Here is a 56,247-nt window from a genome sequence, read left to right as displayed (position 1 = left end):
TTGGCGAAGCTCGAACGCCTGGATGTGAGTGATACAACCGTCGACCTGGCCAAGCAACAAGTCATCGTCGGCAAGATCCGCAGCCAGAAGCTGGAAACCTGGGCCGCGCGCGAGGCGGATGGGCAACTGGACTGGCAAAAACTCTTCGCCAGTCAGCCGGCCAAACCGCAGGTCAAGGTCGAACCGGCGTCGGCCCCGGCAGCCGCCGACTCGCCCGAGCCTGAACCCCAGGCACCGAGCAAGCCCTGGCAGGTGCTGTTGAAGGACGTGCAACTGCGCAATTACCAGGTGCACCTGGCCGACCGTCAGGCGCAGCCGGCGGTGGCCCTGGAGGTCGGCCCGCTGAACCTCGACCTGCAGAACTACGACACCCTCAACGGCTCACCCTTTACCCTCAAGCTGGATACCGGGATAGGCAAACAGGGCAAGATCCTGGCTGACGGCGAGGTCAACCTGAACCCGATCACCGCCCGGCTCAAGGTCAAGACCCAGGACATCGACCTGCGGGTCGCCCAGGCCTACATCAACCCGTTCATTCGCCTGGAACTGCGCTCCGGGATGCTCGGCAGCGACCTGGCGGTGGACCTCAAGAGCACCGAGCCGCTGGCATTCGCCGTCACCGGTCGAGCCCAGGTCGATCAACTGCACACCCTCGATACCCTCAGGACCCGGGACTTCATCAAGTGGAAACAGTTGGTGCTCGAAGGGCTCAACTATCAGCACGGCGACAGCCTGTCGATCGACAAGGTCAACCTGTACCAGCCTTACGCGCGATTCATGATCAACCCAGACCGCACCACCAACGTCGATGACCTGCTGATCCCGCAACCGGCCGACAGTGGTACGAACAACAGCCCGGCAAAACCGGCATCCCAGGAGAAACCGCTGGGCATCCACGTCGGCGGCATTGCCATCAACGATGGCTCGGCCAACTTCGCCGACTTCAGCCTGACGCCGAACTTCGCCACGGCTATCCAGCAGCTCAACGGCCAGATCGGCACCATCGACAGCCGCCAGGCCAAGCCGGCCACCGTGGACATCAACGGCAAGGTCGACCGCTACGCGCCTGTCACCATCAAAGGGGCGCTCAACCCCTTCGACCCGATGGCCAGCCTCGACATTGCCACCAGTTTCAAACGGGTCGAACTGACGACCCTGACACCCTATTCCGGCAAATTCGCCGGCTATCGCATCCGCAAGGGCCGACTCAACCTCGACCTGCACTACCGGATCACCAAAGGCAAGTTGCTGGCCGACAACAAAGTGGTGGTCGAGCAACTGCAACTGGGGGAAAAGGTCGACAGCCCGGACGCCGTGAGCCTGCCGCTCAAGCTGGCCGTCGCGCTGCTGAAGGACTCCGAAGGCAGGATTTCCATCGAGCTGCCGGTTTCCGGCGACCTCAATGATCCGCAATTCAGCGTGATGCCAATTGTCTGGCAAACCCTGCGCAACCTAGTGGTACGGGCGGCCCAGGCGCCATTCAAACTCATCGGTGGGCTGGTGGCCGGGGGTGCCTCGCAAGACTTGGGCAGCGTGTCATTCGCCCCGGGCTCAAGCGAACTGAACCCGGACAACGAAGGTACGCTGCTCAAGTTGTCCGAAGCCCTCGGTAAACGTCCGGAGTTGCGCCTGGAGATCGAAGGCACCGCCGCCCAAAGCAGCGACGGTCCGCTGCTCGCCGCCCAGCGTCTGGAACGCGAATACCAGTACAACTACTACAAGATGCTGCAGCGCAGAGGCGACAAAGTCCCTGCCAAGGCCTCGCTGCTGGAGGTGCCCGAGGATGAAAAGGCACCGCTGCTCGAAGGCATCTATCGCACCCGTCTCAAGACCCAGCCACCGGTCGAATGGACGCAACTGGATAAAAAGGCGCGCACGGAAAAACTGCGCGAAGGCGTGATCTCGTTCTGGAGTGGCAACGAAGTGCTGTTGCGCCAGCTGGGACAGGAGCGCGCCAGCAGCATCAAGGATTTCCTGGTGGACAAAGGGCAATTGGCTGATGACCGTGTGTATTTCATCGACGCCAGCCTCGGTCAGGCCGAAAGCGACGGGCGCGTGATCACCCCCATGCATCTGGATGCCGAATAAGATGAAACGTCTGTACGGGCTTAGCCTGATCTTGCTGCTCGCCAGCGGCCAGACGTCGGCAGCCGATACATTGCGCTGTGGCAGCCAGTTGATCAGCGTCGGTGACCGCTCCAGCGAAGTCCTGCAAAAATGCGGGCAACCCGCGGCGCGGGATGACCTGGGCTACAAACGCAGCGTCAATCGCCGGGAAGAATACCCGGTGGAAGAATGGACCTACGGCCCCAACAGTGGCATGTACCAGTACCTGCGTTTCGAGGGGAATCGGTTGGTGCAGATCACCAGCAAGCGGGGGCGCTGAGCGGTTCTGTCATTCAGTTGAGATGGCGTGGGATGTGCTGCCGCCAATCGCGAGCAGGCTCCCTCCCACATTCGAACGCATCTTGCCGAAGAAGCTCGTCCACTGTGGGAGCGAGCCTGCTCGCGAAATCGGCCAGTCGATTTCCCAGATGGGTCCCTGAATACTTTTCCATTGCGCAATAGAACAGGCCCCCGGCACGAATGCCGGGGGCCTGTAATGGCCACTTCCGTGTGGCCTTCGCATGAACTCCAAAGCAACGGCAAACGTATGTCTCAGCCCGCTTGCCGTGCCTTCTCCCGGTCCAGGCGAGAAGCCTTGAGTCTTACTCGGATTTCAGGCCGTCAGCCGAAACGTCTCGGACGCCTTTGATTTTCTTGGTAATCGCCACGGCGGTGTCTTTTTGCGCGTCGGTCAGAACAGTAGTCGACGACAGCGACACTACGCCTTTATTGGTTTCTACCTTGATATCGGAACCTGGGATGCCTTTTTCAGTGACCAGATCGGCTTTGACCTTGGTGGTGATCCAGGTATCAGAAACGTCTTCTTTGGCTTCTGTCACTTCACCAGCAGCCAGCATCATCGGAGCCTGAGTTGCTTGAGTGGTCTCGGCGAAAGCGCTAGCCATGGTCAGAGTCAGGGCGGTGGCAGCTGCGGCAGTGATAGCGAACTTCTTCATACGAGTAACTCCTGTTTTTCTCAAAAACTGCCGGAGGTGTTTCCCGGCAGGGTTATCAGGAGTAGTGCGAAGGCTGTGCCAGTTTTCACGAATTAATTAATTCTTTTAAAATCAACTAGTTAAGCGAAACGGCAATTTTCACAATCATGCAAAATGCATGGCCTGCTGATTTGGGACATGCAAGTTGCGGCTTTTTCGGCGCTCCCTAAGTTTATGAATTGTTGAGGTTTTCCTGGGCAAGGGGAAAAGCCCCTCGCCACCGGCTCAACCAGACCCAAAATCAGGGTGCAGCGGCCCCCGTGCAACCGGCGGGCAAGAATTCCTGGACGGCCGTCGAAGCGCAGGTCCAGACACCGGCTGCTGAACGGGAAAGGGTGATTGCCTTGCCGAGAACGGGAGCTGGCGCATTCAGCAGGGTGCATGCAATGGTTCCGGTTCCGTCCGCTGCAGTACCTGAAGCGGTCAGCGTGCAATTGCTGGTGGGCGATGTTCCGCCGATGTTGGCTAACGTCGGGTTGGTTCCCTGGTTCATGACGTCCTCGAACGGCACCTTCAACGCGGAGACTTCCGCCAGCCCCGCCGTAGCTTTCGCCCGCGCTTGATACTTGGAATACTGCGGCAACGCAAACGTCGCCAGGATGCCGATGATCGCCACAACGATCAGCAACTCGATCAAGGTAAAACCGTTTTGCTTATTCATAGATAATCTCCAAAGCATGAGGTGGAGTCTCATGACCTGAGGAGGCCATTGCATGGCATGTGCCAACCCTGTCGCGCCCGCTGGCAAGGGACTTCGACCCGCCGCGTCCCTATGTCCTACCCCAACAAGCGCACTATCTGACGTTTTTTGTCACTGCGCCCCGCTGGTTTGGTCTGGATGCTTGACTAGGCTATAAGTCATGAACTGTCCGCCTCCGGGATTCCCATGAATGACATCGCCTTAAGCGGTCTGGCCAAGCAATTGGTGCTGGCCGAACTGATCACCGAGCAAAGTGCGCAGCAGGCGTACCAACAAGCCCAAAGCAGTCGCATGCCCCTGGTCAGTTACCTGGTGCAGAACAAACTGGTCCAGAGTCGCCAGGTGGCGGAAATTGCCTCGGAGCATTTCGGCGTGGCCCTGCTGGACCTCAACAGCCTGGACAAGGAAACCCAACCCACCGGCCTTGTCAGCGAAAAACTGGTGCGCCAGCACCACGCCCTGCCGCTGTGGCGGCGTGGCAACAAGCTGTTCGTGGGCATCTCCGACCCCACCAATCACCAGGCCATCAATGACATTCAGTTCAGCACCGGCTTGACCACCGAAGCCATTCTGGTGGAGGACGACAAGCTCAGCGACGCCATCGAAAAGTTTTTCGAATCCACCAGCACCGGCCTGGAAGGCATGGGCGATGTCGACCTCGACGGCCTGGACATCGAGTCGATCGATGATCACAAGCAAGACTCCATCGCCGGCCAGGACACCGACGATGCGCCGGTGGTGCGGTTCGTCAACAAGATGCTGCTGGACGCGATCAAGGGCGGCTCCTCCGACCTGCACTTTGAACCCTATGAAAAAATCTACCGGGTGCGGGTGCGTACCGACGGCATGCTGCGAGAGGTGGCCCGCCCGCCGATCCAGTTGGCCACCCGCATCGCCGCGCGCCTGAAGGTCATGGCCAGCCTTGATATTTCCGAGCGGCGCAAACCCCAGGACGGGCGCCTGAAAATGCGCCTGTCGAAAAACAAGTCCATCGACTTCCGGGTCAACACCCTGCCGACGCTCTGGGGTGAAAAAGTGGTGATCCGGATCCTCGACCCCTCCAGCGCGCAGATGGGTATCGATGCCCTGGGCTACGAGCCGGACCAGAAAGAGCTGTACATGGCGGCGCTCAAACAACCACAAGGGTTGATTCTGGTGACCGGGCCCACCGGCTCTGGCAAAACCGTGTCGCTCTATACCGGGCTCAATATCCTCAACACTGTGGACATCAATATTTCCACCGCTGAGGATCCGGTGGAAATCAACATGGAAGGCATCAACCAGGTCAACGTGAATCCGCGCCAGGGTCTGGATTTCGCCCAGGCCCTGCGCTCGTTCCTGCGCCAGGACCCGGACGTGATCATGGTGGGCGAGATCCGCGACCTGGAAACCGCCGAAATCGCCATCAAGGCCGCCCAGACCGGACACATGGTGCTCTCCACCCTGCACACCAACAGCGCCGCCGAAACCCTGATCCGCCTGCACAACATGGGCATTCCCGGCTTCAACATCGCCACGGCGGTCCACCTCATCATCGCCCAGCGACTGGCGCGCAAGCTGTGCCCACATTGCAAAAGGGCCATCGAAATTCCCGAAGAAACCCTGCTCAAGGAAGGCTTCCCCCGGGAACGCATCGGCTCGTTCACGATCTATGAGCCGGTCGGTTGCGAACAGTGCAACAACGGCTACAAGGGGCGCGTGGGGGTGTACGAAGTGGTCAGGAATACGCCCGAGCTGCAACGGCTGATCATGGCCGAGGGCAACTCGTTGGAAATCGACCTGCAAATGCGCAAGGACGGTTTTAATGACCTGCGCGCCTCGGGACTGCTCAAAGTGATGCAAGGCATCACCAGCCTCGAAGAAATCAACCGGGTCACCAAGGATTGAACATGGCGGTCAAGGCAATAAAAACCGACGTTTACACGTGGGAAGGCAAAGACCGCAAAGGCACGAAAATGACCGGCGAACTGACTGGGCAGAGCCCGGCCCTGGTCAAGGCCCAGTTGCGCAAACAAGGCATCAACCCAGGCAAGGTTCGCAAGAAGTCCACCTCGATATTCAGCAAGGGCAAGCGTATCAAGCCATTGGATATCGCCCTGTTCACTCGTCAGATGGCGACCATGCTCAAGGCCGGCGTGCCCTTGTTGCAGGCGTTCGACATCATTGGCGAAGGCTTCGACAACGCCAACATGCGCAAGCTGGTGGACGAGGTGAAACAGGAAGTCGCCGCCGGCAACAGCTTCGCCGCGTCGTTGCGCAAGAGCCCGCAATACTTCGACGAACTGTACTGCAACCTGGTGGACGCCGGTGAACAGGCCGGCGCCCTGGATACGCTGCTGGAGCGCGTCGCGACCTACAAGGAAAAAAGCGAAGCCCTCAAGGCCAAGATCAAGAAGGCCATGACCTACCCGGCGGCCGTGGTGCTCGTCGCCGCCGTGGTCACGGGTATTCTGCTGGTCAAGGTGGTGCCGCAGTTCGAATCGGTATTCTCCGGGTTCGGCGCCCAACTGCCGGCCTTCACGGTGATGGTCATCGGCCTGTCGGAGTTCATGCAGCAGTGGTGGTGGATGCTGCTGGGCGGCGCGGTGGCGGCGTTCTTCGGTGTCAAACATGCACTCAAGCGCTCCCAGGGCTTGCGTGACTGGCGCGATAAATGGCTGCTCAAACTGCCGCTGATCGGCACCCTGATGTACAAATCCGCCGTGGCCCGCTACGCCCGGACCCTGTCCACGACATTCGCGGCCGGCGTGCCGCTGGTGGAAGCCCTGGACTCGGTATCAGGCGCCACCGGTAACGTGGTGTTCAAACGCGCGGTACAACGCATCCGGCAGGATGTCTCGACCGGCATGCAATTGAATTTTTCCATGCGTGCTTCAGGCATATTCCCGAACATGGCGATCCAGATGACCGCCATCGGCGAGGAGTCCGGCGCGCTGGACGACATGCTCGACAAAGTGGCGAGCTTTTATGAAGCCGAGGTGGACAATCTGGTGGACAATCTCACCAGCCTGATGGAACCGTTCATCATGGTGGTCCTGGGGGTGGTCGTCGGCGGCCTGGTGGTTGCCATGTACCTGCCCATCTTTCAACTCGGCTCTGCGATCTGACATGCCCCTGACCGAATTTTTCGCGCTGTATCCCCTGGCCTTTGTGCTCGCCGCGTTGTTGCTCGGACTGATCATCGGCAGTTTCCTCAACGTCCTGGTGTGGCGCCTGCCCAAGATGCTCTCGCGCGAATGGCGGCTGCAAGCCCATGACTTGCTGGGCCTGCCCGCCGAAGCCCCTGGCCCGGTCTACAACCTGATGCTGCCGCATTCCCAGTGCCCGCACTGCGGCCACCGCATCCGGGCCTGGGAAAACATTCCGCTATTGAGTTACCTGGCATTGCGCGGTCGTTGCTCCAGTTGTGCCGCGCCCATCGGCCGGCGCTATCCCCTGACCGAACTGGCCTGCGGCATCCTGTCGGCGTTCGTCGCCTGGTATTTCGGCTTTGGCTGGCAGGCCGCAATGGTGATGGTGCTGACCTGGGGCCTGCTGGGCATGAGCCTGATCGATGCCGAGCACCAATTGTTGCCCGACACCCTGGTGCTGCCGTTGTTGTGGCTGGGCTTGATCGTCAACAGCTTCGGGTTGTTCGTCCCCTTGAATCAGGCGATGTGGGGCGCCGTGGCCGGCTATCTGGCGCTGTGGTCGGTGTTCTGGGTGTTCAAATTGATCACTGGCAAGGAAGGCATGGGCTACGGGGATTTCAAGCTGCTGGCGATGCTGGGCGCCTGGGGCGGCTGGCAGATCCTGCCGCTGACGTTGCTGTTGTCATCGCTGGTGGGCGCCGTTATCGGGGTCATTGTGTTGCGCCTGCGTGATGCACCGACATCGACGCAAATCCCCTTCGGGCCCTATCTGGCCATTGCCGGCTGGATTGCCTTGCTCTGGGGTGGTCAAATAACCGACTTCTATTGGCAGTCTGTCGGTTCCTAATGTCGATTTCAATGAATAGCCCCGCAGAAAAACCCTGGATTCTCGGCCTGACTGGCGGTATCGGCAGCGGCAAAAGCGCGGCGGCCCAGCACTTTATCGACCTGGGCGTACACGTCGTCGACGCCGATCACGCGGCGCGCTGGGTGGTCGAACCCGGACGCCCGGCGCTGGCCAAGATCGCCGAACATTTTGGCCCCGGCGTATTGCAGGCCGACGGCACACTGGACCGAGCGGCCCTGCGCCAACTGATTTTCGAAGATGCCGAGCAACGCCGCTGGCTCGAGGCGCTGCTGCATCCGTTGATCGCCGAGGAAATCGCTCATCATCTGGCCCAGGCACAATCACCCTACGCGATTCTGGTGTCGCCGCTGTTGATCGAGTCCGGCCAGTACGCCATGACCCAGCGGATCCTGGTGATCGATGTGCCGGAACAACTACAGATCGAACGCACCTTGCAGCGCGACAAGACCAGCGAGCAACAGGTCCAGGCGATCCTCAAGGCCCAGTCCAGCCGTCAGGATCGCTTGAGCCATGCCGACGACGTGGTGGTCAATGACCGCGACCTCGCCTGGCTGCACAGCGAGGTCGAGCGCCTGCATCACTTTTACCTTACTTTGCGTGGAGGCCAGTCATGAGCCAAACCCCAACCGTTGATTGCCCAACCTGTGGCGCCCCTGTGGAATGGAGCCCGGAAAACACCTTCCGGCCCTTCTGCTCCGACCGCTGCAAACTGATCGACCTGGGCGCCTGGGCGTCGGAAGAACACAAGATCCCGGTCAGCCCCGATGCCGAGGACGACCTGTTCAGCGAAGAGTTCGAGCCTCGCCACTAGGGAGCCATGAGTTTCCCCACCGCGTTGTCGCCTTAAGGCCGCATGAAGCCGTAGTCCTGTTCATCGTCGAGATTCTCCGCCAGGAAACTCAGTTCATCGGCCAGGTCTTCAACACTGCGCACCGCCTTGCTCTGCTGCACGATCGCACTGAGCAAGGCCCGCAGGCTAAGGCCCGGGTCGAAGCCGATTTCCACTGCCGCGTCCTGGCTGCGCCTGATCTCTTGTCTCGCCCACTCATAAACACTCATGGTTGTGCTCCTGGAATTTTTCCAGAGCATGAAGCGCACCCGGCTGCTCAGCCTTGATGTGAATCAAGGCTTGTCGTCATCCTTCCAGGGGGCCGACAGATAGCGCGTACGGTTAAAGGTCTCCAGCCATTCGGGGCTGAACACCACCAACGCACTGACCACCATGCCGTTGATAAACGCCTCGGGAAAGATGATCAGCCAGAGGTAGCCGATGAAATCTTCCAGCCAGTAAGGCATGGCGAACACTCCGTCGTACCACAGCAGGCCAAGCCCCACCAGCAGGCACAACAACGCCGAAAGCGCGGCGGCGAGAAATCCCGAACAGAAGATGTACACGAACAGATTGCGCGGTTGGGCGCGTTCCACCAGGATCGCGCAGCACTCGGTGACCAGCACCGGCAGCAAAATCAGCAACGCACCGTTGATACCCACCGCCGCCATGTCCTGGCGTCCCAGCAGCACCAGGGCCAGCTGGGCGCAAAGGCCGCCGAGAATCGCCAGCGGCCAGTCCAGCAGCAGTGTCACGGCGGTCATGCCGATGAAGTGATACGAGACGCCGGTATCGAAATCCCGTCGCACCAGCCACAACATGAACACGGCCAGGACTGTGCCGAACAGCAAGTGCTGGCGACGGCTGTCGGTGAACAGCTCCACCCATGGCGCCCGTGCTACGGCCCAGGCCAGCACCGGCACATAAATCAGCCAGCCGACCGTCAACGTCTGCGCAGACAGCAGTTCGGCACCGATCATGGCGCTACTCCTCTGGCTTGTCCTTGCATCAAAGACTCCATGATCACCTCAGGATTCAAGCCAGCAGTCTACACCCCACCCTTAACCGGCCATAAATCAATGCAACGCTTCCAGCTTGTCGCAATTGAACGCTAAGCTTGGGCTCATGGATGATTCCGATTATTTACGCCTGCTGACCATCGCGGCCGAGCAAGCCAACGCCTTTCTCTCCAATGCCCGCAAATGGGAGCGTGAGCGTTGGGTCTGCCAGCGTCTGCTGCAAGGGCTGAACGTACCCTATCGCGCCGACGAGTTCGCCCCTGCGGGAGAGCCGCCGGACGTATTGTTTCGCGATGCCAACTTCGAGGTGTTTTTTGTCCTCGACGAAGGCCGTCGCCTCAATGACGAATGGCGCGACGAGCTGCAGCGCCGCCGTAGCGCTTTCTCCCTGAGCCAACTGGTGCGCCGCGAAGCCAAGCCCCGACGCATCCCGGCCAATGAATTCCTGCTGCGCCTGGCCCCGACCCTGCGCAAGAAAGCCCACAACTACACCGAACGCGGCATGGATCTGGGGGAGCTGGACATCATCGCCTTCGCCAGCCTCAAGCGCGAGGTGCTGGACCTCAACAGCCATTTCCCGCCGCCGACCGAATACCTGCGCCAGGGTTGGCGCTCGCTGTCGCTGGTGGGGCCGACGTTTGCCCGGGTGCTGTTCGCCCATCCCGATGCGCCGGATTTCCTGCGCAGCAATCTGGGGCGCAGCATCGTGTTCGATGTCGGGATCAGCCTGTGAGCCCACTGCAGGAACTGATTGCCGCCGTGCCCCAGCAAGGCCGCGTACGCTGGATAGGCGTGCGACCCCAGGGCCATGCACCCATGATTGAACTCGACGCCGTGGAGGCCCGTCTGGAGGCCGGCCTGACGGGCGACCATGCCCGTCCCGGCGTGCGCAATGCACGGCAAGTCACCTTGATTCAGTGGGAACACCTGGCCGTGATCGGTTCACTGATGGGCCGCCCGGTGGATCAGCCGGTGTTGCCGCAAGAGCTGCGACGCAACCTGGTGGTCAGCGGTATCAATCTGTTCAGCCTCAAGGGCCGGCGCTTTCGCATCGGCCAGGCCATCTTCGAAACCACCGGCTGGTGCCAGCCGTGCGCGCGACTGGAGCGTAACCTCGGCGAAGGGACGTTCCAGGCCGTGCGCGGCCATGGCGGAATCACCGCACGGGTGTTAAAAAGTGGAATCATTCGCCTGGACGACAGCTTGAGTGTCGAACCTGTTCCGGCGAGCGGCTACGCTGCTTTCAATGCCGGATAGCCAGACGCTGTAGCGTCTATACCTTTCGCAACGTCTACCTGCCGAGGCCTTTATGACCAGCCGCCTGAACCCGGAAGACCAGAAGCATGTCGAAGAGTACCTGCAACTGTCCCAGCACCGAGTCGAGCGCCGGCCTTTCCGGCCGTGGATGCTCCTGGTGGTGGTACTGGCCATCACCATCGGCCTGGGCCTGTTGAGCCGACTGATCAGTTACCTGACGCTATGAGCCGCTTGATGCTCGCGCGGGTAACGGCACCGATTTCCTTTAGCCTTGCGAGATATCCCCATGACTCATCGTATTGTCATCGTTGGCGGCGGCGCCGGCGGTCTGGAGTTGGCTACCCGTCTGGGTAAGACTCTGGGCAAGCGCGGCACGGCCAGTGTGATGCTGGTCGACGCGAACCTGACCCATATTTGGAAACCGCTGTTGCACGAAGTGGCTGCCGGTTCCCTGAACTCCTCTGAAGACGAACTCAACTACGTCGCCCAGGCAAAATGGAACCATTTCGGGTTCCAGCTGGGGCGCATGAGTGGCCTGGATCGCGAGCGCAAGAGCATCCAACTGGCCGCCACCTATGACGAGGCGGGCCTGGAACTACTGCCGGCTCGTGAACTGGGTTACGACACTCTGGTGATCGCCGTCGGCAGCACCACCAATGACTTCGGCACCGAAGGCGCGGCGCAGCATTGCCTGTTCCTCGACACGCGCAAACAGGCCGAGCGTTTCCATCAGCAACTGCTCAACCATTATCTGCGCGCCCATGCCGGGCAAACCGACGTGGTCGAACGCATCAGCGTTGCCATCGTCGGCGCCGGGGCGACGGGGGTTGAACTGGCGGCCGAGCTGCACAACGCCGCCCATGAGCTGGCAGCCTATGGCTTGGACCGGATCAAACCGGAGAACATGCACATCACCCTGATCGAAGCCGGACCGCGGGTCCTGCCGGCCTTGCCGGAGCGCATCGGCGGCCCTGTGCACAAGACCCTGGAGAAACTTGGGGTCAATGTCATGACCAACGCCGCTGTTGGCCAGGTGACAGCCGACAGCCTGATCACCGTCGATGGCAAGGTCATCGACGCGAGCCTGAAAGTCTGGGCCGCCGGGATTCGCGCCCCGGACTTCCTCAAGGAAATCGACGGTCTGGAGACCAACCGGATCAACCAGCTGCAGGTGCTGCCGACGCTGCAGACCACCCGTGACGAGAACATCTTCGCCTTCGGCGATTGCGCCGCCTGCCCGCAACCCGGCAGCGATCGCAACGTTCCGCCCCGTGCCCAGGCCGCGCATCAGCAAGCCTCGCTGCTGGCCAAATCCCTGAAACTGCGGATCGAAGGCAAGGCCCTGCCGGAATACAAATACACCGACTACGGTTCATTGATTTCGCTGTCGCGCTTCTCAGCGGTGGGTAACTTGATGGGCAACCTGACCGGCAGTGTGATGCTCGAAGGCTGGCTGGCGCGGATGTTCTATGTCTCGCTGTACCGCATGCACCAGATGGCGCTGTACGGCATGTTCCGCACGGCCATGCTGATGCTGGGCAGCAAGATCGGGCGTGGGACCGAGCCTCGGCTGAAGCTGCATTGAGTCAGCAGTACTGACATCGAATGATCCACCGTCATCGCGAGCAAGCTCGCTCCCACAGTTGATCGCGGTCATCCTGTGGGAGCGAGCTTGCTCGCGATGGGGGCGGTACAGTCAATACTTGAGCTCGGGCAGGATCACTGTCCGAGCCATCCATCGATCAAACCTGAAACCGCTGCACCATGGTGCGCAATGAATTCGCCAGTTGCGACAACTCATGGCTGGACGCGCTGGTCTGGTCCGCACCGGTGGCCGAGCGCACCGACAGATCCCGAATGTTCACCAGGTTGCGATCCACCTCCCGAGCCACTTGCGCCTGTTCTTCAGCGGCGCTGGCGATCACCAGATTGCGTTCGTGGATCTCGTTGACCGACGCCGTGATGGTCTGTAGCGCCTCCCCTGCCCGCTCCGCCATTGCCAGAGTGCGGGCGGCGCGACTGGAGCTGGCCTGCATCGAATCCAGCGCCTGGGTGGCGCCGCTGCGCATGCCCTGGACCATCTGCTCGATTTCCTGGGTCGATTGCTGCGTGCGATAAGCCAGCGCCCGCACCTCATCGGCCACCACCGCAAACCCACGACCGCTTTCGCCAGCCCGGGCCGCCTCGATGGCCGCGTTGAGGGCCAGCAGGTTGGTCTGCTCGGCGATGGCCCGGATCACGTCCAGCACCTTGCCGATATCCTGCGATTGGTTGGCCAGGGACTGCACCAGGCCGCCAGTCACCTGCACATCACTGGCCAGGGCGCCGATGGCGTCGACCGTGTCGCTGACCCGCTGCTGCCCAAGGGACGCCGACTCACTGGACTGACGCGTGGCATCGGAGGTGGAAACCGCATTGCGCGCGACTTCCTCCACGGCGGTGGTCATCTCGGTGACGGCGGTGGCGGCCTGTTCAATTTCGTTATTCTGCTGTTGCAGGCTGTGGGTGCTATCGACCGTGACCGCGTTCAGCTCATCGGCGGCGGTCGCCAGTTGGGTAGCTGAGCCGCTGATGCCCTGCAAGGTTTCACGCAGGTTCTGCTGCATGGTCGCCAGCGCCTTGAGCAAGCGGCTGACTTCGTCGCTGCCGTGGGTCTTGATCGGTCGGGTCAGGTCGCCTCGGGCGACGTTTTCGGCGGCATTCAACGCCTCGCCCAAAGGCTTGACGATACTGCGAGTAAGCAGCATGGCCAGGGCCACCGTCGCCAAGGCGGCGAGCACAATGAACAGGCTGACGATCATCCGGGAATTGACGTAGTGTTCCTGGGATTTCTGGCTCTCGATGGAGACTTGTCTGGAGAACAGTTCCGCCAGATCGTTGAGCTGTTTGCCGGAACCGTCCACCACGGTCTTCATGTCCACCAGCAGCAGCTTGATCAACTCGTCCCGACGCCCCTGCTCTGCCAGGGCGAAGGATTGGGCGATGCCCGTGCGGTAAGCGGCAAAGGTTTGCTTGAACTGGTCATAAAGCGCCTTGCCTTCAGGCGTGATGACGAGCTTTTCGTAACTGGCGATTTTTTCGCTCAGTTCTTTGTCGCGGGTGTCCATTTGCCCACGGTACACCGGGATGTTCTTCGGGTCCTGGTCCAGGGCCATGCGCAGGGAAATGGTGCGGATGCGCAACATCAATTCACGGATCTCGTCACCGCCGCGAATACTGGGCAACCACTGGGTTTCTACCGCGACTTCACTGTCACGGATACTCGACATCTGTCCTAGCGCAAACACCCCGAGCAACGCCACCAGCACGGCGATCAAAGCGAAACCCAACGCGGCACGGGGGGCGATATTCAGTTGACGAAGAACCATGGGGAGCGCCTTTTTTATTTTGGCCTGAAGTGGGGCCATGCCCCTGTCGGTGGGTTATCGGCAGGTTGTACGATGACTTAAGGCAATCTGCTTTATCGCAGGCAAAAAAAATCCCCGTATCTTTCGATACGAGGATTTTTAATATGGTCGGGGTAAGGGGATTCGAACTCCTGACATCCTGCTCCCAAAGCAGGCGCGCTACCGGACTGCGCTATACCCCGGTAAAAAAAAGGCGACCTTCGCAAGTCGCCTTCCTCGATCAGCGCTTTTGGCCTCTGATCTTAAGATTCGATTCCAGCGAACTGGTTTCAAAAATGGTGGGTCGTGTGGGATTCGAACCTACGACCAATTGGTTAAAAGCCAACTGCTCTACCAACTGAGCTAACGACCCAAAAATGGTCGGGGTAAGGGGATTCGAACTCCTGACATCCTGCTCCCAAAGCAGGCGCGCTACCGGACTGCGCTATACCCCGATTGAAATGGCTCCGTGACCAGGACTCGAACCTGGGACCCAATGATTAACAGTCATTTGCTCTACCGACTGAGCTATCACGGAACTGATATTTCAAGTTACTGCTATTTGAAGCTACAACATTGAAGCCAGCTTCAACCTCTTCTACCCGTTCGCATCGCTGCGTTCGTGTGTCTGAGGCGCGCTATTCTACAATCTTAAAAACCTCTGTCAACCCCTTAAATTGCTTTCAAGACAATGATTTGCAACTTATTTCGGGTTGCTTCTCACAGAGAAGTGGCCCTTGGGGGTGACGTACTGCGGGGCGCACTTTACAAGCCTTTTCCTTTGAGTTCAACGGCCTGATGAAAAAAATGGCCTCGCAGTGCGAGGCCATTCCAATCACCCGATCCGCAGGCTTTCAGTTGAAGACGATTTCGTCGTTCTCCACCGTGCCGGTCACGGTTTCGCCCGGCATGAAGCGCCCGGACAGAATCAACTGTGCCAGCGGGTTTTCGATCCAGCGCTGGATGGCACGTTTGAGTGGCCGCGCGCCATAGACCGGGTCATAACCCACCGCGATCAGCTTATCCAGCGCCTCGTCACTCAATTGCAGCTTCAGCTCGCGCTCGGTCAGGCGGCTGCGCAGACGTCCCAGCTGGATCTCGGTGATGCCCGCGATCTGATCACGAGCCAGCGGCTCGAAGATCACCACTTCGTCCACCCGGTTGATGAACTCCGGTCGGAAGTGAGTGGAGATTGCATCCATCACCGCCGCGCGTTGCGCCTCGCGATCACCCACCAGCTCCTGGATCTGCGCCGAGCCCAGGTTGGAGGTCATCACGATCACGGTATTGCGGAAGTCCACCGTGCGTCCGTGGCTGTCGGTCAAACGACCATCCTCCAGCACTTGCAGCAGGATGTTGAACACATCCGGGTGGGCCTTCTCGACTTCATCGAGCAGGATCACCGAGTACGGCTTGCGTCGCACAGCCTCGGTCAGGTAACCGCCCTCTTCATAGCCGACATAGCCCGGTGGTGCGCCGATCAGCCGCGCCACGGAATGTTTCTCCATGAACTCGGACATGTCGATGCGCACCATGGCCTCTTCGGTGTCGAAGAGAAACTCGGCCAGCGCCTTGCACAGCTCGGTTTTACCGACACCGGTCGGGCCGAGGAACATGAACGAGCCACTCGGACGGTTAGGGTCCGACAGCCCGGCTCGAGACCGGCGCACGGCGTTGGAAACCGCCACTACCGCTTCTTCCTGACCGATCACGCGCTGGTGCAGCAGGCTTTCCATCTTCAGCAGTTTGTCGCGCTCGCCTTCGAGCATTTTCGACACCGGAATGCCGGTCCACTTGGAAACCACTTCGGCAATTTCTTCTTCGGTGACCTTGCTGCGCAGCAACTGGTTTTCGCTCTTGCCGTGCTGGTCGACCATTTGCAGACTGCGCTCCAGATCCGGGATCACCCCATACTGCAGCTCGGCCATGCGGTTGAGGTCGCCTTTACGGCGGGCCGCTTCCAGTTCCTGGCGGGACTGTTCGATCTTTTGCTGGATCTGCGCCGAGCCCTGGACTTCGGCTTTCTCCGAATTCCAGATTTCCTCGAGATCGGAATACTCGCGCTCGTGGCGAACGATCTCTTCCTGCAACCTTTCCAGGCGTTTCTTCGCCGCTTCGTCGCTTTCTTTCTTCAAGGCCTGGGATTCGACCTTGAGTTGAATCAGGCGCCGCTCCAGACGATCCAGCACTTCCGGTTTGGAATCGATTTCCATGCGGATGCGGCTGGCGGCTTCGTCGATCAGGTCAATGGCCTTGTCCGGCAACTGACGGTCGGTGATGTAGCGATGGCTGAGCTTGGCCGCCGCAATGATCGCGCCATCGGTAATCGCCACCTTGTGGTGAACCTCATAGCGTTCTTTAAGGCCACGCAGGATGGCAATGGTGTCTTCTTCGCTGGGCTCTTCCACCAGCACTTTCTGGAAACGCCGCTCCAGCGCCGCGTCCTTCTCTATGTATTGGCGGTACTCGTTGAGCGTTGTCGCGCCTACGCAGTGCAACTCACCACGGGCCAGCGCAGGCTTGAGCATGTTGCCGGCGTCCATCGAGCCTTCGCCCTTGCCCGCGCCGACCATGGTGTGCAATTCGTCGATGAACAGAATGATCTGCCCTTCCTGCTTGGACAATTCATTGAGCAAGGCTTTGAGCCGCTCTTCGAACTCGCCGCGGTACTTGGCACCGGCGATCAACGAACCCATGTCCAGGGACAACAGTCGCTTGCCCTTGAGGCCATCCGGCACTTCGCCATTGATGATGCGCTGGGCCAAGCCTTCGGCGATGGCGGTTTTACCCACGCCAGGCTCACCGATCAGCACCGGGTTATTCTTGGTGCGACGCTGCAGCACCTGGATTGTGCGGCGGATTTCGTCGTCACGGCCGATCACCGGGTCAAGCTTGCCCTCCTCGGCACGCTTGGTCAGGTCGACGGTGTATTTGTCCAGCGCCTGGCGGGACTCCTCGTGGTTGGCGTCGTTTACCGCTTCGCCGCCACGCAGGTTGTTGATGGCATTTTCCAGGGCCTTCTTGCTCACGCCCTGGCCGAGCAACAGCTTGCCCAGCTTGCTGTTCTCGTCCATGGCGGCAAGCAGCACCAGCTCACTGGAGATGAACTGATCGCCCTTCTGCTGGGCCAGGCGGTCGGCCTGGTTGAGCAGGCGCGCCAGATCCTGGGACATGTTCACGTCCCCTGTCGGATTCTGGATCTTGGGTAGCTGGTCGAGCTCTTTGGCCAGCTCTTTACGCAGGCTGCTCACGTCAAAGCCCACCTGCATCAGCAGTGGCTTGATGGAGCCGCCCTGCTGCTCGAGCATGGCTTGCATCAGATGCGCCGGCTCAATGCCGGGATGGTCCAGGCCGACAGCCAATGACTGGGCATCGGACAGGGCCAATTGCAACTTACTGGTTAAACGGTCAATACGCATGGGTCACCTTCCTTTTGAGCAGGCCGGACCTTAAAAACATCCTGAATGAAGAAACCTGCCAGATACCGCTATAGATGTGGACGATTCTGGAAGATTCAAGCAGTGCGCTATTGATACAGATCAGAGAAGTCTAGCGATCGAGCCAGATCAGGGAGGCGAAGCGACCGGTACGCGAGTTGCGCCGATAGGAAAAGAAGCGTGGGTCGGTCACCGTGCACTGGCCGCCACCATAGACCGCCGTGACACCGCGCGCCGCCAGCCGTTGGCGGGCCAGTGCATAAATATCGGCCAGGAACTTGCCGGCAGTGTCGCCAGGCACGAAGGCGTCTGCCGCCCTAGGCAGTTGCGCCATGAACGCTTCACGCACCTCTGGCCCCACTTCAAAGGCTTGCGGACCGATGGCCGGGCCGAGCCAGGCGAGGATTTCGTCGGCCGGGACCTGGAGACTGTCGAGAGTCGCTTCCAGTACGCCGTTGGCCAGCCCGCGCCAACCGGCATGGGCTGCCGCGACGCGGGTGCCGGCACGGTTGCAGAACAGCACCGGCAGGCAGTCCGCCGTCATCGCCGTACAGGCGATACCCGGTGTGGCGGTCCAGCTGGCATCGGCGATGGCCACCTGAGCCGGATCAGCCTCGACCACGGTAATACCGTGGACCTGCTGCAACCAGGCCGGACGAATGGCAAATCGATCGGTGAGGCGGCGACGGTTCTCAGCGACGGCCGTGGGCTCATCGCCCACATGGTCGCCCAGGTTGAGGCTGTCGAACGGCGCCAGGCTGACGCCGCCGGTACGGGTAGTGACGCAGGCCTTTACCCAGGCCGGCGCGGGCCAGTCGGGTATCAGCCAGTCATTCATCCGATGAACGCCTCGCGGTCCTGCTTGAGCAACGTCAGCAGCCAGACGAAGTCATCCGGCAGCGGCGATTCCCAGCTCATGCGCTTGCCGGTGGTCGGATGATCCAGCTCCAGGAAACGTGCATGCAGCGCCTGGCGCGGGAAGTTTTTCAACGACTCGACCATGGTGATGCTCGCGGCCGGCGGAATGCGGAAACGTCCGCCATAGGCCGGATCGCCCACCAACGGGAAGTTGATGTGGGCCATGTGCACGCGGATCTGGTGGGTACGACCGGTTTCCAGCTTGACTCGCACATGCGTATGGGAACGAAAACGCTCCAGCACGCGGTAGTGGCTGACCGCCTGCTTGCCGCCTTCCATCACCGCCATGCGCTGGCGCTGCTGGCCGTGACGACCGATGGGGGCGTTGATCTTGCCGCCGGCGGTGACCACGCCGATCACGATGCATTCATAAATGCGGCTGACGCTGCGACTTTGCAGCTGTGTGACCAGTTGTGTCTGCGCCTGAATAGTCTTGGCCACCACCATCAGACCGGTGGTGTCCTTGTCCAGGCGGTGCACGATGCCCGCGCGGGGCACGTTGACGATGTCCGGCACGTGGTGCAACAAGGCGTTGAGCAGGGTGCCATCGGCATGACCGGCGGCCGGATGCACCACCAGGCCCGCAGGCTTGTTGATCACCAGGATGTCGTCGTCTTCATAGACGATGTCCAGGGCAATGTCCTGGGCGACCCATTCTCCCTGGGCCTCCTGCTCGGCAGTCAGTTCGAGGATGGCGCCGCCATGGACGATGTCGCGCGGGCGGATCACCGCCCCATCCACAGTCAGGCGGCCGTCCTTGATCCAGGCGGAAAGGCGCGAGCGCGAGTGCTCGGCGAAGAGTTGTGCGGCGACTTGATCGAGGCGTTGGCCGCCCAATTCGGACGGCACCTCTGCGCGAAGTTCTATTTTATCGGACATGCTCGGACTAGGCGTCGGCACAGCCTTTGGTTTCGGCTGCGCGCTTGTGGTTAAATACGGCGTCTTTTGCCCCGAGGCTTCTCAACGGGGCGCTCATCATAACAGGACGGCCCCGCCCAAGACAGCGGCCGTCATAGGGACGCAAGCCGCCATGCAAGTGAAACACCTGCTGCTGATCGCCATCCTCGCATTGACTGCTGCTTGCTCGTCGAAGGAAGTCGTAGACGAAAACCTGAGCGAAGTCGAACTGTACCAACAGGCGCAGACCGACCTGGACAACAACAGCTATACCAGCGCCACGGCCAAGCTCAAGGCCCTGGAGTCGCGGTATCCGTTTGGTCGCTATGCCGATCAGGCCCAGCTGGAGCTGATCTACGCCAACTACAAGAACGCCGAGCCGGAAGCTGCGAAATCCGCCGCCGAGCGCTTCATTCGTCTGCATCCGCAGCACCCGAACGTCGATTACGCTTACTACCTCAAGGGCCTGACCTCCTTCGACCAGGACGTCGGCCTGCTGGCGCGCTTCCTGCCGCTGGACATGACCAAGCGGGACCCGGGCGCCGCGCGCGACTCCTACAACGAGTTCGCCCAGCTGACCAGCCGTTTCCCCAACAGCCGTTATTCGCCGGACGCCAAGCAGCGCATGATCTACCTGCGCAACCTGCTGGCCGCCTACGAAATCCACGTGGCTGACTACTACCTGACCCGTCAGGCCTACGTCGCTGCCGCCAACCGTGGCCGCTACGTGGTGGAAAACTTCCAGGAAACCCCCTCGGTGGGCGACGGCCTGGCAGTGATGACCGAAGCCTACCAGCGCCTGCACCTGGACGACCTGGCCGCCACCAGCCTGGAAACCCTCAAGCTCAACTACCCGGATCACCCGTCCCTGGAGGATGGTCAGTTCACTCCACGAGTTGACGAGGCCGACAACCGTTCGTGGCTGAGCAAGGCGACCCTGGGCCTGATCGAATCCCGTCCACCTCTGCCGCCGGGCGAAACCCGCGCCAACCAGGACGTTCAGCGCCAGTTCCAGGATGCCAAGGAAGCCATTCCAAACGAGCTCAAGCCCAAGGACGAAAATGGCGACGTGCTCGAAGAAGAAGAGCCTGAGAGCGAATCCAGCGATCGCTCCTGGTTCAGCTACATGACCTTCGGCCTGTTCGACTGAGGCCAGGTGTCAGCAAAAGGGAGGCCCGCGGGTCTCCCTTTTTTGTGCCTGGATTTTATAGCGCTGTGCGCCGTTCCTGTCCTTGGCTAAACTGCCTGATCATTAGCCAAAAAGCCGCCCATCATGCTTCGTTTACTGTTCTGGATCGCCCTGATTGCCGCCGCGATATGGTTGTGGCGCAAGTTCAAGGGGACCTCTGCCGCGCCGAACTCCCCTCGGGAACAGGACGCACCGCCCATGGTCCGTTGCGCCCATTGCGGCGTGCACCTGCCGCGAGATCGGGCACTGGCCCTCGAACAACAGTGGTATTGCAGCCAGGCTCACCTCGAGCAAGGCCCGGGCACTCGTGACCGCTGAGCAAGCCTCAAGCCCTCGCGTCAAACAGGCGCAGCGCCTGCTGCGTCTCTATCACCTGTACCGTCTAAGCATCGGCATCACCCTGGTGCTGCTGATCTCCAGCAACATGGACAACCGCCTGCTGGAGTTCGCCAACGACGATTTGCTGCGCAGCGGCAGCTGGTTGTACCTGGTGCTGAATATCCTGCTGGTGGTGTTTCTTGAAAATACCCGCCGCCCAGCCCGGCTGTTCGGCCTGGCTCTGACCGACGTGCTGTTGTTGTCGTGGCTGTTCTACGCTGCCGGCGGCGCCCCCAGCGCCATCGGCAACCTGCTCATCGTCTCGGTGGCCATCGGCAATACGTTGTTGCGAGGCCGAATCGGCCTGTTGATTGCCGCTGTCGCCACGCTGGGCATCGTCGGATCGAGCTTCTTCCTTGACCTCAGCGATTCGAGCCGTCCCAGCAGTTATCTGCAGGCCGGTACCCTGGGGGCCTTGTGTTTTGCCGCCGCGCTGCTGGTGCAAGGCCTGACCCGACGCCTGGAAGCCAGTGAAATCCTCGCCGAACAACGGGCCAGCGAAGTAGTCGGTCTGGAAGCGCTCAACGCACTGATCCTGCAACGCATGCGCACCGGCATCCTGGTGCTCGATCGCCAGCGCCGGGTGCAATTGGCTAACGAAAGCGCATTGAACCTGTTGGGCATGCACGACCTGGTCGGCCAGCGGCTCGACGACTGCTCCGGCGCCCTGGTGGAGCGGCTACAGCTGTGGTTGAACAACCCCAGCCTGCGTCCGCAAAGCCTGACCATTAACGGCACCGGCCTGACCTTGCAACCGAGTTTCATTGCCCTGGGGCATCACGATCAGCATCAGATCCTGGTCTTCCTCGAAGACCTGGCCCAAGTGGCCCAGCACGCCCAGCAGTTGAAACTCGCCTCCCTGGGGCGCCTCACCGCCGGTATCGCCCATGAAATCCGCAACCCGTTGGGGGCGATCAGCCATGCGGCGCAATTGCTGCGCGAGTCCGAGGAACTGAACAGCGCGGATCGGCGTCTGACGCAGATCATCCAGGATCACTCCCAACGAATGAACCGCGTCATTGAAAACGTCCTGCAACTGTCCCGCCGCCAGCAGACCACGCCGCAGCGCCTGGATCTGCGGATCTGGCTCGACCAGTTCGTCCGACAAGCCCGGGAAAACGCGGCTGAGCATCAGCACTTGCACCTGAGCATCGACCCGGGTGACTACCTCACGCTGATGGACCCCGATCAGTTGACCCAGGTGCTCGACAACCTCCTGCGCAACGCCTGGCGTCACAGCGCGATGGCCCATGAAGAGGCCGAGGTCTGGCTGAAGCTGTTCATCGACCCCCACAGCCAGCTGTCCACGCTGGACATTATCGACAACGGCCCCGGCGTGACACCGGACCAGCAAGCGCATTTGTTCGAACCTTTCTTCACCACCAGCAGCCAGGGCACCGGCCTTGGGCTCTATCTGTCCCGTGAGCTGTGCGAAAGCAACCAGGCCCGCCTAGACTTCAAACCACGCCAAGGCGGCGGCTGCTTTCGCATCACTTTTGCTCACGGACGGAAACAGATTTGACTACGCGCTCACGGCAACGAATCCTGATCGTCGATGACGAACCGGACATCCGCGAACTCCTGGACATTACCCTGGGCCGGATGAAACTCGACACCCGCAGCGCCGAGAACCTTGCCCAGGCCCGGGCCCTGCTGGCTGAAGACACCTTTGACCTGTGCCTGACCGACATGCGCCTGCCCGACGGCACTGGCCTGGAGCTGGTGCAACATATCCAGCAACGCTACCCGCAATTGCCCGTGGCAATGATCACCGCCTACGGGAGCCTGGAAACCGCCATCGACGCCCTCAAGGCCGGCGCCTTCGACTTCCTGACCAAACCGGTCGACCTGGGTCGGCTGCGTGAGCTGGTCACCAGCGCATTACGCCTGCCGTCGGTCGCCATCCCGGCGGCGTCCATCGAGCGCTGTCTGCTGGGCGATTCCCCGCCGATGCACAACGTCCGCAAACAGATCGAAAAACTCGCTCGCAGTCAGGCGCCGGTCTACATCAGCGGGGAATCGGGTTGCGGCAAGGAACTGGTCGCCCGGTTGATCCACGAGCAAGGCCCACGTTCCGGTCAGCGTTTTGTGCCGGTCAACTGTGGGGCGATTCCCACGGAGCTGATGGAAAGCGAGTTTTTCGGCCATCGAAAAGGCAGCTTCAGCGGCGCCATCGAAGACAAACCCGGACTGTTCCAGGCCGCTCACGGCGGGACCTTGTTCCTTGACGAAGTGGCCGACCTGCCCCTGGCGATGCAAGTCAAATTGCTGCGGGCCATCCAGGAAAAAGCCGTGCGGGCCGTTGGTGGCCAGCAGGAAGAAGTGGTGGATGTACGAATTCTTTGCGCCACCCACAAGGACCTGGACGCCGAAGTCACCGCCGGGCGCTTTCGCCAGGACCTGTACTATCGACTCAACGTCATCGAACTGCGCGTCCCGCCGCTGCGCGAACGCCGCGAAGACATCGAATCGCTCGCCAATCATACCCTCCAGCGCCTGGCCGCCAACACCGGCAGCCCCGCGGTCAAGCTCCATCCCCAAGCCCTGGACGCCCTTCGAAACTACCGCTTTCCGGGCAATGTTCGGGAACTGGAAAACATGCTCGAACGCGCCTACACCCTTTGCGAGCACCAGTTGATCGAAGCCCACGACCTGCGCCTGGCCGAGGGCATCAGCACCGCCGACGCGGGCAGCCCCGACCTGATGCGGGTCGATAACCTGGAAGACTATCTGGAGGACGTCGAACGCAAACTCATCCTCCAGGCTTTGGAGGAAACCCGCTGGAACCGCACGGCGGCGGCCCAGCGGTTGAAGTTGTCGTTTCGGTCGATGCGGTATCGGTTGAAGAAGTTGGGGTTGGATTAAAGCGCGGTCCTGGTGCTCCTACTTACCCCGTGTTTGCCTTGGCAGCTCTTCTAGCCTTCCGCCACCGGCACCCGCTCATCCAGCACACGGTTGGCCAACAACTCGCTCAGCTCAATCAACTGTTGCACTCCCAATGCGACATGCCGTCGCGAGCCTTCGAGTTCGAAGGCCAGGTCGCTGACGGTTGCGTTGGCTGAGGCCAGGGTTTCGCTGAGGTTGGCGAGCAGGCATTCGGTGTCGATGCCATCCACCACGGCGAACAGTTGGGTTGAGGTTGGTTTCTTTTTGGTTTCGGGCTTTGGGCCGAGGTAATAGTCGAGGGCGCGCTGGGCGGCTTCATCGAGTTTTTGAGAATCGAGCCCGCCATGGGCTGACGAGGGATCGGTTTCGGGGGGATTGGGTGTGACTTTGATCATCGTGCATCTCCAAGTTTTGGAGCTGCCACCGATCGCCGCGACGCGATTGGAGGTGGTAGCTGTACGCAGGTTCGCGGACCGAACTTGGAGCCTCCGGCATACCCGAAGGTATCCCACGCACAGCCAACCATGACAGAACGACAAATACCGAAGCCCTGTCGTCGTCTGGAATTATGCACCAAGTTAGCGGGCCGCGACGCCCGGTCGCTGAATTGGCAGCGACGGAAAAAGGTTAGCCAGAGTTCTTCCCACCCGGCAACCGCCAGAACTCGTCGGAAAATTCGGCTTGAATTAGGGGCTTTGTCCGACCATTCCCACAAATTCTGGTTGGCTGTCAGGCTGCCTTCGTGAGTGTGTATATCCGTTTCTGCGGTAACGGCTACTTAGGGTTCCGCCCTTACGGCGGCTCACTTTTGAACAGCGCAAAAGTAAGCAAAACGCTTCTGCCCCACCACTCGGCACCTCGCTTAGGCTCGGTGTGCCCTCACTCCGGCATTGCTCCGTGGGCCCGCCGCGAAGGGCCATCCATGGCCCAGCGCGGCTATCCCGGCATCCATGCCGGGATGCCCACTCCACAATGCCTGCGTTCGGCCAGCGTGGTTAACGGGGCGCCGAGATCAACGTCCTCCGCGAGGCGGCCTGACAGCCGGCCTGGTTTTGGGCGAACGCGTTTCTCCTGTGGGAGCGAGCCTGCTCGCGATAGCGACACCTCGGTTGCATCGAGGGTGGATGGGCTGACATCGCGAGCAGGCTCGCTCCCACACTGGGATAGGGCTACGCCCGCAAGAGACAGGTCGGCTGTCAGACCGCCTTCGCGAGCAAGCTTTGCTCCCACAGATCCGGCTCAACATGTCTGATGGGTGTACACCCGCAAAAAACAGGCCGACTGTCAGGCCGCCTCGCGAGCAAGCTTTGCTCCCACAGGTCCGGCTCAACATGTCTGATGGGGTGTACACCCGCAAAAAACAGGCCGACTGTCAGGCCGCCTCGCGAGCAAGCTTTGCTCCCACAGGTCCGGCTCACAGGTCTGATGGGTGTACACCCGCAAGAACAGGCCGGCTGTCAGGCCGCCTCGCTTTTGATTTTGATCTGGGGCGCCCCGTTAACCACGCTGGCCGAACGCAGGTATTGCGGAGTGGGCACCTCGGCATGGATGCCGAGGTAGCCGCGCTGGGCCATGGATGGCCCTTCGCGGCGGGCCCACGGAGCAATGCCGGAGTGAGGGCATGCCGAGCCTAGGCGAGGCACCGAGTGGTGGGGCAAGAGCGTTTTGGTTACTTTTGCGCTCTTCAAAAGTGACCCGCCGTAAGGGCGGAACCATAAGTAGCCGTTACCGCAGAAACGGATATATACCCAACCAACAAAACCCTGGCCGGCTGTCAGGCCGCCATCGCGAGCAGGCTCGCTCCCACAGTTGGATCCGGGTACAACCATAAGAGACAGGCCGGCTGTCAGGCCGCCTCGTCACCAAGCTCACCCCCAAGCCAAAGCCGAACCCTACAACCGCCCCGCCGGCGCATACGGCGCAGGATCAATCACCGGCTCACGCCCCAACATCACATCAACAAACAACCGACACGACGCCGGAGCCAACACCAACCCATTGCGATAATGCCCACAGTTCAACCACAACCCGGAAAACCCCGGCACTTCACCAATATAGGGAATGCCCTCCGGCGATCCAGGCCGCAACCCGGCCCAATGCCCGACCACCTCGGCGTCCGCCAGCGCAGGAATCAGCTGCTGCGCCGACGCCTTCAGGCTATCGAGCGCAACATCGGTCGGGGTCTTGTCGAAGCCTTCGCGCTCCAGCGTACTGCCCACCAGAATATGCCCGTCGCGACGCGGAATCGCATAACGGCCCTTGGCCAGGACCATGCTCGATAGAAAATCCGACGCACATTTGTACAGAATCATCTGGCCCTTGACCGGCTCGACCGGCAACTTCAGCCCCAGAGTCTTGAGCAGTTCACCGCTCCAGGCGCCCGCCGCCAGGACCACCTGATCGCCAAGGATCGGCCCCTCGGAGCTGTTAACCCCCACAATACGCCCACCGTCGCGGATGAAGCCGCCGACCTCGCATTGCTCATGCAGCGTGACATTGGGTAGCGCCAGCAACGCAGCCTTGAGGGACTTCACCAACCGGGGATTACGCACATTGGCCACATCAGCCATGTGGATCGCCCGGGAGAAACCCGCGCCCAGCACCGGCACCGCGTCATGGACAGTCGAGATTTCCACAGCCCGCAACGGGCGCCCTTCCCGCTCGGCCCAGGCCAGTGCTTCGGCCTGATCGTCCAGGTCCAGCCAATACAGACCGGTGACATGCACCTGCGGATCAACCCCCGTGGCCGCGAACAGACGCTGGGCCAGCTGTGGATAAAAGTCCTGCGACCAGTGGGCCAGTGCGGTGACCGCCGGGCTGTAGCGCCAGGGGTACAGCGGCGAAACAATACCGCCGCCGGCCCAGGACGATTCCTGGCCGACACTGGAGCGGTCCAGCAGCACCACGCGCAGCCCTTCGGACGCGAGATTGAACGCCGTCAGCAGGCCAATGACTCCGCCGCCGACAATCACCACTTGCTGTTGCCTGGTCATGTTCTATTTCAACTCACAAGACAAAGGGCGCAGGACAGCGCCCGAAAAATAAACTCAGCGACCCCAGCAATCCTTGGCAGTCAGCCCGGCAGCAGCGTTGATGATGCTTCGCGCGCCCGTGTTGTTGATGGTGAAATCACCGCACTTGTCGGTGGCCATGGACGAGGCGCTGTTGCGCACGGCAGTCAGGGTGAAACTCTGATCCATGAGCGTCTGGGTAATGGTGTAGAAATCATTACCGCTGCTCAGCCCGGTCGCGTTGGTGTAGACATTGTTCTTGGAGTAATGGCGCTCAAGAATCTGCGCCTGCTCCGATAGCAGCCCGGCGATTTCGGCCCGTCGGCCCTTTTTCATGTATTCGGTCAGGCTCGGATAGCCGACGGTGATCACGATACCGATGATGGCGATCACGATCATGATTTCGATCAAGGTGAAACCCCGGTTGGATCTGCGCATACCTTATCTCTCATTGTATTTGCCGCCACATGATGCGGCGGCTGCCGCCGACGGATTTTCCCAGCAGGTCGGTGATGCCGCCCCCGGAGTCGTTCACGATCATGTTGGTGGCCCCGTTGGCACTGACGACAGCGCTCAAGGTCGGGATCCCGCCCGTGAAAATCACTCCGCTGGAGACCGTGTCGAGGCTGTTGAGCATGCCGTCACCGTTGGTGTCGAGCACCGCGTAGTTGAGCATCTTACCGTTGAACGCATCCACCTCGATCAATTTGCCGGTACCAAAGCTGGCGCAGGGATCGGTGGTGTCCACCGCGGCCGTGGTGAAAACCACGCGCCCGAGCACCAGACTGGCCGGGTTGATCACCCGTTCCCCAGTCAATGCGTTGTTGTACACCAAGGGCAGATACCAGCCATTTTTTGCAGGATACGTCACGTCGGTCTGGCTGGTCGTCACGAATTGCCCGGTGCTGCCTGAGAACACCCCGGTGATCGACTGGGCTTGCAGGCTCGAAACCGGGATTTGTCCGGTACCGCCGACGGCGTCCCAGATCGAATAGAACCCCTGCAGATCCTTATTGAGCTTGTCCACCGCTTCGTTGAATTTGCCCGTGCCGAAAAAAACCTGGGTCCCGCCTTGAGGGTTTTCCGCCAGCAACGGCTGGACGGTGATGGGCTGGGTTGCACCACCGGGCGCGGTGAACAACGGCTGCCCGGCAAACGCAACGCCCCAGGCGGTGGGGGAAGTGCCGCTGAGGTCGAATTTCCACATCCGCCCTTTCAAATCGCCACCGTACGCGGCCTGCACCACGTTCTGGGAATTGACCCGAAGCTTGACCGACGACAGGCCGTTACCCGTCTCGCTGTTATTGACCGTGATTTTCCTGATCAGCGAGCCATCACGGATATCCACCACGTACAGCGCCGCTACGCCGGTGTTGCTGCCATAGCCATTGGCGATGAACGCGGCCCAGCGACCATCGGCCAGGCGCGCGACTTCGGGACGCGCATAGGCGTAGCCCAGGTCATTGAAGGCGTTGGCCGTATTGGCGACGGTCGGTGCGCTGATTTCCCACAACGCCCGGAGCGCATTGCCTGCCGCGGCGTCGAACAATTGCACCGCATAGAACGCTTTGCCCCCGGCTCCGGTCCCGCCCAGGGCAACGGTCTTCCAGGCATTGCCCAATTGCGCATCGAATACGCCGATCTGCCCATCCACCAGGAACTTGTGACTCACGCCGTTGATGTAATTGGTGTCAGCGATGTCCCGCAACGAGGGCAGGACGCTCGAGGGCATATAAGCGTAACGCCGCGTGCCGTTTGCGCTGTTGATGACGCTGAAGAAACCATCGTTGGCATTCACCACGAGATTGGCGTTCATGTTCGCCGCCTTGGTTGCCAGGTAAGTGCTGTAGCTGGTGTCGTTCAGCAGGTCCGAGGCGGTCTGGTCGTTCGGCGAGGCCAGGAGCAGTGGCGAGTTGATAATGTCCCCCAGCAACGCGCTGCGCACCTTCAGCCCGGTTTTATTGACACCTTTGCTCCATTCCACCAGATCGCTGCCGGTGATCCCCGTGGGCAGGCCCTGGCTGAGGCTGGTTTGCTGGGCCGGTGAAAAGTTGCCGTAGGCCAAGGTTACCGGCGTGTTGGTCGCGGTGTTCCAGGACTGATAGGTCGGTGCCGTGGCACCCGGCACGATGCTGGTGTTGGTGGTCCATTGCACGGCCGCCGTATCGACCGTCCCCGCCGAGGTAAAACCGAATGCGCGGATGGTGCCTCGCCAGTCCTTGGGGTCATAGGTGGTCTGGTAATAGCTGGAGGTGGTGGACAACGTTGCACCGTTGGTGGTGCCGCCGCCCCCCGATCCAGCCTTGGAGGTGATGTCACTCAAGGCCGATGACAAGGCCGAGTTCAGGTCTTCGCTGTCGGACGCTGGATAATACTTACCCGCGCCGTAGCGAGCGGCGTCGGACAGCATCGTATTGGTAACCGCAAAACCCACGGTGTAGGTATTGAGGTACTGCCGGGGAAAATCCGTGGCATTCCAGCTCTGGCCGGTAACGTCGGAGCCGGTGGAACGCATGTCGATGTCGAAAGCGAACTTGGCGATGTCGTCCAGATAAAGCGTATCGCCCTCAGCGTCACCGTTGCGGTCAGCACCATCGTTGGTACTGATGCCATCCCAGTTCGGCAGACGGGATCCGCCTAACGGATCGTTGGTGGGAAAGGTACGGTCGTAGGTGGGCAAGCCGTCGGTGATCACCACACCGAAATTCTTCTGGCACCGGTACTGGATCGGGCTGGTGTAGGTGCTGGGGCTATTGTTGTGGTACGGCGCCATGCCCCTGAAATAACGGGTGACCTCGTAATAGCTCTCGGCCAATGGCGTATTGGCGACCGCGCCCAGACCGTTGATGGCGTTGATCAGGGCACTGTAGTTGGCGTTGGCCTGGGTCTGGGTCACGCTGCCGCTGACGGGTGACAGATCGCTGACGACACGGGCGATGTAGCCCCCCGGGCCGGAGTTGCTGAAGTTGGGAGGATTGAAGGTGGCAAGCCCGATGCGCAAGGCACGGTTGTTGGCGACCAGGTCGTTGGAGACATCCCGTGCCACGTTGATTCGATAATCCCTGGGGATTGAGCCATTGGTGTAGTCCCGGTTCGAGCCGTTGGCCAGGGTTACCAGATACGCCAGGTACTTGGCGGTGTAGCGTGTATCGCCCCCACCCACCGGGTCTGGCAGCCGCAGACAGATCCGACCAAGGCCGGGCCGGTAGAAACCGTACCAGCCAGACGAGCAACCGCCCCGCAACAGGCTCATTAACAGAATGTTCGAGTCATCCAGATCCAGTTCATACCTATCGTTGCAATTGCTACTGGCGCTGCATGCATAAGTGCGCGTTTGCGTCACCGTCGGATCAAACCCCGACGCCCAAATGATGTTGTTCATACTCCCCGAGTCATCGATCAGCAGCATCACGTTGGGCGTGACTGCGGCGGCACTCAGCAACGGCGAATCCGAAGGCGTGAAAGCATAGGCCGGTGCAGCCAGGTACAGGCTGAGCAGCACACCCCACAACGCCTGCTTCCAATCGCGACGCACCTTAATATTTCGCATAGATGCTCTCCACGACGCTGCGCTGGTTATTTCCCACCACGGCCACCGCCGTGATCCGGTACAGCGTCGCCGACGTATTGATCGGCACGTTGACCGCCGTCAGCGTGGTGCCCAGATTCTGCACGCCATAGAACCCGCCAGGGACGGCGATCCAGGTCACCCCCGACGATGAATTGCGCCCGGCCGTCGTGAGGGTTGCCGATTCAGCCGGCGGCGCACACTGGGTCGCGGTGGTACACACCGGCAGGGAGTAGGCCTCGGCCTGTACCGCGCTTTCACCAACCCGCAGCGCTGCCTCGGCCAACTGGAAGGACTGGTTGCGTAGCATGACGCTACTGGTCATTTTTTCCTGAAGGGTGGCGCTCTGCATCGACGACAGGCCGATCAGCGTCAGGAGCAGCAGGAAAACCAGGCTGACCAGCAATGCCATACCGCGCTGGCGATGCTTGATGGGCGTTGAATTCATCAGTCGCCCTCACAGAAGCCGGTTGCGCAAAGCGGCAACCACGTTGAAGGTCTGCTCACGCACGTTGTTCTTCGGATCAAAGAGCGTGAGGGTCAGGCGCACGCTGCGGATCAGGGCCGGATTGCTCGGGTTGCGGCTGTAGCTCGATGCCGCGATGTCTGTCGCGCTGCTGGCCACCCCAAATGTCACATCGAATGCCCGGACGTTATCCACCAGCACCGCCTGGGTCGGGTTGCCAGCCCCGGTGCCCATCAACAACTGGTTATTGCTGAAACTGTAGACCAGCCGCCGTATCGGAAACGCCATTTGCCCGGCCGCCGGTAGCCGCGCCCCGGTATAGGCGGTCGCCGTGTTGCGACAATCCGAGATGACGGTCCAGGTCGGCACGCCGCCGCTGTTGCCGACATCCGTCGTCACCAGGGTCAGCTTCAGATTGGCATTGTCCCAGCTGATCGGCGTGACCTTGCTGGCATTGAAATCCCCCGCCGAGGACGCGTCGAGGACGGTCTCCAGGCAACCGAACATGCCCACCATACGAAGCTCCTGGACCATCTTGCTCAGAGCGAACCGCGCATCCTCCTGCATCACCGCCGCCGCACCCTGGCTGACGTAGGTGTTTTTGGCGGCGATGAAAATCTGCACCACACCCAGCACGACAATCAGGCTGAGCACCAAAGCGATCATCAGCTCAATCAGGCCGAATCCCCGGCAATGCCTGTTCATGGCGTCGCCCCGGGTGGGTCGACGGCGACGCGACTGGTCAGCACGAAACTGCGTCGCGCCTCGGCGGCGTTGGTCGTGTTGGCGGCCCGGGCGTCATCCCAGGAGATGGTAATGGTGTAGACCCGCTGGTGCAGCGCAACAGTGCCGGTGGCCGTGGCGCCGCCGAAGCTGACGATGTTGGTCTTGAAATCGTAGAGATCCTGGTCCCGGGCTACGTTGAGATTGGGTGAACTGGGCGGCGTAACCGTGTAATCGGCGCCGGAGTTGGCACGAATGCGGTCGAGCATGTCGTAGGCGATGAAGCTGGCCTGGCTGGTCATGCGCGAGCTGTCGGTATATTTGAGGGCATTGAGCTGAACCATCGCCGCTCCCAGCAAGCCCACGCCAAGAATCAGCACCGCCACCAGCACCTCGATCAGTGTCATGCCATCCTGTGCCTGTTTACTGCAACCCTTCATCCGCAACTTCCACCCAATACGATTCGTCCATTGAGGCAAACACTCAGTGTCCTGCTCTGCGCCCCCCTTACATAATTGAAAGTCACCGGCGTGGCCGGTGCCGACAACCCGCCGAGGTTGTTGAAATCAATGCTGGTCACGTCTGAGGTTAGCGTCAGAGTCGCGCCGCTGCTCATCGCTGGAACAACCCGCAATACATTGGGCTCAGCGCCAGTACTGTCATACACCGTCAGCTCGCTGCTCCATACGCTGCCCTGGACCGTGGGGCGAATCCGTGTGGTGACACCACGGTCGATCGCCGTCATCCGGGCGAAGTTCAGTGCCCGGCGCAGGTCGTCAATATCGGTATCGGCCTTGGTGCCCTGCACCGAACCGGTAAGGGCCGGTACCGCCAGGGTGATCAGGAGCAGCAGCACGCCAAGGGCGACCAGCACCTCAATCAGCGTGAAACCTTTTGTACGAAGATCCATCGATGCCCTCCGTCGCCATTGGCTATACCTGCTTCTACACGCTAGAACAAACGACTGCCTGTGGCGAGGGAGCTTGCTCCCTCTCTACAACAAGCTCTCCAGGGAGGAGACGTCATGTATCAACAGGGCTTTAGCCTGATCGAACTGCTCATGGGACTGGCGATTGCCGCGATTGTTCTGCCGTGGGCCGGTTCCGGATACAAAGCCCTGGTGGAATCCACTGACCGCGACGACGCCGCACGGCTGCTGGCCAGCGGTCTGCGCAGCGCCCGCAGCGAAGCAATCACGCGCAATCGGACAGTGACGATTCAAGGAATAGACAACGATTGGAGCCTGGGCTGGCAAATCATGCTGGACGGCGATGACCAGCCACTGCTGACGCAGCACAGCCGCCATGCTCGAATCATTGGCAACGGGCCGGTAAAACACTCGGTGAGATTCGCAAGCCAGGGGGAGCCGCTCCTGCCCAGCGGCGCATTTCAGGCGGGAACGTTACACGTTTGTGCACACCATAAGCCGGTCAGTCACCACCAGGTGGTCCTGTCGCGCAGCGGCCGCGTCAGCCTGCGCAGCGAGAAAACCGAGCAGGCCTTGTGCGAAATGGACTCAAAGCAAGGAGCGCACGCGTAGTTCCTTGGGCATGGAGAAGGTGACGTTCTCCTCGCGACCGGACAATTCATCGGCACCGGTTGCCCCCCAGGCCTGCAGTTGCTGGATCACGCCGCGCACCAACACTTCCGGCGCTGAAGCACCGGCGGTAATGCCGATACGCTCGACGCCGTCAAACCAGCTGCGCTGCATGTCTTCAGCGCCGTCGATCAGGTACGCCGGAGTGGACATGCGCTCGGCCAGCTCACGCAGGCGATTGGAGTTGGAGCTGTTCGGGCTACCGACTACCAGCACGACATCACACTCGTCGGCCAGTTGCTTGACCGCATCCTGACGATTCTGGGTGGCGTAGCAGATGTCATCCTTGCGTGGCCCACCGATGGCCGGGAAGCGCGCACGCAGGGCGTCGATCACTCGACTGGTATCGTCCATGGACAGGGTGGTCTGGGTGACAAACGCCAGCTTTTCCGGGTTACGCACCTGAAGGGCGGCGACGTCCTCTTCATCCTCGACCAGGTAGATCGCGCCACCATTGCTGGCGTCGTACTGGCCCATGGTGCCTTCGACTTCCGGATGGCCCTCGTGGCCGATCAGGATGCACTCACGACCGTCACGGCTGTAACGGGCCACTTCGATATGGACCTTGGTCACCAAGGGGCAGGTCGCGTCGAATACCTTCAGGCCACGGCCGGCGGCTTCGGTACGCACTGCCTGGGAAACCCCGTGGGCACTGAAGATCACGATGACGTCGTCTGGCACCTGGTCCAGTTCCTCGACGAAGATCGCCCCGCGGCTACGCAGGTCTTCGACGACAAATTTGTTGTGGACCACTTCATGGCGCACATAGATGGGCGGCCCGAAGACTTCCAGGGCGCGGTTGACGATTTCGATCGCCCGGTCCACGCCGGCGCAGAAGCCACGGGGGTTGGCGAGTTTGATTTGCATGCTGTGCCTCGTGTCTTGCGCGCAAGAAATTGAATCAGGGCAATCCAGTGTGGGAGCGAGCTTGCTCGCGATGACGGTATATCAGTCAACGTCAATATTGACTGATCCGACGCTATCGCGAGCAAGCTCGCTCCCACAGTGAATCGGGTGGCAGCAGGAACTGCCTGTTAAACCTTAAACCGCCTTCACTTCGAGGATTTCCACTTCGAAGTTCAAGGTCTTGCCCGCCAACGGATGGTTGAAGTCCACGGTCACCTGGGCGTCGTCGAACGCCTTCACCACGCCCGGCAGTTCGGTATTGGCCGCATCGTTGAAGATCACCAGCAACCCTTCGGACAGTTCCATGTCCTGGAACTGCGAGCGTGGCATGGTCTGCACGTTTTGCGGGTTGGGCTGACCAAAGGCGTTTTCCGGTGGAACCACCACGGTGCGCTTGTCACCGGCCTTGAAACCGAAGATCGCCGCCTCGAAGCCCGGCAGCAGGTTGCCGTCGCCAACCTTGAACACGGCCGGAGCCTTGTCAAAGGTGCTGTCGACGGTGTCGCCGTTTTCCAGGTGCAGGGCGAAGTGAAGCTTCACTTCAGTGTTTTGAGCGATACGCTGCTCAGTCATGGACGGCTTCTCCGGGTTTCTTGCTCTTGAACATGTCCAGGGCGAGCATTACGGCGCCCACGGTGATGGCGCTGTCGGCAAAGTTGAACGCCGGGAAATACCAGCGGTTCTGCCAATGCACCAGGATGAAATCGATCACGTGGCCCAAGGCAATCCGGTCATAAAGATTGCCCAGCGCGCCCCCAAGCACCAATGCCAGCGCCACGGCCAGCCAGGTCTCATCGCGACCCAGGCGTTTGAGCCAGACCACCAGCACGCCGCTGACCACGACAGCGATCAGGGCGAACAGCCAGCGCTGCCAGCCCGAACTGTCGGCCAGGAAGCTGAACGCCGCGCCCGTGTTGTAAGCCAGGGTCCAGCTGAAGTAGTCGGGGATGACCACGATCTGCTGGTACATGGTCAGCGAGTTTTCGAAGTGGAACTTGCTGGCCTGGTCAATGACCAGCACCAGCAAGCTCAACCACAGCCAGCTCAGCCGGCCGAAACGGCTCGCCACGTTAGACGCACTAGGCATAGTGACGAACCTCACCAGTGCCGCTGATGTTGTCGACGCAACGGCCGCAGATCTCCGGATGCTCCGGATTCACGCCGACGTCTTCGCGGCAGTGCCAGCAACGGGCACACTTGGTGTGGTTCGACTTGACGATCTTCAGCTTCAGGCCGCTGACTTCAGTGACGACCGCATCGGCCGGCGCCTGCACCAACGGTGCGACACTGGCGGTGGAAGTGATCAGCACGAAACGCAGCTCGTTGCTCAGCTTGGCCAGATCGGCACTCAGGGCTTCTTCGGCGTAGAGCGTCACTTCGGCCTGCAGGTTGCCACCGACGGCCTTGGCCGCGCGCTGGATCTCCATTTCCTTGTTGACCGCCGCCTTGACCGCCATGATCCGGTCCCAATAGGTACGGTCCAGCTCGAAACCTTGCGGCAGTTCGGTCAGGCCTTCGTACCAGGTGTTGAGCATCACCGACTCGTTGCGCTCGCCCGGCAGGTACTGCCACAGCTCGTCGGCGGTAAATGCCAGGATCGGCGCGATCCAGCGCACCAGCGCTTCGCTGATGTGGAACAGCGCGGTCTGGCACGAACGGCGCGCCTTGCTGTTGGCGCCAGTGGTGTACTGACGGTCCTTGATGATGTCGAGGTAGAAACCACCCAGCTCCTGCACGCAGAAGTTGTGGATCTTGGAGTAGACGTTCCAGAAACGGTACTCACCGTAATGCTCCTGCAATTCGCGTTGCAGCAGCAGGGTACGGTCCACGGCCCAGCGGTCCAGCGCGAGCATTTCTTCGGCCGGCAGCAGGTCGGTGGCCGGGTTGAAACCGGTCAGGTTCGAGAGCAGGAAGCGCGCGGTGTTACGGATCCGCCGGTAGGCGTCCGCGCTGCGCTGCAGGATCTGCTCGGAAACGGCCATCTCCCCGGAATAGTCGGTGGAGGCGACCCACAAGCGCATGATGTCGGCGCCCAGGGTGTCGTTGACCTTCTGCGGGGCGATCACGTTGCCCAGGGACTTGGACATCTTGCGGCCGGACTCATCGACGGTGAAGCCGTGGGTCAGCAACTCGCGATACGGTGCGTGGTTGTCGATGGCGCAACCGGTCAGCAACGAGGAGTGGAACCAGCCGCGGTGCTGGTCCGAACCTTCCAGGTACAGGTCAGCACGCGGACCGGCTTCATGGCCCATCGGGTGCGAGCCACGCAGCACATGCCAGTGAGTGGTGCCGGAATCGAACCAGACGTCCAGGGTGTCGCTGATCTTGTCGTACAGCGGCGCTTCGTCGCCCAACAGTTCGGCGGCGTCCATCTTGAACCAGGCTTCGATGCCTTCGACTTCGACGCGCTTGGCCACCTCTTCCATCAGCTCGACGGTGCGTGGGTGCAGTTCGCCGCTTTCCTTGTTCAGGAAGAACGGGATCGGCACGCCCCAGTTGCGCTGGCGGGAGATGCACCAGTCAGGACGGTTGGCGATCATCGAGTGCAGGCGCGCCTGGCCCCAGGCCGGCACGAACTTGGTGTCCTCGATGGCTTTGAGGGAGCGCTGGCGCAGGGTGTCGCCAGTGGCTGGCTGCTTGTCCATGCCGATGAACCACTGCGCAGTGGCGCGGTAGATCAGCGGAGTCTTGTGGCGCCAGCAGTGCATGTAGCTGTGTTCGATGACGGTGGTGTGCAGCAGCGCGCCGACTTCGGTCAGCTTGTCGACGATGGCCGGGTTGGCTTTCCAGATGAACTGGCCGCCAAAGAACTCCAGCGACGGCACGTACACGCCATTGCTCTGTACCGGGTTGAGGATGTCGTCGTTGACCATGCCGTACTTCTTGCAGGTCACGAAGTCGTCAACGCCATAGGCCGGCGCGGAGTGAACCACACCAGTACCTGCGCCCAGCTCCACGTAGTCGGCCAGGTACACCGGCGACAGGCGGTCATAGAACGGATGACGGAAATTGATCAGTTCCAGCGTCGAACCTGGCGCGGTAGCCAGCACCGAGCCTTCGAGGTTGTAGCGGGCCAGGCAGGACTCGACCAGTTCTTCGGCCAATACCAGCAGCTTGTCGCCAACATCGACCAGGGCGTAGTTGAATTCCGGGTGAACGTTCAACGCCTGGTTGGCCGGGATGGTCCACGGGGTGGTGGTCCAGATCACGATCGACGCCGGTTTGCTCAGCTTGCCCAGGCCGAAAGCGGCGGCGAGCTTGTCTTCATCGGCGATCGGGAACGCGACGTCGATGGTCGACGACTTCTTGTTTTCGTACTCGACTTCTGCCTCGGCCAAGGCCGAACCGCAATCGAAGCACCAGTTCACGGGCTTGAGGCCCTTGAACACAAAGCCGCCCTCGACGATTTTCGCCAAGGCCCGGATTTCGCCGGCTTCGTTTTTGAAGTCCATGGTCTTGTAAGGGTTGGCGAAGTCGCCCAGCACGCCGAGGCGGATGAATTCGGACTTCTGCCCTTCGATCTGCTCGGTGGCGTAGGCACGGCACAATTCGCGGGTCTTGTCCGCGCCCAGGTTCTTGCCGTGGGTCACTTCAACCTTGTGCTCGATCGGCAGGCCATGGCAATCCCAGCCCGGGATATACGGCGCGTCGAAACCCGACAGGGTCTTGGAGCGCACGATCATGTCCTTGAGAATCTTGTTCAGCGCGTGACCGATGTGGATCGTGCCGTTGGCGTACGGAGGGCCGTCGTGCAGGACGAACTTCGGACGATCCTTGCCAATCTCGCGCAACTTTCCGTACAGGCCAATGCTGTCCCAACGCTGCAGAATCTGTGGTTCGCGCTGAGGCAGGCCGGCCTTCATAGGGAAGGCGGTGTCCGGAAGGTTTAGCGTGGCTTTATAGTCGGTCATTTAAGGCTCTTCATTAGCGATTGGCGCTGGTTGCGACAAGGGCACGGGCGGCGGCGATATCTGCATGGATCGCCGTCTTGAGCGCCTCCAGAGAGGCAAAACGCTGCTCTTCACGCAGCTTTTGGTGGAAAACCACCGTCAAACGCCGGTCATACAGATCGCCGGCAAAATCCAGAACATGTACTTCGAGGTGGGCCTTGCCATCCCCCTGGACCGTGGGCCGGACGCCGATATTGGCGACACCGGGCCAGGTCTTGCCGTCGATCTCGACACTCACCAGGAACACCCCGGTCAGCGGTACACGACGACGCTTGAGTTGCACGTTGGCCGTCGGCGTGCCCAGTTGGCGCGCCAGTTTCTGCCCGTGCAGGATCCGTCCGGCAATCCGGTACGGCCGGCCGAGCAAACGCTCGGCCAATTCGAAGTCGGCAGCCGCCAGGGCATTGCGGACCTGGGTACTGCTGACGCGCATGCCGTCCATCTCGACGGTCTGCGCCGCTTCGACGGTAAAGCCCCGGGCCTTGCCGGCCTGTTGCAGGTAATCGAAATCCCCTGCCCGGTCGCAGCCGAAACGGAAATCATCACCGACTTCCAGATGTTTTATGTCCAGACCGCCCACCAGGATGGTCTCGACGAATTCGGCGGCACTGAGTTTGCTCAGGCGCTGATTGAAGGCCAGGCACAAGACCCGGTCGACGCCTTCGGCGGCCAGCAGATGCAGCTTGTCCCGCAGCCGGGCCAGACGGGCCGGCGCGGTGTCCGGGGCGAAAAATTCCCGGGGTTGCGGCTCGAAGATCACCACGCAACTGGGCACGCCCAATTCCTGGGCACGCTCGCGCAACCGCGCCAGGATAGCCTGGTGGCCACGGTGAACACCGTCAAAGTTGCCAATAGTGGCGACACAGCCCCGATGCTGGGGGCGCAGGTTGTGGAGGCCTCGAACCAGCTGCATAACGCGCTTCTTGCTCATAAAGTGGCCGATTATAACCACACCCGGCGGCCGACGACAGGCAACACCGTAACCCAAAGTGATCGAGCCGACAAAACCACTGCCCGGCCCGGGATTATCGAGGGTAAACCCCTCAGCTCAAGCCCTTGCGGTTGAAGTCGCGCAGGCGAAAGCCCATCAGCAGCAGCATGCCGAAATACGCCACCACACCCGCCGCGACCAGTACACCCAGGCGCAGGAAACGCTCGAGCATCTGTCCTTCACCCCAGGCTGGCATGAAATGCATCGCCCCCAGCAGCACCGCCGACATCACCCCCACGGCCACCAGCAGCTTGAGGCCGAACTTGCCCCAGCCCGGCTGCGGCTGATACATCTTCTGCTTGCGCAGTTGGTAAAACAGCAGCCCGGCGTTGAGGCACGCGCCGGCACTGATCGCCAGGGCCAGGCCAGCGTGGGCCAGCGGGCCGATCAGCAACAGGTTGAACAATTGGGTCATCACCAGGGTAAAAATGGCGATTTTCACCGGCGTGCGAATGTTCTGCTGGGCGTAGAAGCCTGGCGCCAGCACCTTGATCACAATGATCCCGAGCAAGCCCACCGAGTAAGCGATCAGTGCCCGCTGGGTCATCAGCGCGTCAAAAGCGTTGAACTGGCCGTACTGGAACAACGAGACGGTCAACGGCTCAGCCAGGATGCCCAGCGCCAGGGCACAAGGCAACACCAGCACGAAGCACAGGCGCAGGCCCCAGTCGAGGATGCGCGAGTATTCCTGGCGGTCCTGGCTGGCGTAGGTCTTGGCCAGGGTCGGCAACAGGATCGTGCCCAGGGCCACGCCCAACACGCCGGACGGCAACTCCATGAGGCGGTCGGCGTAGTACATCCACGACACCGAGCCGGCCACCAGGAACGAGGCGAAAATGGTGTTGATGATCAGGGAAATCTGACTCACCGAAACCCCGAGGATCGCCGGCAACATCTGCTTCATCACCCGCCACACGCCGCTGTCGCGCAGATTCAGGCGCGGCAGCACCAGCATGCCGATTTTCTTCAGGTGAGGCAGCTGATACAGCAACTGCGCCAGGCCACCCACCAGCACCGCCCAACCAAGTGCCATCACCGGCGGGTCGAAGTACGGCGTCAGGAACACCGCAAAGACGATCATGCTGACGTTGAGCAGGGTCGGCACGAAGGCCGGCACCGAGAAACGGTTCCAGGTATTGAGGATCGCCCCGGCCAGGGACGACAGGGAAATCAGCAATATATAAGGAAAGGTCACCCGCAACAGGTCCGAGGTGAGCTGGAATTTTTCCGGGGTATCGGTAAAACCCGGTGCCGTGGCCCAGATCACCCAGGGCGCGGCGAGCATGCCGGCGACCGTAACCAGCGCCAGCACCAGCGTCAGCAAACCCGTGACGTAGGCAATGAACGTGCGGGTCGCTTCGTCGCCTTTCTGGCTTTTATATTCCGCCAGGATCGGTACGAATGCCTGGGAAAACGCCCCTTCGGCGAAGATTCGCCGCAACAGATTGGGCAACTTGAAGGCGATGAAGAAGGCGTCGGTGGCCATCCCGGCACCGAATATCCGAGCGATCAGCGTGTCACGAACGAACCCCAGGACGCGTGAAAGCATCGTGATAGAGCTGACGGCAGCCAACGATTTGAGCAGATTCATGAAAAGAGTTTTTGCCTGTCGATAAACAGCAGGCGAACAACGCGCCCACTTATGCGATACTCCGCGCCGCTAAACAGTGCAGAGCCAAAGCCCGCGAGTTTACAGGTCGCACGCCGGAAAGAAATCATCCGGTGCGTTGTACCTGCCATTCAGCGGAACGCGTCACCCGCCCTTGACAAGACATCAACTCATCGGCATGATTCGCGGCCTATTTTGTTTGCTATTTCCTAAAAAGTCTTTCGAGGAGCTCGACGGTGGCCAACACACCTTCCGCCAAAAAACGTGCAAAACAGGCTGAGAAGCGTCGCAGCCACAACGCCAGCCTGCGTTCCATGGTCCGTACCTACATCAAAAACGTAGTTAAGGCCATCGACGCAAAAGACGCTGAAAAAGCACAAGCTGCTTACGTTCTGGCTGTGCCAGTTATCGACCGTATGGCCGATAAAGGCATCATCCACAAGAACAAGGCTGCTCGCCATAAGAGCCGCCTGAATGGCCACGTAAAGGCCCTGAACGTTGCCGCTGCTGCCTAAGCGACGCGCTCGTTAAAAAACCGACCTTAGGGTCGGTTTTTTATTGCCTGGGATTTACCACACATACCGCAAAAAAATGTGGGAGCGAGCCTGCTCGCGATAGCTGACTAACACTCAATACAAGTTGACTGTTATATAGCTATCGCGAGCAGGCTCGCTCCCACACTGGGATTTGCCTCAGGTTATTGGGTACGAGCCCACGGCAGGATCGGGATCGCCGTCACCGCATTCTGCGGACTGCCTTCGATCACACGGTCGCTGTAGACCAGGTACACCAGCGTATTACGCTTCTTGTCGAGGAAGCGCACCACCTGCATGGTCTTGAATACCAACGACGTGCGCTCCCTGAACACCTCCTCGCCGTCCTTGAGCTCCCCCTTGAAGCTGATGGGGCCGACCTGGCGGCAGGCAATGGATGCCTCGGCGCGATCCTCAGCCAGACCCAGGCCGCCCTTCACACCACCGGTCTTGGCCCGGGACAGATAACACGTCACCCCGTCCACCTTCGGATCATCGAAGGCCTCAACGACGATCCGGTCATTTGGCCCGACAAACTTGAACACCGTCGACACTTGGCCAATTTCCTCGGCCGAGGCCAGCAGCGGCAATGCCACCAGCAAGCCGATCAATCCTTTTGCCAAACCCATGATTTTTCCTTAGACGAGAATCAGGTTGTCACGGTGAACCAGCTCTGGCTCGGCCATGTAACCCAACAGACCGACAATCGCATCAGACGATTGACCGATGATTTTTTGTGCTTCGAGCGCGCTGTAGTTGGCCAGGCCGCGAGCGATTTCGCGACCATCCGGCGCCACGCACACCACCATTTCGCCGCGACGAAAACTGCCCTGGACCAGCTTCACGCCCACCGGCAGCAGACTTTTATTGCCTTGGGACAGCGCCGACACCGCCCCCGCATCCAGCACCAGCGTGCCACGGGTTTGCAGATGCCCGGCCAGCCATTGCTTGCGCGCCGCCAGCATGCCGCGCTCAGGGGACAACAATGTGCCGATGCGCTCGCCCGCCTTCAGGCGATCCAGCACTCGCTCCAGCCGACCACCGACAATGATGGTGTGAGCCCCGGAGCGAGCAGCCAGACGGGCGGCGCGCAGCTTGGTCTGCATGCCGCCACGCCCCAGCGCACCACCGGTACCGCCTGCCACCGCGTCCAGCGCCGGATCATCGGCACGGGCTTCGTAGATCAGCTTGGCATCAGGATTGTTGCGCGGGTCGGCGTCGAACATGCCGTCGCGATCCGTGAGAATCACCAGCAGGTCCGCTTCCACCAGGTTCGCCACTAACGCGGCCAGGGTGTCGTTGTCGCCGAAACGAATCTCGTCGGTAACCACAGTGTCGTTTTCGTTGATCACCGGGATGACTTTCAGCTCGACCAGCGCACGCAAGGTGCTGCGAGCATTGAGGTAGCGCTTGCGGTCGGACAGGTCGTCATGGGTCAGCAGGATCTGCGCCGTATGGCGACCGTGCTCGGCAAAGCTCGACTCCCAGGCCTGCACCAGCCCCATCTGACCGATGGCGGCAGCGGCCTGCAACTCGTGCATCGCGCTGGGTCGCGATGTCCAGCCCAACCGGCTCATGCCAGCGGCTACAGCCCCCGAAGAGACCAAGACCAGTTCGACGCCAGCCTCATGCAAAGCCACCATCTGCTCGACCCACACCGCCATTGCCTTGCGATCCAGGCCCTTGCCATCCGCCGTCAGCAATGCGCTGCCGATCTTCACGACCCAGCGCTGCGCACCCGTCACCTTGCTCCGCATCATCTTCAACCTTTGCCAGCGAACGGCGCGACCCAGCACCGCCCATGGGATTATTCGTATTTGCGTTTTACAGATACCAAAACGCCGCTCGAATGAGCGGCGCCTTGGGAACTGGCTGGTTGCGATGATAACACCGCGCTGAAACACTTAAACCTGTGGGAGCGAGCTTGCTCGCGATTGCATTGGGTCAGCAATATTGATACCGGCTGTCACACCGCTATCGCGAGCAAGCTCGCTCCCACAGGTCCTGGCTTCAACTGAGTGACATCAGCACACGATCAGTCGCGAACGTAGATGATTTCCGGACCGTCTTCGTCATCCACATCCTCTTCGTCCCAATCGTCGTCACCGATGTCATGGACCGACTTCACGCCGCTGCGACGCAGGGCACGCTGATCATCCAGCGCCTGCAACTGAGCACGCGCCTCGTCTTCGATACGCTGATCGAGCTCGGCCAACTCTTCCTTGTAGGCAGGGTCATTGGCCAGGCGATCGGCACGATCTTCCATGTAACGCATGATGTCGTGGCACAGGCGCTCGGTGCCTTCTTTGGCAATGGCCGAGATCACGTAGACCGGACCTTCCCACTCCAGGCGATCAACGATTTCCTTGACCCGCTCCTCGTGCTCTTCTTCGAGGATCTGGTCGCACTTGTTCAGCACCAACCAGCGATCACGCTCTGCCAGGGCCGGGCTGAACTTGGTCAGCTCGCTGACAATGACTTCAGCCGCATCAGCAGCACTGGTTTCATCCAGCGGCGCCATGTCCACCAGGTGCAACAACAACCGGGTACGGGACAAGTGCTTGAGGAAGCGAATCCCCAGGCCAGCACCATCGGAAGCACCTTCGATCAGCCCCGGAATGTCCGCAACCACAAAGCTCTTCCAGCGGTCGACACTGACCACGCCCAGGTTCGGCACCAGGGTGGTGAACGGATAATCGGCGACTTTCGGCTTGGCTGCCGATACCGAGCGAATGAAGGTGCTCTTGCCGGCGTTCGGCAGACCCAGCAGGCCCACGTCGGCCAGCACTTTCATTTCCAGCTTCAGGTCACGCTGCTCGCCTGGCTTGCCTGGCGTGGTCTGGCGCGGCGCACGGTTGGTACTGGACTTGAAACGGGTGTTACCCAGACCGTGCCAGCCACCATGGGCCACCAGCAGACGCTGGCCAGCCTTGGTCAGGTCGCCAATGACTTCCTGGGTGGCGGAGTCGATCACCGTGGTGCCGACCGGCACGCGCAGGATCAGGTCTTCGCCCTTTTTGCCGGTGCAGTCGGTGCTGCCGCCGTTGGAGCCACGCTCGGCATCGAAGTGACGGGTATAACGGTAGTCCACCAGGGTGTTGAGGTTTTCGTCGGCGAGCATGTAGATCGAGCCGCCATCGCCGCCATCACCACCGTTCGGACCACCGTTCTCAATGAATTTTTCTCGACGGAAACTCATGCAACCATTGCCGCCGTCGCCGGCCTTTACTCGAATCGATACTTCATCAACAAACTTCATGACACACGCCTCTCGCCATACGGACGAGCCAAAAAAACAAGACATAAGACTCTTGCAAAAATGAGCGCAGCGACCTGATGACACGCCCCAACCGCAGCGCCGACAGCCCATACAAACAGTTTTGCAAGAGACTCACCCCACAAACGAAAAAGCCCCGTCGCAAGACAGGGCTTTTCCAGCGGTCTCGCAATTAAGCTGCGATAACGCTTACGTAACGACGACCGAAGGCGCCTTTTACTTCGAACTTGATCACGCCTTCGACTTTAGCGAAGAGGGTGTGATCCTTACCCATGCCTACGCCGTAGCCAGCGTGGAATTGGGTGCCGCGCTGACGCACGATGATGTTGCCCGCTTTGATAGCCTGGCCGCCATACATCTTGACGCCAAGGCGTTTGGCTTCTGAGTCGCGACCGTTACGGGTACTACCACCAGCTTTTTTGTGTGCCATGAGTTCAATTCTCCTAGTGAGGAATTAGGCTGAAATTAAGCCTGAATACCGGTGATTTTGATCTCGGTGTACCACTGGCGGTGGCCCATACGCTTCATGTGGTGCTTACGGCGACGGAACTTGATGATGCGGACTTTATCGTGACGACCTTGGGAGATCACTTCAGCCACAACGGTAGCGCCAGCAACGACTGGAGCGCCGATATTCACGTCATCGCCATTGGCGACCAACAGAACGCGATCAAAAGTCACGGATTCGCCAGTAGCGATTTCCAGTTTTTCGATCTTCAGGTATTCACCTGGGGCGACCTTGTATTGCTTGCCACCAGTAACAATTACTGCGTACGACATGGTATTTCTCCGATAATCCTGCTCACCCAGCGCTTTATAAGAAGAGGTATTGGCTGGCATGGCTGCATGGGCTGGAAGGCCCGGATGCAATTGCGTAAGGCAGGTGCTGCCCAGGAAGTTCAGGGTGCGCGATTGTACGCAAGCCGCAAGCGCCTTGCAAGAGGCCGTCCATCGCGCCTTGACAGGCCCAGGCGTGGGTCCTAGCATGCCGCGCAACCCTTCTGGAGCACCTGTCGCTGATGCAACCCCAAGCTTTCTACCGCGCGGTGGCGGACGATTTTAGCGCCGTCGACGGCATCATCAAGAAGCAGCTGACTTCCCGAGTGCCGCTGGTATCGAAAATCGGCGATTACATTACTTCGGCCGGGGGCAAACGCCTGCGTCCTTTGTTGGTGCTGTTGTGTGGCAAGGCCCTGGGCCGCGAAGGCGACGACATGCGCCTGCTGGCCGCCACCATCGAATTCCTGCACACCGCGACCCTGCTGCATGACGACGTGGTCGACATGTCCGGCATGCGCCGCGGCCGCTCGACCGCCAACGCCATGTGGGGCAACGCCCCAAGCGTGCTGGTGGGCGACTTCCTGTATTCGCGCTCGTTCGAAATGATGGTCGAGCTGGGCTCGATGCCGGTGATGAAGATCCTGTCCCAGGCCACGCGCATCATCGCCGAAGGCGAAGTGCTGCAGCTGTCCAAGGTGCGCGACGCCAGCACCACGGAAGAAACCTACATGGAAGTCATCCGCGGCAAGACGGCGATGCTCTTCGAAGCCTCGACCCACAGCGCCGCCGCCCTGGCCGGCGCCAGCGCCGAGCAAAGCGAAGCGTTGCGCACCTTTGGCGATCACCTGGGCGTGGCCTTCCAGTTGGTGGACGACCTGCTGGACTACAAGGGCGACGCCGAGACTTTGGGCAAGAACGTCGGGGACGACCTGGCCGAAGGCAAGCCGACCCTGCCGCTGATCTACACCATGCGCGAAGGCACTCCTGAGCAGGCGGCACTGGTACGCCAGGCGATCCAGAAAGGCGGGATCGAAGACCTGGAGAGCATCCGGGAAGCGGTTGAAGCCTCCGGCTCGCTGGACTACACCGCAAAACTGGCCCGCGACTACGTCGCCCGCGCAATCAAATGCCTCGACGCCCTGCCGGCCAGCGAATACCGCGATGCGTTGGTGGAACTGAGCGAGTTTGCGGTGGCTCGCACCCATTGATGGCATGAAGCCCCTGTGGGAGCGAGCTTGCTCGCGATAGCGTTGGGTCAGTAAGCTTGATGCTGATTGGCAGACAGCTATCGCGAGCAAGCTCGCTCCCACAAGGGTATTTCACTGCCCTGCCCTTCGCGGCCTAAAACCCTATATAATGTGCGCCCTTTTACCCTCCTGATACCCAAGGAACCTTAGTGAGCACGTTGCCTCCCTGCCCGAAATGCAATTCCGAATACACCTACGAAGACGGTACTCAACTGGTCTGCCCGGAGTGTGCCCACGAATGGTCTGCCAGCGGTGAAGCTGAAACGGCGTCCGATGAGACGGTGAAGAAGGATTCGGTCGGCAATGTCCTGCAGGACGGCGACACCATCACCGTGATCAAGGACCTGAAGGTCAAAGGCACGTCGCTGGTGGTCAAGGTGGGCACCAAGGTCAAGAACATCCGTTTGTGCGATGGTGATCACGACATCGACTGCAAGATCGACGGCATCGGCCCGATGAAGCTCAAGTCCGAGTTCGTCAGAAAAGTCTGAGCCGTGCGTATTCCATCCCACGCCCCGCGTGGGATGGTGCTTCACCCTCCCCGCTCCACCCCCCGTTTACGCCTCCGAGCCAAGCGCGAGCCGATTGAGCTGCCGCAACCCACCGTCAGAAAAACAATTCGAACACCAATAGAGCCTTGCTATTTAGCGAATAAGAATTATTCTCATAACGCCCATCAAGGAGATGAGAACCATGACTTATTTGATCGATGCCTGGCTGGACCGCCCACACCCTTACCTGAGAATCCTGCATCGGGAAACCGGGGAAGTCTGTGCGGTGCTTGAAGAAGAAGCCCTGAACGAACTGCAGGACCAGGGGGATCTGGACCTCAACAGCCTCAATTCCAGCGAGCCGCTGGTGCTCAAGGAACTGGTGCGCAATCTGTTCCTGTTCTGTTACGCCCGGGCGTTGCGCCCTACGGCGGATTTCAATGGCAGGTTTCATGGATGAAGCGCGCAAACCCTGTGGGAGCGAGCCTGCTCGCGATAGCGGTGTGACACTCAACATCAATATTGACTGACCGACCGTCATCGCGAGCAGGCTCGCTCCCACAAAAGCCTGCTTAAGCGTTGATGCCTTACAGAACGTCCAACAGCTCGACGTCAAACACCAGTACGCTGTGCGGCGGAATGCTGCCAACGCCTTGAGCGCCGTAGGCCAGTTCGCTTGGCACGTACAAACGCCATTTGCTGCCGGCGTTCATCAATTGCAAGGCTTCGGTCCAGCCTGGGATCACGCCACCCACCGGGAATTCGGCAGGCTGGCCACGATCGTAGGAGCTGTCGAACACAGTGCCGTCGATCAGAGTGCCATGGTAATGGGTACGCACCTGGTCTTCACGGCTCGGCTTGGCGCCTTCGCCCTGAGTCAGCACTTCAAATTGCAGACCCGAGGCCAGGGTGGTGATGCCTTCGCGCTTGGCGTTTTCAGCCAGGAATGCACGACCTTCGCCAGCGGCGGCTTCTGCCTTGGCGGCAGCTTCGGCCTGCATGATTTCGCGAATGACTTTGAAGCTGGCGGACATCTCGTCCTGGCCCACACGGCTCGGCTTGCCGGCGAAGGCGTCGGTCAGGCCAGCCAGGATTGCGTCCAGGCTCACGCCCGGTGGCGGGTTGTCGCGCAGTTGGTCGCCCAACTGACGGCCAATGCCGTAGCTGACGCGGGTTTCGTCGGTGGACAGGTTAACTTCGGACATGATGCTGCTCCGCTGTGCGGACGGCTCGGGAATTTGCCGTGCTTGACACAGCGCCTCCCGGAGCGCCCGGAACCAAAAGGGCGAGCAGACTAGCACAGATGCCGCAGCGGGTGACGAGCCCCCTGATCAAAGCGCCGCCACCAGAAACGACAACGCCCGCCTGCTTTGCAACAGACGGGCGGTGCGCCGCAGCGATGAACGGACCTCAGTGCTTGGTCAGTTTATCCAGGTAACCCATGGCAAACGCCGAAACCACGAAGGTCATGTGGATGATCACGTACCACATCAGGTGCTCGGGATCGACGTTCTTGGCATCCATGAAGATGCGCAGCAGGTGAATCGAGGAAATGGCAACGATCGAGGCCGCAACCTTCATTTTCAGCGAGGACGAATCCATGGTCCCGAGCCAGTTGAGCTTTTCCTTGTCGGAATCGATGTCCAGTTGCGAGACGAAGTTCTCGTAGCCGGAAATCATCACCATCACCAACAGGCCGCCCACCAGCGCCATGTCGATCAGCGACAGCAGCACCAGAATCAGCTCGGATTCGGCCATGGCAAACACATTGGGAATGATGTGAAAGACTTCCTGGAAGAACTTCAGGGCCAGGGCCAGCAAGCCGAGGGACAGCCCGAAATAGATCGGCGCCAGCAGCCAACGGGAGGCGTACATTGCATTTTCGATAAAGCGTTCCATTGAGTCTCACACCAGGGCTGAAAAATCGCGGCGAGTATATCAGTCACGACCTGGGTCATAAACGCCAGGCCCATCCGCGACTTCAGCCCTTGGAGCTAAACCGTACTGCCAGCGCCCGCACGATGACGGCTTTCAATGCAACGGGCGAAACTCGAAGCCGTCGACGCTGCGACAACGGCCTCCATTGATTTCCCGCAATTGGGCCTGCATGTGCAGGCACCAGATCTGCGGGTCGTCGGCCAGCTCATAACCATGCGTTGTCAGGCTTTGCACAATGGTGTCGAGAATGGACTCAGCGGCATTCGGGCCGGGAAAAGGGCCTTGGGCCTTGATGGCCGAAGGTTGTTCGCCAGCCATTCCGGCGGCGAAGAGCAAGGTCCACATACCGGTATCTCCCGCCAGCGGACGGATGGCGCATTCGATACGGGTCACAAGGCCCAGGCATTGACGAGTGAGGCAAAGGTTGCGCGACATGGCGGCGCCCCTCGATAGATCCGGTATTCAGCCTCAGGACAAGGCTGTTTCGATCCGATGATGGCTCTCGTTATCCTTGAACTGAGGATAGAAGAAAAGTTCCGGCCGCAAGTCCCGCCGAGACCAGAATGCGCCGAATGGTCATAGTGTGAATATTGACGCCAAAGTGGTGGCACTTTTTAGCCATCACCACAAACAATTGTGGGAGCGAGCCTGTGGGAGCAAAGCTCGCTCGCGATGACGTCGTCACAGACAACACCTCTGTTGGCTGTAAAACCGCTATCGCGAGCAAGCTTTGCTCCCACAAAGCTCGCTCCCACATTGACTTACTCCGACCTGGAACGCATCAAGCCGGCTTGGCCTCCGCCAGCGCCTGTTGCGCCAGTTCCTTTTCCGCTTCCTTGATGTCGTCTTCGCTGATCATCTCCGCGATCACCCGCAGCCGTTCCACCACCCGGGCATTGACGCTCCCTTCGGGGAACTCACCATTTTCATCCGGCTCGCCGGCAGGCTCACCCACCAGCAGGCTCAGGGCTTCGTCGGCCTGGCGCACCGCATAAACATGGAACTGCCCGGCGCGCACGGCGGCGAGCACCTTCTCGTCGAGCATCAGGGTGGCGACGTTGGCCTGGGGGATGATCGCCCCCTGCTCGCCGGTCAGCCCACGGGCTTCGCAGAGGCGGAAGAAGCCTTCGATCTTCTCGTTGACCCCGCCCACCGCCTGCACTTCACCGAACTGGTTGATCGAGCCGGTGATAGCGAAACACTGCTTGAGCGGCGTCTTCGACAAGGCAGAAATCAGCGTACACGCTTCCCCCAGGGACGCGCTGTCGCCGTCCACGTAGCCGTAGGATTGCTCCAGGGCGATGCTGGCCGAGATCGCCAGAGGAAACTCCTGGGCGTACCGGCTGCCCAGGTAACCGGTGAGGATCATCACGCCCTTGGAGTGGATCGGCTGGCCGAGGTTGACCTCTCGCTCGATGTCGACGATGCCGCTGCCGCCGGGGTAGACCGTGGCGGAAATCCGCGCCGGCACGCCGAACGCCGAATCCCCCACCTCCAGCACCGTCAAGCCGTTGCACTTGCCCACAGCCGCGCCGTCGGTGTCGATCAGGATGATCCCCGCCAGCATGTCGTCGAGAATCCGCGCCGAGACGCGCCCGGTACGGGTGGCCTTGGCCTTGAGGGCGCGTTCGATGTGACCGGCGTCGGTCATCTCGTCACCGGCCAACTGACGAATGAAATCCGCCTCGCTGACCAGTTGGAAAAGATCGCCAATCCGCGCCGACAAACGCCCCTGATGTTCGGCCAGGCGCGCACTGTAGGTGGCCAGGCGCGCCACCGCATCGGCGGTCAACGGGGCCATGCCCTCCTCCGAAGTACGGGTCTTGAGCAACTGGGCGAACTGCTCCAGGCTTTCATCCCCCATCGGAATGTCTTCGTCGAAATCCACCAGCACGCGAAACATTTCCTGGAAGTCCGAATCCAGGTCCTGCAAGGCGTAGTAGAGCTGGCGGGCGCCGATGATCACCACTTTGACTTGCAGTGGAATGTGCTGCGGGGTCAAGGTGACCGTGGCCAGACGCCCCAGCTCGCCCAGTGGTGACTCCATTTTCAGTTTGCGCGACTGCAGCGCACGCTTGAGTGCATCCCACACGAACGGCTCGCCAAGCATTTTTTCTGCTTCAAGGATCAGGAAACCACCGTTGGCCCGATGCAACGCCCCCGGGCGCAGTTGTCGATAGGTGGTGTAGAGCGCGCCCTGGTCAGTGCTGTATTCAATGCGCCCAAACAGGTTGTCGTAGGTCGGGTGCGGTTCAAACACCACCGGCGCGCCACCGCTGGTTGGGTGCCCTACCATCAGGCTCGGGGCGTATTGCTCCTCCAGGAGCTTGCGGGCAATGGCGTCGGTCTTGCTGTCGTCCACCAACTGCTCGACCACCGTTTTGAGCAAGTAGACCTGCATGGCTTGCAAGTAACCGCAGACCGCGGCGTTCTCTGCGTACTTTTCCGACAGCGGCGCCAGCAACGGTTGCAGGGCCAGGGTGATGGTTTCTTCGTTAAGTTGACGCAACTGGTTGCTGGACTCGCGCTTCCACTGCGGCAGGCTGGCGAGCTCTTCGTTCAGGCGTTCTTCCAGGCCCGAGATGTCGTCATGAAAACGCTCGCGCTCGGACTCCGGCAACTGGGCGAATTCCGCTTCGTCCAGGGCCTTGCCCTCGCTCATCGGCGTGAAGGCGATGTTGCTGCTGTCACGGTACAGGGCGACATCCTTCTCCAGCGCCAGGCGCTCGATGACATCCAGGGCGCGGTCGTAGCGCTGGTTGAAAGCACGGTCGATGGCGCTTTTCTTCTGTTGATAGGACGGATGCTCGAACACCGCCGGGAAAGTCGCCAGGAGGTTGTCGATCAGGCCGTTGACGTCGGCGATGAAAGCCCCCGCCGTCCCCGATGGCAGCTCCAGGGCGCGGGGTTCGCGGGGCTCATCGAAATTATTGACGTAGACCCAGTCCGCCGGGGTCTGCATACGCTTGCCTTCGGCCTTGAGATAACGCTTTACGAACGAAAACCGGCCAGTGCCGGGCTCTCCCATGACAAATACGTTGTAACCGGGGCGCGGCATGGCCACGCCGAACTGCAATGCTTCGACCGCACGCTCCTGGCCAAGCACACCGCGGAAGGGTTCCAGATCATTGGTGGTAGAGAAGCTGAACTGTTCAGCGGAAAACGGGCGGGTCAGCGCTTCGGGCGCTAGACGCAAGCTGGCAGCAACAGGATCAGGCATCGGGCTTCCTTACATCAGGCGGGGCAGATAGCGGCATTCTGGCGCTGCCTGCACCTGACTGGCAAGAAGCGCCTCAGGCCAAAGCATAGTCCAGGGGCATCCCCTGAGCCCGAGCCCGTAAATTCATGACACTGCTGTTACTTTTTGCAAAATGTCACGGAACCCCAGGATCGTGCCTAAACTCCAAATTGCGCGGCTGGAACAATAACCGGCCCACTGGCCTGTAGGGTCAGACCCTGTCCATTGGTATGCACATAAAAGAGAACATAGCTATGAAACGGATTCTTCTCGGTACTCTCTTCACCGCTGTATCCCTCAACGCCATGGCTCAGGCGCCAGGCGGTCCGGATTGCGGCTGGGGCAACATGCTGTTCGAAGGTCAGCGTGGCACCCCGGCTCACTTCCTGGCATCCACCACCAACGGCACCTCGGGCAACGCCACCTTCGGCATGACATCCGGCACCAACGGTTGCTCGACCAACGCGGCACTGACCTACGGTGGCAAGTCCTGGCTGGCCATGAATGGCATGATGAACGAGCTGTCCGAAGACATGGCCAAGGGCCAAGGCGAAGCGCTCACCACCTACGCCGTAGTACTGGGCGTGGCACCGGAAGACCGTGCGCATTTCTCCGCTGTCACTCACGAGCACTTCCAGCAGATCTTCAGCAAGGCTGATGTGACCGCAGAAGACGTGCATACCAACACCCTGGCCGTGCTGAAAAGCGACCCACGCCTGGCCAAGTACGCCACTCCAGCTTAAGCTCGACACCACTCGCTCCTCTCGGGGAGCGGGTTTTCTTTTTGGGGCCCCTTCCGGTCTTTATTTTTCGATTGTCCAAGTAGCCAACTATGCTCAAACGCCTTGCCTGGCTGGCGCTCTGTGTGTGCGCCCCGTTGTCCGCCGCACCTCATGTCGACCCTCAACGCTTGCAGCAACTGGCCAACGACCGTTTCTGGATTTCCCTGGGCCACTACGAAACCGCCAAGCTCGGTGGCTGGCGCAGCTATATCAGCGACAAAAGATTTTTCCTCGCTCCCGACGGCAACGAACATCCCGACCACGAACTGGCCGCCACGGTGCAAGCGCTGTACGGCCCGGCCAGTGCTGGTCAGCAACACGCCCAATGTGTGTACCCGGCGCGAACACGCTGGCTGAAGGCGCAGCTCAACCTGACGGATCTGCCGACGGTTGACTGCAGCGAATTCACCCAATGGTTCAAGGATGTCGCGCCCCACAGCGCGGTGATGATTTTTCCGGCCGCCTACCTGAACAGCCCTTCTTCGATGTTTGGCCACACCCTGCTGCGCATCGACCAGGCCGATGTGCAAAGCGACAAGACCGCGCTGCTCAGCTATGCGATCAACTTCGGTGCCTATATCGAAGGCTCGGACAACAGCATTCTGTATGCCTGGAAAGGCCTGATGGGCGGTTACCCGGGCCTGTTCGCCCTGGTGCCCTATCAGGAAAAGCTCTCCGAGTACCGCAGCCTGGAAAACCGCGACCTGTGGGAATACCGCCTCAATCTGAGCCAGGTGGAAACCGAGCGCATGGTCGAGCATGTGTGGGAACTCAAGCAGATTGAGTTCGACTATTTTTTCTTCGACGAAAACTGCTCCTATCGCCTGCTCGAACTGCTGCAAGTGGCCCGTCCCAGCCTGCGGCTGACCGAACAGTTCCCGTTGACGGCGATTCCCACCGACACCGTGAAGGCGGTGAAAGAAGCCGGGCTGGTGGAAAGCATCGAATACCGGCCCTCCCGTGAGCGGGAACTGCTCAGCCGCGCCGAACCACTCACCGACGACGAGCAGCAATGGGTGCTGAAAGTCAGCGCCGACCAGAAACAACTGCAGACTTCAGCATTCAAGGCATTGCCTCGCGCTCGCCAGGCGCTGATCATCGACGCCGCCTATCGCCTGGAGCGCTACCGCGCCAACGGCCAGGAACGCGACCCACAGCGCGCCCAGCGCAGTTTCGAACTGTTGCGGGCGATCAACCAGAACCCCGCGCCGGAACTCGACATCCCGCAACCGGGCCTGCCCGAGGATGGCCACGAGTCGCGCACCTGGCAGGCTGGCCTCGGCACTCGTGGCGACCGGGCGTTCGGCGAATATGGCCTGCGCATGGCCTATCACGACCTCAACGACAACGCCGAGAGTTTCCCGTTGGGCGCACAGATCGAGATCCTGCAACTGAAGCTGCGCCAGTACGAAGGCAATGACTGGCAGGTGCAACAGCTGGACCTTGCGACCATTCGCTCCCTGACTCCGCGCAACGAACTGCTGCAACCGCTGTCCTGGCAAGTCACCGGCGGCCTGGAGCGGGTGCCGGGCAAGCACGACGACGAAACCCTGGTCAGCCACGTCAATGGCGGAGCCGGCGGCACCTGGGCACTGGGTGACGACATGCTGGGGTTTGCCTTGGGCACGGTGCGGGTCGAACACAACAACGACTTCGCCCAGTTCATCGCTCCGGCCGCAGGCTTCAACACTGGCGTGCTGTGGAAAAACCCGCTGGGCAACTTGAGCCTGGAGGCCAAAGGCGACTATTTCATCAACGGCGAAGTGCGCCGTAGCGTGAGCCTGAACCAGCAGTGGGAACTGTCACGCAACCTCGGTCTGCGCCTGAGTGCCCAGCGCGAGTTCAGCCATCTGGCGTCACCGGAGAACGAAGTGATGCTGGAGGTGAAGTGGTATCACTATTGATCGGGGCATACCCCGCACTCACCTAAGCGAACAGATTCATCACAGCGCTTTCACATCGGCCTGACGAATCCACTTCTAAACTTCTCTTATGAGTGGATCAGGCAGGAATGCAAAAAAATGAGACGCGCGGTGGTGCTGAGTGTGGTGATGTTGCTCGGTGGCTGCGAAACCACCCACGAAAACCTGATCGCCCGGGGTTACCCTCCGGCATTCGCCGACGGCTTTGATGACGGTTGCAGCAGCGGCCGGCAGGCAGCCGGCGTGATCACCGGCCAGTTCAGGAAGGACGTGCCACGGTATCTCAAGGACGCTCCCTATGCCGAAGGCTGGAGCGACGGTTTCCGTCAATGCCAGGCCATGCGCGAAAGTGAGGAGCGTAACGCTTACCGCGAACGCCATTGGGACGAGCGAGAACGGGCCTGGCAGCAGCAGAAGGACCAGGACGCAGCCCGGGCTTATCGCTCACAGTGAGTCGCGTACAGACATCCGCTGAAACCAAAAGCCTGCGACCATGGCCCAAACTCCAATAGAGGAGAACATCATGAGTCGCGCCTTCGTCAATGAGGACAACGCCGCTGCCCAGGCCGATCAGCCGGTCGAACGCCAGGTCAGCGCGCAACCCAATTACGTCACGCCCGCCGGACTCGCCCAATTACAGGCCCGGGTCGCTGAGCTGCAGGCGCTGCACAGCCAGCAGGTGGCCAGGGGAGAACTGGCGGACAAGCAGCGAATCGCGGATATCGAACGGGATCTGCGGTATTTCAATCAGCGTTTGCAAAGCGCGCAGGTCGTTACGCCAACCTCATTGGATCAGGTGCGGATCGGGCATTGGGTGACCTTTGTCGATGAGCATGACCACGAGCAGCGAGTGCAGTTGGTGGGTGAAGATCAGGCCGATGCGGCCAGCGGACTGGTCAATTGGGGCTCGCCGCTGGGGCGGGCGTTGCTGGGGACGAAAGTTGGCGATGAAGTGATCTGGAAACGGCCGGTGGGGGATTTGACCATTGAAGTGGTGGCGATAGAACCGGGGTGATCTTGCCGGCCTCATCGCGAGCAGGCTCGCTCCCACAGGAATCGCGCCCCACCGTGCAGCTTGTGACTGACCCAAAACCAGCGTGGGAGCGAGCCCCACCGTGCAGCTTGTGACTGACCCAAAACCACTGTGGGAGCGAGCCCCACCGTGCAGCTTGTGACTGACCCAAAACCACTGTGGGAGCGAGCCCCACCGTGCAGCTTGTGA

General features: G+C 60.7%; 55 protein-coding genes, 4 tRNA genes and 1 pseudogene (1 of these 60 running past the window's edge). 24 read left to right on the top strand and 36 right to left on the bottom strand.

The genetic code is table 11. The annotated features are described in order from the left end of the window. Positions 1–2,088, top strand: partial view of a DUF748 domain-containing protein gene (locus tag T3A99_RS14775; RefSeq protein ID WP_322834508.1) — the 3' portion only. Its footprint begins 846 nt before the window's first position; 2,088 of the gene's 2,934 nt are visible here — the last part of the coding sequence; its start codon lies beyond the left edge, outside the window; its stop codon occupies positions 2,086–2,088. A 1-nt stretch (position 2,089) separates the two neighbouring features. Beyond that, complete coding sequence (locus tag T3A99_RS14770) at positions 2,090–2,386, top strand: DUF2845 domain-containing protein (RefSeq protein WP_047229856.1); 297 nt, start codon at positions 2,090–2,092, stop codon at positions 2,384–2,386. A 322-nt stretch (positions 2,387–2,708) separates the two neighbouring features. Here the strand turns inward: T3A99_RS14770 and T3A99_RS14765 are convergent, their stop codons facing one another. Next, positions 2,709–3,062 carry a BON domain-containing protein gene (locus T3A99_RS14765; RefSeq protein WP_047229857.1) on the bottom strand — a complete coding sequence of 118 codons (354 nt, stop codon included), beginning with the start codon at positions 3,060–3,062 and terminating at the stop codon, positions 2,709–2,711. Positions 3,063–3,342: 280 nt separating this feature from the next. Next, entirely contained in the window at positions 3,343–3,762 is a 420-nt protein-coding gene (locus T3A99_RS14760) for a pilin (RefSeq protein WP_047229858.1), read from the bottom strand. 225 nt (positions 3,763–3,987) lie between these two features. On the opposite strand from T3A99_RS14760, the gene pilB reads away from it, so the two are divergent. From pilB to yacG, 5 genes are read left to right on the top strand one after another with little or no spacing between them, the layout of a single operon-like run. Continuing rightward, the gene (gene pilB, locus T3A99_RS14755) at positions 3,988–5,688 is read left to right on the top strand and encodes a type IV-A pilus assembly ATPase PilB (RefSeq protein ID WP_047229859.1); all 1,701 of its coding nucleotides are present in this window, start codon (positions 3,988–3,990) and stop codon (positions 5,686–5,688) included. 2 nt (positions 5,689–5,690) lie between these two features. Then, positions 5,691–6,908: a type II secretion system F family protein gene (locus tag T3A99_RS14750; protein WP_076386354.1), complete on the top strand. Its 1,218-nt coding sequence runs from the start codon at positions 5,691–5,693 to the stop codon at positions 6,906–6,908. A 1-nt stretch (position 6,909) separates the two neighbouring features. After that, positions 6,910–7,779: a prepilin peptidase gene (locus T3A99_RS14745; protein ID WP_047229861.1), complete on the top strand. Its 870-nt coding sequence runs from the start codon at positions 6,910–6,912 to the stop codon at positions 7,777–7,779. A gap of 11 nt (positions 7,780–7,790) precedes the next feature. Next, positions 7,791–8,414: a dephospho-CoA kinase gene (gene coaE / locus T3A99_RS14740; protein ID WP_047229862.1), complete on the top strand. Its 624-nt coding sequence runs from the start codon at positions 7,791–7,793 to the stop codon at positions 8,412–8,414. Then, the gene (gene yacG / locus T3A99_RS14735; protein ID WP_047229863.1) at positions 8,411–8,611 is read left to right on the top strand and encodes a DNA gyrase inhibitor YacG; all 201 of its coding nucleotides are present in this window, start codon (positions 8,411–8,413) and stop codon (positions 8,609–8,611) included. The genes coaE and yacG overlap by 4 nt, the downstream gene beginning before the upstream one ends. Positions 8,612–8,643: 32 nt before the next feature. On the opposite strand, the gene T3A99_RS14730 is transcribed toward yacG, so the two are convergent. Together T3A99_RS14730 and T3A99_RS14725 are read right to left on the bottom strand one after the other, a co-directional pair. Further along, positions 8,644–8,859: a hypothetical protein gene (locus T3A99_RS14730; protein WP_092402997.1), complete on the bottom strand. Its 216-nt coding sequence runs from the start codon at positions 8,857–8,859 to the stop codon at positions 8,644–8,646. Between the two features lie 63 nt (positions 8,860–8,922). After that, positions 8,923–9,609, bottom strand: a complete 687-nt coding sequence (locus T3A99_RS14725; protein WP_047229865.1) for an energy-coupling factor ABC transporter permease — start codon at positions 9,607–9,609, stop codon at positions 8,923–8,925. A 145-nt stretch (positions 9,610–9,754) separates the two neighbouring features. Between T3A99_RS14725 and T3A99_RS14720 the strand changes: the two genes are divergently transcribed. From T3A99_RS14720 to T3A99_RS14705, 4 genes are read left to right on the top strand one after another with little or no spacing between them, the layout of a single operon-like run. After that, the gene (locus T3A99_RS14720) at positions 9,755–10,381 is read left to right on the top strand and encodes a DUF1780 domain-containing protein (RefSeq protein ID WP_047229866.1); all 627 of its coding nucleotides are present in this window, start codon (positions 9,755–9,757) and stop codon (positions 10,379–10,381) included. After that, positions 10,378–10,905: an MOSC domain-containing protein gene (locus tag T3A99_RS14715; RefSeq protein WP_107322954.1), complete on the top strand. Its 528-nt coding sequence runs from the start codon at positions 10,378–10,380 to the stop codon at positions 10,903–10,905. The genes T3A99_RS14720 and T3A99_RS14715 overlap by 4 nt, the downstream gene beginning before the upstream one ends. 52 nt (positions 10,906–10,957) lie before the next feature. Further along, entirely contained in the window at positions 10,958–11,131 is a 174-nt protein-coding gene (locus T3A99_RS14710) for a DUF3094 family protein (RefSeq protein ID WP_076386361.1), read from the top strand. Positions 11,132–11,191: 60 nt separating this feature from the next. Beyond that, entirely contained in the window at positions 11,192–12,490 is a 1,299-nt protein-coding gene (locus T3A99_RS14705) for an NAD(P)/FAD-dependent oxidoreductase (RefSeq protein ID WP_047229869.1), read from the top strand. 157 nt (positions 12,491–12,647) lie between these two features. Here the strand turns inward: T3A99_RS14705 and T3A99_RS27900 are convergent, their stop codons facing one another. The 9 genes and pseudogenes from T3A99_RS27900 to rluD form a co-directional block, all read right to left on the bottom strand. Next, entirely contained in the window at positions 12,648–13,511 is an 864-nt protein-coding gene (locus T3A99_RS27900; protein WP_409078026.1) for a methyl-accepting chemotaxis protein, read from the bottom strand. After that, a pseudogene (locus tag T3A99_RS27895) lies at positions 13,503–14,273 on the bottom strand (MCP four helix bundle domain-containing protein); the annotation flags it as partial. The pseudogene T3A99_RS27895 and the gene T3A99_RS27900, both read right to left, overlap by 9 nt. Before the next feature lie 144 nt (positions 14,274–14,417). Next, positions 14,418–14,494: transfer RNA gene (locus T3A99_RS14695), tRNA-Pro, on the bottom strand. 94 nt (positions 14,495–14,588) lie between these two features. After that, positions 14,589–14,664, bottom strand: a tRNA-Lys gene (locus T3A99_RS14690). A gap of 5 nt (positions 14,665–14,669) precedes the next feature. Beyond that, a tRNA-Pro gene (locus T3A99_RS14685) sits at positions 14,670–14,746 on the bottom strand. A gap of 7 nt (positions 14,747–14,753) precedes the next feature. Further along, positions 14,754–14,829: transfer RNA gene (locus T3A99_RS14680), tRNA-Asn, on the bottom strand. 316 nt (positions 14,830–15,145) lie between these two features. Further along, the gene (clpB, locus tag T3A99_RS14675) at positions 15,146–17,710 is read right to left on the bottom strand and encodes an ATP-dependent chaperone ClpB (protein ID WP_047229871.1); all 2,565 of its coding nucleotides are present in this window, start codon (positions 17,708–17,710) and stop codon (positions 15,146–15,148) included. Between the two features lie 130 nt (positions 17,711–17,840). Continuing rightward, entirely contained in the window at positions 17,841–18,566 is a 726-nt protein-coding gene (gene pgeF / locus T3A99_RS14670) for a peptidoglycan editing factor PgeF (RefSeq protein ID WP_107322956.1), read from the bottom strand. Further along, positions 18,563–19,525 (bottom strand): 23S rRNA pseudouridine(1911/1915/1917) synthase RluD, encoded by a 963-nt coding sequence (rluD, locus tag T3A99_RS14665; protein ID WP_047229873.1) that lies wholly within the window; start codon positions 19,523–19,525, stop codon positions 18,563–18,565. The genes pgeF and rluD overlap by 4 nt, the downstream gene beginning before the upstream one ends. Before the next feature lie 151 nt (positions 19,526–19,676). Here rluD and T3A99_RS14660 point away from each other — a divergent pair, with 151 nt between their 5' ends. The 4 genes from T3A99_RS14660 (at position 19,677) to T3A99_RS14645 (ending at position 23,975) form a co-directional block, all read left to right on the top strand. Further along, positions 19,677–20,693 carry an outer membrane protein assembly factor BamD gene (locus T3A99_RS14660; RefSeq protein ID WP_047229874.1) on the top strand — a complete coding sequence of 339 codons (1,017 nt, stop codon included), beginning with the start codon at positions 19,677–19,679 and terminating at the stop codon, positions 20,691–20,693. A gap of 123 nt (positions 20,694–20,816) precedes the next feature. Next, positions 20,817–21,050: a PP0621 family protein gene (locus T3A99_RS14655; RefSeq protein ID WP_047229875.1), complete on the top strand. Its 234-nt coding sequence runs from the start codon at positions 20,817–20,819 to the stop codon at positions 21,048–21,050. Further along, positions 21,040–22,632 (top strand): two-component system sensor histidine kinase NtrB, encoded by a 1,593-nt coding sequence (locus T3A99_RS14650; RefSeq protein WP_322834507.1) that lies wholly within the window; start codon positions 21,040–21,042, stop codon positions 22,630–22,632. The genes T3A99_RS14655 and T3A99_RS14650 overlap by 11 nt, the downstream gene beginning before the upstream one ends. Beyond that, positions 22,629–23,975 (top strand): sigma-54 dependent transcriptional regulator, encoded by a 1,347-nt coding sequence (locus tag T3A99_RS14645; RefSeq protein ID WP_322834506.1) that lies wholly within the window; start codon positions 22,629–22,631, stop codon positions 23,973–23,975. Before T3A99_RS14650 ends, T3A99_RS14645 begins: the two co-directional genes overlap by 4 nt. Before the next feature lie 50 nt (positions 23,976–24,025). Here the strand turns inward: T3A99_RS14645 and T3A99_RS14640 are convergent, their stop codons facing one another. The 8 genes from T3A99_RS14640 to T3A99_RS14605 all read right to left on the bottom strand — a co-directional run bounded on the left by T3A99_RS14640 (position 24,026) and on the right by T3A99_RS14605 (position 32,674). Continuing rightward, complete coding sequence (locus tag T3A99_RS14640) at positions 24,026–24,391, bottom strand: DUF6124 family protein (RefSeq protein WP_076386373.1); 366 nt, start codon at positions 24,389–24,391, stop codon at positions 24,026–24,028. A gap of 1,497 nt (positions 24,392–25,888) precedes the next feature. Further along, positions 25,889–26,989, bottom strand: a complete 1,101-nt coding sequence (gene thiO, locus T3A99_RS14635) for a glycine oxidase ThiO (protein WP_274090857.1) — start codon at positions 26,987–26,989, stop codon at positions 25,889–25,891. Positions 26,990–27,043: 54 nt separating this feature from the next. Next, positions 27,044–27,445 (bottom strand): type IV pilin protein, encoded by a 402-nt coding sequence (locus T3A99_RS14630; protein ID WP_076386375.1) that lies wholly within the window; start codon positions 27,443–27,445, stop codon positions 27,044–27,046. Between the two features lie 10 nt (positions 27,446–27,455). Further along, on the bottom strand, positions 27,456–30,557 hold the full coding sequence (locus tag T3A99_RS14625; RefSeq protein ID WP_322834505.1) for a pilus assembly protein: 3,102 nt from the start codon (positions 30,555–30,557) through the stop codon (positions 27,456–27,458). Continuing rightward, the gene (locus T3A99_RS14620) at positions 30,544–31,023 is read right to left on the bottom strand and encodes a pilus assembly PilX family protein (protein ID WP_076386379.1); all 480 of its coding nucleotides are present in this window, start codon (positions 31,021–31,023) and stop codon (positions 30,544–30,546) included. The genes T3A99_RS14625 and T3A99_RS14620 overlap by 14 nt, the downstream gene beginning before the upstream one ends. Before the next feature lie 9 nt (positions 31,024–31,032). Continuing rightward, positions 31,033–31,746 carry a PilW family protein gene (locus T3A99_RS14615; RefSeq protein ID WP_076386381.1) on the bottom strand — a complete coding sequence of 238 codons (714 nt, stop codon included), beginning with the start codon at positions 31,744–31,746 and terminating at the stop codon, positions 31,033–31,035. After that, positions 31,743–32,204 carry a type IV pilus modification protein PilV gene (pilV, locus tag T3A99_RS14610; protein WP_047230174.1) on the bottom strand — a complete coding sequence of 154 codons (462 nt, stop codon included), beginning with the start codon at positions 32,202–32,204 and terminating at the stop codon, positions 31,743–31,745. The genes T3A99_RS14615 and pilV overlap by 4 nt, the downstream gene beginning before the upstream one ends. Further along, positions 32,201–32,674, bottom strand: a complete 474-nt coding sequence (locus T3A99_RS14605; RefSeq protein ID WP_047230173.1) for a GspH/FimT family pseudopilin — start codon at positions 32,672–32,674, stop codon at positions 32,201–32,203. The genes pilV and T3A99_RS14605 overlap by 4 nt, the downstream gene beginning before the upstream one ends. A gap of 114 nt (positions 32,675–32,788) precedes the next feature. Here T3A99_RS14605 and T3A99_RS14600 point away from each other — a divergent pair, with 114 nt between their 5' ends. After that, a complete protein-coding gene (locus T3A99_RS14600) occupies positions 32,789–33,304 on the top strand; it encodes a GspH/FimT family pseudopilin (RefSeq protein ID WP_076386386.1) in 516 nt (171 codons plus the stop codon). On the opposite strand, the gene ispH is transcribed toward T3A99_RS14600, so the two are convergent. The 6 genes from ispH to murJ all read right to left on the bottom strand — a co-directional run bounded on the left by ispH (position 33,281) and on the right by murJ (position 40,799). Beyond that, the gene (gene ispH / locus T3A99_RS14595) at positions 33,281–34,228 is read right to left on the bottom strand and encodes a 4-hydroxy-3-methylbut-2-enyl diphosphate reductase (RefSeq protein WP_047230171.1); all 948 of its coding nucleotides are present in this window, start codon (positions 34,226–34,228) and stop codon (positions 33,281–33,283) included. The two genes, T3A99_RS14600 and ispH, sit on opposite strands and share 24 nt — an antisense overlap. Before the next feature lie 174 nt (positions 34,229–34,402). Further along, the gene (gene fkpB / locus T3A99_RS14590) at positions 34,403–34,840 is read right to left on the bottom strand and encodes an FKBP-type peptidyl-prolyl cis-trans isomerase (RefSeq protein WP_030140281.1); all 438 of its coding nucleotides are present in this window, start codon (positions 34,838–34,840) and stop codon (positions 34,403–34,405) included. Further along, on the bottom strand, positions 34,833–35,354 hold the full coding sequence (lspA, locus tag T3A99_RS14585) for a signal peptidase II (RefSeq protein WP_047230169.1): 522 nt from the start codon (positions 35,352–35,354) through the stop codon (positions 34,833–34,835). The genes fkpB and lspA overlap by 8 nt, the downstream gene beginning before the upstream one ends. After that, positions 35,347–38,178, bottom strand: coding sequence for an isoleucine--tRNA ligase (ileS, locus tag T3A99_RS14580; RefSeq protein WP_076386388.1), 2,832 nt, complete (start codon positions 38,176–38,178; stop codon positions 35,347–35,349). The genes lspA and ileS overlap by 8 nt, the downstream gene beginning before the upstream one ends. 13 nt (positions 38,179–38,191) lie before the next feature. Continuing rightward, positions 38,192–39,130: a bifunctional riboflavin kinase/FAD synthetase gene (ribF, locus tag T3A99_RS14575; RefSeq protein ID WP_047230167.1), complete on the bottom strand. Its 939-nt coding sequence runs from the start codon at positions 39,128–39,130 to the stop codon at positions 38,192–38,194. Between the two features lie 130 nt (positions 39,131–39,260). Next, positions 39,261–40,799: a murein biosynthesis integral membrane protein MurJ gene (gene murJ / locus T3A99_RS14570; protein ID WP_076386390.1), complete on the bottom strand. Its 1,539-nt coding sequence runs from the start codon at positions 40,797–40,799 to the stop codon at positions 39,261–39,263. A gap of 254 nt (positions 40,800–41,053) precedes the next feature. Between murJ and rpsT the strand changes: the two genes are divergently transcribed. After that, positions 41,054–41,332, top strand: coding sequence for a 30S ribosomal protein S20 (gene rpsT / locus T3A99_RS14565; RefSeq protein ID WP_003185593.1), 279 nt, complete (start codon positions 41,054–41,056; stop codon positions 41,330–41,332). A 182-nt stretch (positions 41,333–41,514) separates the two neighbouring features. Here the strand turns inward: rpsT and T3A99_RS14560 are convergent, their stop codons facing one another. The 5 genes from T3A99_RS14560 to rplU all read right to left on the bottom strand — a co-directional run bounded on the left by T3A99_RS14560 (position 41,515) and on the right by rplU (position 45,407). Continuing rightward, on the bottom strand, positions 41,515–41,979 hold the full coding sequence (locus T3A99_RS14560) for a CreA family protein (protein ID WP_076386392.1): 465 nt from the start codon (positions 41,977–41,979) through the stop codon (positions 41,515–41,517). A 9-nt stretch (positions 41,980–41,988) separates the two neighbouring features. Next, entirely contained in the window at positions 41,989–43,107 is a 1,119-nt protein-coding gene (proB, locus tag T3A99_RS14555; protein WP_047230164.1) for a glutamate 5-kinase, read from the bottom strand. 278 nt (positions 43,108–43,385) lie between these two features. Next, complete coding sequence (gene cgtA, locus T3A99_RS14550; RefSeq protein WP_047230163.1) at positions 43,386–44,609, bottom strand: Obg family GTPase CgtA; 1,224 nt, start codon at positions 44,607–44,609, stop codon at positions 43,386–43,388. A gap of 190 nt (positions 44,610–44,799) precedes the next feature. Beyond that, positions 44,800–45,057, bottom strand: coding sequence for a 50S ribosomal protein L27 (gene rpmA, locus T3A99_RS14545; protein WP_003205738.1), 258 nt, complete (start codon positions 45,055–45,057; stop codon positions 44,800–44,802). A 35-nt stretch (positions 45,058–45,092) separates the two neighbouring features. Then, complete coding sequence (rplU, locus tag T3A99_RS14540) at positions 45,093–45,407, bottom strand: 50S ribosomal protein L21 (protein WP_003176051.1); 315 nt, start codon at positions 45,405–45,407, stop codon at positions 45,093–45,095. 239 nt (positions 45,408–45,646) lie between these two features. Here rplU and T3A99_RS14535 point away from each other — a divergent pair, with 239 nt between their 5' ends. The 3 genes from T3A99_RS14535 (at position 45,647) to T3A99_RS14525 (ending at position 47,605) form a co-directional block, all read left to right on the top strand. After that, on the top strand, positions 45,647–46,615 hold the full coding sequence (locus tag T3A99_RS14535) for a polyprenyl synthetase family protein (protein WP_076386394.1): 969 nt from the start codon (positions 45,647–45,649) through the stop codon (positions 46,613–46,615). 188 nt (positions 46,616–46,803) lie between these two features. Beyond that, a complete protein-coding gene (locus T3A99_RS14530) occupies positions 46,804–47,145 on the top strand; it encodes a zinc ribbon domain-containing protein YjdM (RefSeq protein WP_076386396.1) in 342 nt (113 codons plus the stop codon). Positions 47,146–47,347: 202 nt separating this feature from the next. After that, entirely contained in the window at positions 47,348–47,605 is a 258-nt protein-coding gene (locus T3A99_RS14525; protein WP_047230160.1) for a hypothetical protein, read from the top strand. Between the two features lie 127 nt (positions 47,606–47,732). Here T3A99_RS14525 and T3A99_RS14520 read toward each other — a convergent pair whose 3' ends face one another. The 4 genes from T3A99_RS14520 to T3A99_RS14505 form a co-directional block, all read right to left on the bottom strand. Continuing rightward, a complete protein-coding gene (locus T3A99_RS14520; RefSeq protein WP_025215564.1) occupies positions 47,733–48,350 on the bottom strand; it encodes an FKBP-type peptidyl-prolyl cis-trans isomerase in 618 nt (205 codons plus the stop codon). 205 nt (positions 48,351–48,555) lie between these two features. Beyond that, on the bottom strand, positions 48,556–49,044 hold the full coding sequence (locus T3A99_RS14515) for a TIGR00645 family protein (protein ID WP_047230159.1): 489 nt from the start codon (positions 49,042–49,044) through the stop codon (positions 48,556–48,558). 132 nt (positions 49,045–49,176) lie between these two features. Continuing rightward, positions 49,177–49,518: a hypothetical protein gene (locus T3A99_RS14510; protein WP_047230158.1), complete on the bottom strand. Its 342-nt coding sequence runs from the start codon at positions 49,516–49,518 to the stop codon at positions 49,177–49,179. A gap of 346 nt (positions 49,519–49,864) precedes the next feature. Continuing rightward, positions 49,865–52,303: a Lon protease family protein gene (locus T3A99_RS14505; RefSeq protein ID WP_322834504.1), complete on the bottom strand. Its 2,439-nt coding sequence runs from the start codon at positions 52,301–52,303 to the stop codon at positions 49,865–49,867. A gap of 272 nt (positions 52,304–52,575) precedes the next feature. On the opposite strand from T3A99_RS14505, the gene T3A99_RS14500 reads away from it, so the two are divergent. From T3A99_RS14500 to T3A99_RS14485, 4 genes are all read left to right on the top strand, one after another. Then, the gene (locus T3A99_RS14500) at positions 52,576–53,064 is read left to right on the top strand and encodes a DUF3015 domain-containing protein (RefSeq protein ID WP_047230156.1); all 489 of its coding nucleotides are present in this window, start codon (positions 52,576–52,578) and stop codon (positions 53,062–53,064) included. A gap of 89 nt (positions 53,065–53,153) precedes the next feature. Beyond that, positions 53,154–55,007 (top strand): DUF4105 domain-containing protein, encoded by a 1,854-nt coding sequence (locus T3A99_RS14495; protein ID WP_047230155.1) that lies wholly within the window; start codon positions 53,154–53,156, stop codon positions 55,005–55,007. A 117-nt stretch (positions 55,008–55,124) separates the two neighbouring features. Next, positions 55,125–55,478 (top strand): hypothetical protein, encoded by a 354-nt coding sequence (locus T3A99_RS14490; protein WP_047230154.1) that lies wholly within the window; start codon positions 55,125–55,127, stop codon positions 55,476–55,478. A 70-nt stretch (positions 55,479–55,548) separates the two neighbouring features. Further along, positions 55,549–56,040 (top strand): GreA/GreB family elongation factor, encoded by a 492-nt coding sequence (locus T3A99_RS14485; protein ID WP_047230153.1) that lies wholly within the window; start codon positions 55,549–55,551, stop codon positions 56,038–56,040. The last annotated feature ends 207 nt before the right edge of the window (positions 56,041–56,247 follow it).

It is taken from the genome of Pseudomonas sp. N-137, from assembly GCF_034555295.1.
Lineage (GTDB): Bacteria > Pseudomonadota > Gammaproteobacteria > Pseudomonadales > Pseudomonadaceae > Aquipseudomonas > Aquipseudomonas rhizophila.
Note: the sequence above shows the minus strand (reverse complement) of the source record. Positions and strands in the feature narration are given on the sequence as shown.

Coding starts and splice junctions, on each gene's coding strand:
- T3A99_RS27900 (WP_409078026.1), bottom strand. CDS start 13,511: ATGCAGCAGAACCTGCGTGAAACCTTGCAGGGCATCAGCGGCTCAGCT.
- T3A99_RS14705 (WP_047229869.1), top strand. CDS start 11,192: ATGACTCATCGTATTGTCATCGTTGGCGGCGGCGCCGGCGGTCTGGAG.
- ispH (WP_047230171.1), bottom strand. CDS start 34,228: ATGCAAATCAAACTCGCCAACCCCCGTGGCTTCTGCGCCGGCGTGGAC.
- T3A99_RS14615 (WP_076386381.1), bottom strand. CDS start 31,746: ATGAACAGGCATTGCCGGGGATTCGGCCTGATTGAGCTGATGATCGCT.
- T3A99_RS14750 (WP_076386354.1), top strand. CDS start 5,691: ATGGCGGTCAAGGCAATAAAAACCGACGTTTACACGTGGGAAGGCAAA.
- T3A99_RS14630 (WP_076386375.1), bottom strand. CDS start 27,445: ATGCGCAGATCCAACCGGGGTTTCACCTTGATCGAAATCATGATCGTG.
- T3A99_RS14720 (WP_047229866.1), top strand. CDS start 9,755: ATGGATGATTCCGATTATTTACGCCTGCTGACCATCGCGGCCGAGCAA.
- pilV (WP_047230174.1), bottom strand. CDS start 32,204: ATGAAGGGTTGCAGTAAACAGGCACAGGATGGCATGACACTGATCGAG.
- ribF (WP_047230167.1), bottom strand. CDS start 39,130: ATGCAGCTGGTTCGAGGCCTCCACAACCTGCGCCCCCAGCATCGGGGC.
- ileS (WP_076386388.1), bottom strand. CDS start 38,178: ATGACCGACTATAAAGCCACGCTAAACCTTCCGGACACCGCCTTCCCT.
- T3A99_RS14510 (WP_047230158.1), bottom strand. CDS start 49,518: ATGTCGCGCAACCTTTGCCTCACTCGTCAATGCCTGGGCCTTGTGACC.
- T3A99_RS14500 (WP_047230156.1), top strand. CDS start 52,576: ATGAAACGGATTCTTCTCGGTACTCTCTTCACCGCTGTATCCCTCAAC.
- T3A99_RS14485 (WP_047230153.1), top strand. CDS start 55,549: ATGAGTCGCGCCTTCGTCAATGAGGACAACGCCGCTGCCCAGGCCGAT.
- T3A99_RS14730 (WP_092402997.1), bottom strand. CDS start 8,859: ATGAGTGTTTATGAGTGGGCGAGACAAGAGATCAGGCGCAGCCAGGAC.
- T3A99_RS14515 (WP_047230159.1), bottom strand. CDS start 49,044: ATGGAACGCTTTATCGAAAATGCAATGTACGCCTCCCGTTGGCTGCTG.
- T3A99_RS14525 (WP_047230160.1), top strand. CDS start 47,348: ATGACTTATTTGATCGATGCCTGGCTGGACCGCCCACACCCTTACCTG.
- T3A99_RS14725 (WP_047229865.1), bottom strand. CDS start 9,609: ATGATCGGTGCCGAACTGCTGTCTGCGCAGACGTTGACGGTCGGCTGG.
- yacG (WP_047229863.1), top strand. CDS start 8,411: ATGAGCCAAACCCCAACCGTTGATTGCCCAACCTGTGGCGCCCCTGTG.
- coaE (WP_047229862.1), top strand. CDS start 7,791: ATGAATAGCCCCGCAGAAAAACCCTGGATTCTCGGCCTGACTGGCGGT.
- T3A99_RS14560 (WP_076386392.1), bottom strand. CDS start 41,979: ATGGGTTTGGCAAAAGGATTGATCGGCTTGCTGGTGGCATTGCCGCTG.
- T3A99_RS14490 (WP_047230154.1), top strand. CDS start 55,125: ATGAGACGCGCGGTGGTGCTGAGTGTGGTGATGTTGCTCGGTGGCTGC.
- pgeF (WP_107322956.1), bottom strand. CDS start 18,566: ATGAATGACTGGCTGATACCCGACTGGCCCGCGCCGGCCTGGGTAAAG.
- pilB (WP_047229859.1), top strand. CDS start 3,988: ATGAATGACATCGCCTTAAGCGGTCTGGCCAAGCAATTGGTGCTGGCC.
- clpB (WP_047229871.1), bottom strand. CDS start 17,710: ATGCGTATTGACCGTTTAACCAGTAAGTTGCAATTGGCCCTGTCCGAT.
- T3A99_RS14520 (WP_025215564.1), bottom strand. CDS start 48,350: ATGTCCGAAGTTAACCTGTCCACCGACGAAACCCGCGTCAGCTACGGC.
- T3A99_RS14745 (WP_047229861.1), top strand. CDS start 6,910: ATGCCCCTGACCGAATTTTTCGCGCTGTATCCCCTGGCCTTTGTGCTC.
- rluD (WP_047229873.1), bottom strand. CDS start 19,525: ATGTCCGATAAAATAGAACTTCGCGCAGAGGTGCCGTCCGAATTGGGC.
- cgtA (WP_047230163.1), bottom strand. CDS start 44,609: ATGAAGTTTGTTGATGAAGTATCGATTCGAGTAAAGGCCGGCGACGGC.
- lspA (WP_047230169.1), bottom strand. CDS start 35,354: ATGCCTAGTGCGTCTAACGTGGCGAGCCGTTTCGGCCGGCTGAGCTGG.
- T3A99_RS14710 (WP_076386361.1), top strand. CDS start 10,958: ATGACCAGCCGCCTGAACCCGGAAGACCAGAAGCATGTCGAAGAGTAC.
- T3A99_RS14660 (WP_047229874.1), top strand. CDS start 19,677: ATGCAAGTGAAACACCTGCTGCTGATCGCCATCCTCGCATTGACTGCT.
- T3A99_RS14605 (WP_047230173.1), bottom strand. CDS start 32,674: ATGGATCTTCGTACAAAAGGTTTCACGCTGATTGAGGTGCTGGTCGCC.
- T3A99_RS14495 (WP_047230155.1), top strand. CDS start 53,154: ATGCTCAAACGCCTTGCCTGGCTGGCGCTCTGTGTGTGCGCCCCGTTG.
- T3A99_RS14535 (WP_076386394.1), top strand. CDS start 45,647: ATGCAACCCCAAGCTTTCTACCGCGCGGTGGCGGACGATTTTAGCGCC.
- T3A99_RS14655 (WP_047229875.1), top strand. CDS start 20,817: ATGCTTCGTTTACTGTTCTGGATCGCCCTGATTGCCGCCGCGATATGG.
- T3A99_RS14760 (WP_047229858.1), bottom strand. CDS start 3,762: ATGAATAAGCAAAACGGTTTTACCTTGATCGAGTTGCTGATCGTTGTG.
- fkpB (WP_030140281.1), bottom strand. CDS start 34,840: ATGACTGAGCAGCGTATCGCTCAAAACACTGAAGTGAAGCTTCACTTC.
- proB (WP_047230164.1), bottom strand. CDS start 43,107: ATGCGGAGCAAGGTGACGGGTGCGCAGCGCTGGGTCGTGAAGATCGGC.
- T3A99_RS14765 (WP_047229857.1), bottom strand. CDS start 3,062: ATGAAGAAGTTCGCTATCACTGCCGCAGCTGCCACCGCCCTGACTCTG.
- rplU (WP_003176051.1), bottom strand. CDS start 45,407: ATGTCGTACGCAGTAATTGTTACTGGTGGCAAGCAATACAAGGTCGCC.
- T3A99_RS14505 (WP_322834504.1), bottom strand. CDS start 52,303: ATGCCTGATCCTGTTGCTGCCAGCTTGCGTCTAGCGCCCGAAGCGCTG.
- T3A99_RS14620 (WP_076386379.1), bottom strand. CDS start 31,023: ATGAATTCAACGCCCATCAAGCATCGCCAGCGCGGTATGGCATTGCTG.
- murJ (WP_076386390.1), bottom strand. CDS start 40,799: ATGAATCTGCTCAAATCGTTGGCTGCCGTCAGCTCTATCACGATGCTT.
- thiO (WP_274090857.1), bottom strand. CDS start 26,989: ATGACCAGGCAACAGCAAGTGGTGATTGTCGGCGGCGGAGTCATTGGC.
- T3A99_RS14640 (WP_076386373.1), bottom strand. CDS start 24,391: ATGATCAAAGTCACACCCAATCCCCCCGAAACCGATCCCTCGTCAGCC.
- rpmA (WP_003205738.1), bottom strand. CDS start 45,057: ATGGCACACAAAAAAGCTGGTGGTAGTACCCGTAACGGTCGCGACTCA.
- T3A99_RS14770 (WP_047229856.1), top strand. CDS start 2,090: ATGAAACGTCTGTACGGGCTTAGCCTGATCTTGCTGCTCGCCAGCGGC.
- T3A99_RS14625 (WP_322834505.1), bottom strand. CDS start 30,557: ATGCGAAATATTAAGGTGCGTCGCGATTGGAAGCAGGCGTTGTGGGGT.
- T3A99_RS14600 (WP_076386386.1), top strand. CDS start 32,789: ATGTATCAACAGGGCTTTAGCCTGATCGAACTGCTCATGGGACTGGCG.